This is a genomic window from Staphylococcus sp. GDY8P72P (assembly GCF_016890655.1).
Lineage (GTDB): Bacteria > Bacillota > Bacilli > Staphylococcales > Staphylococcaceae > Staphylococcus > Staphylococcus arlettae.
In genome coordinates this window covers 1-57,671 of the sequence record NZ_JAFEQJ010000028.1, presented here as the reverse complement: position 1 = coordinate 57,671, position 57,671 = coordinate 1, and the positions used below count along the sequence as shown (strand labels likewise).

Sequence of the window (57,671 nt, the reverse complement as noted above, 5' to 3'; positions counted from 1 at the left end):
TTCTAGTGCCATATTATTGCGAAAGCCTTGCTTGTCATTGGCAGACATTTTAAACGGTTTATGTATAGGTAATTCTGATATAAATGTGCCGTTAGATGTAGCTTGGCGAATAAATGGGTTTAAACCTAGAGTTCGATCACCTTCACTCGTGTACCATAGATGGTTGCTCAGTGGATCGAAGCGTATTGATTCTGGATCTGCCACAATATTCTTTGAAGATTTATCATATTGCTTTTTATTAGTATAAGTTGAACCATTTGGTTGTTTTAATGTGTTGACGTCTTTGAAGTTAATGTTGTTAAAACCTTGTTGATTGTAATTAATGTTGGCTTCGTAATAACGAGAGGGACTATGTTCTGAACGATCATCACTAATAAGTAACCACTTATTATTCTGAGGATTGTAACTAATTCCCGACAATCCACCGACAACAGTATTTTTATATTTTGTATTGTGTGGAATGGTTTCGCTGTCGATGAGTTTGATATTATTTACAGTTTTAGGCTTGTCTGACTGATTGTTGGCAGCGTCAGTATTGTTTGTATGTAGAGTGGTGAAAGTAGTTAAACTAAATGCAATTATGCATGTGATGCCAGTTTGTTTAAGCTTGTTCATGAGTCATCTTCTCCTTTTTAAAATGCTATATTAAGGATAAAGGTTAGATATGAATTGAGTTTAAATTAGAGCTATATTTTTTGTAAAAGGGTGGGTATGGAGATTAAACTTTTATGTATTTAAAGAGATAGCATACATATATTATGGTATGCTATCTCTCATCAAATATTATACTAATAAAGTATTTTTAATTTCGTGCTTCACGTTATCTGATTAGCGAGCACTATAGTGTGATCTTAATTTTTCTGTAGCAACTTGTGGTTGGAAGTCTTCTGGAAGTTCTTCAGTACGAACAACTAGAACATCACATGGTGAGTGACGTACAATAGCTTCTGATACAGAACCTACAATAAATCTTTCTACAGCATTAAGACCAGAAGTACCACACATAATTAAATCAGCGCCAACATCAGTGGCTAATTTTTTAGGAATAATTGCTTTTGGAGAACCAAATTCTAAGCGAGTAACAACATCTTTAACACCTGCATTTGCTGCCACTTCTTTATAACCATTTAGTAAATCTTCAGAGAAATTTTTAGATTTCTCAGTGAATTGTGCATCGTATACTTCATAAGATGAGTAAGTTCTAGAATCAATTACATTTACCACTGTTAATTGTGCATCATTACGTTTTGCAACATCTACAGCTTTGTTAAAAGCCCATTCTGCTTCATGTGATCCGTCAACTGCGATTAAAATATTTTTATATGTTAGCATCGCAATTACCTCCTTACTTTTAATTAATTTTATTATACCATTATTAACAGAATATTTGTACAATTTAACTATCTACAAATATGTAAATTTTGTGATTGCGCTTTCATTGCTTTCGCGTTACGATGTTTATGGAGGTGGATGGAATGAATATTGGTATTCCAAAAGAGATTAAAAATAATGAAAACAGAGTAAGTTTATCACCAAGTGGGGTACACGCTTTGGTCGAGCAAGGGCATACTGTTTTGGTAGAAACAGCTGCAGGATATGGTTCTTATTTTGAAGATGTTGATTACCAAGAAGCTGGGGCACAAATTGTTAAAACACAACAAGAAGTATGGAATGTGGATATGGTAATGAAAGTTAAAGAACCATTAGAAGAAGAATTTAAATTCTTCAAAGAAGGTCTAATATTATTTACATATCTACATTTGGCTAATGAACAAAAATTAACAGAGGCTTTATTAGAGAAAAATGTAGTGAGTATTGCCTATGAAACAGTGCAGATGCCTGACCGTTCATTACCTTTATTAACTCCAATGAGTGAAGTGGCAGGTCGAATGTCTACACAAATTGGCGCAGAATTTCTTCAAAAATATAAAGGAGGAATGGGTATACTATTAGGTGGTGTACCTGGTGTTGCCAAAGGCCGTGTTGCAATTATTGGAGGCGGGCAAGCTGGTACAAATGCTGCTAAAATAGCTTTAGGTTTAGGGGCAGATGTTACCATATTAGATGTTAATCCAAAACGTTTACAGCAATTAGATGATCAATTTGGAGGACGCGTACATACTATTATGTCAAATCCATTGAACATCGAAAGTACAGTCAAAGAAAGTGATTTAGTTATAGGGGCAGTACTTATCCCTGGTGCAAAAGCGCCAAACCTTGTAAGTGAAGCAATGATCAAACAAATGAAAGATGGCTCAGTAATAGTAGACATTGCGATAGATCAAGGTGGTATCTTTGAGACAACCGATCAAATTACTACTCATGATAACCCGACTTATACGAAGCATGGTGTTGTGCATTATGCTGTTGCCAATATGCCGGGTGCAGTTCCAAGAACTTCAACTATTGCACTAAACAATGCAACGTTACCATATGCGATTCAAATCGCCAATAAAGGATATTTAAAAGCGTTACAAGATAATGAACCTTTATCACTAGGTTTGAATACAGTTAATGGTAAATTGACTAATAAAGGTGTAGGAGAATCATTAAATATACCTTATACATCAATTGCAGAGCAATTAAAATAAATAATAAACAGGACGATGCTTAAGCATCGTCCTGTTTTAATGTAAACTATATTAAACAATTTTTGTGCCATGTACTTCTTGAAAAGGGAAAGCTTCCAATAGTTCTGGCAAATTATCTTTAGTTAAACCGCCGCCCGGCATAATTTCAATTTTGCCACCTGAATTGACAACTAATTTACCTAGGTGATTGAGATTATTAAAAAGATTACTTTCTTTAGGGCCACCATGTGTTAATAAACGAGTGAAGCCAAGATCAATCAATTGATGCAAAGCTTTAATTTGACCATGTTGATGAATAAGGTCAAATGCCATGTGACATACGACAGGTATAGGTGCTGAGAGATTGCGCAACGTTTTCATTTGCCATTCATTCAATACATGGTCCACTGTTAAACAACCAAAGACAAAATAGTCCACTTGAAGCGCTTTAAAGTGTTTAATGTCACGTTGCATAATTTCAAAATCATATAAATTGTAAACAAAATCCCCACCACGAGGACGAATCATAACAGCAAGTTCAACTTTATGGGCTTTACAGATTTCTGCGGTAATTTCGACCATACCGTAACTAGGTGTAGTACCACCGACAGCTAAGTTATCACATAATTCAAGACGGTCCGCACCATTTGCGATGGCGCTTTCTACTTCTTCGATCGTTTCTACAACTGCTTCTTTAATCATTTGTCATATCCTGTCATTATTTTATGTCCATCTTCAGTAACTACAATATCATCTTCTATACGTACACCTGCTACTTCCGGTACGTATATCCCAGGTTCAATGGTTATGACCATACCTGCTTCAAATTGATTGTGATTACTGCTAGAAACATCTTGATATTCATGTTCTTCTAAACCTAAACCATGGCCGAGGCGATGCGGGAAGTATTCACCGTAACCCGCTTCAGCGATAATGTTTCTAGCAATGTGATCAACGTCGCTAATTGTCACGCCAGGTTTAATTGCTGCAATAGCTTCTGTTTCAGCTTTTAACACAACATCGTAAATTTCTTGTGCCTTAGCATTTGGTGTACCAAATTTCACCGTTCGAGTCATATCACTGCAATAGTTATTATAAATAACGCCTAAGTCGAATAGGACAAATTCATTATTTTGTAATTTTCGGTCGCCTGGTGTACCGTGAGGTGATGCAGCATGATCTCCAAATAGAACCATAGTATCAAAACTCATTTCATGTACACCATAAGCTTTGATTTCATTTTCAATATGATTAACTACTTGGCGTTCGGTTACACCTTCTGATAAGTATGAAACACCAATTTCAATACATTTATCTGCCAATTCACATGCTTTTTGAATAGTAGCAATTTCGTCTGCAGATTTAATGTTACGTAAGGACTTAACTGTTGCATCAATGTCATTAAATTGTTGGACTCCAAATGCCGCAGTTAATTCACGTTGACGTTTCAAAGTGAGGTGTTCCGCTTCAACTAATAAATTATTTGCACTGAATTGATATTTATCCAAAGCATTTTCAGTATCTAAATAGCCGATAATTTCCCCTGTAAAAGGTGATGCTTTTACTTCCTCAACTTCTAGTTGAGGACAAAATAAAACCTGTGTACCATCAGCTTTGATTAATAATGCAAGTAAACGTTCGTGTGGATCACTTAAATAACCCGTAAAATAAAATATATTAAGTGGTGTTGTAATCCAAGCTGCATCAGCTTGTTGATGTTTAATTTCAGTAATTATTTGCTCTGTTTTCATTTGTTATTGCCTCCTAGTAAGTAAATACATTTATATTAATTTTAGGTTAGTTAACTCTAATATTCAAAAATAAACTACTTTAATGTTGGAATTTAATGCGCTTTTTTAGTGGAAAACTTGGATTTCTTAATGAATAAGTGTTATAGATAAAGAAAGATGTGGTATATATAACAGTAAACATAGCAAATGGGAGGCACTATTAATGAAACTATCATTTCATGGACAATCAACAGTTTATTTTGAAGCAAATGGTAAAAAAGGGATAATCGATCCTTTTATTACTGGTAATGAATTGTCTGATTTAGATGTATCAAATTTGGAAGTAGATTATATTATTTTAACACATGGACATGGTGATCACTTTGGTGATACTGTGGAAATCGCACAAAAAAATAATGCAACAGTAATAGGTACAGCTGAATTAGCAGATTATTTAACAACTCATGTAGGCTATGATAATGTGCGACCAATGAATATAGGTGGAAAAGTAAGTTTTGATTTTGGAACGTTGAAATTTGTACAAGCATTCCACAGTTCAAGTCTTACAGATGATAATGGTATTCCAGTTTATTTAGGTATGCCAATGGGAGCAATTTTAGAATTGGAAGGAAAAACAATTTATCATACAGGAGATACAGGATTATTCAGCGATATGAAATTAATTGCTGATAGACACCCAGTAGATATTTGTTTCGTACCGATTGGCGATAACTTTACGATGGGGATTGATGATGCAAGTTACGCCATTAACCAATTTATAAAACCACAAATTAGTATACCTATCCACTACGATACTTTCCCATATATCGAACAAGATCCGAACGATTTCAAGGAAGCTGTTAGTGTAGGGGAAGTACAAATATTAAAACCGGGTGAGGAAGTATCACTTTAGTTAACAAAAGTCTGGACACATTGTTGTTCCAGACTTTTTATTATGAACGTAAATAAAAATATTAAGACATACATTATTAATACCAGCGCTAATTTGAAATTACTTAACAATTAGGACTGGTATCTCAGCTCTTTTAGCGATTTTATGGCTCACGCTACCAAGCACAATTTTTTTCTTATCAGAAGCTTTACGGTTACTTAAGACGATAATGTCGAATTTACCACTGTTAGCTTGTTTGACTAATTCAACTTTAGCGTTTCCTCGTACAATAATTTCATCATATTTAATACCATAACCATCTAAAGCTTCGCGTGTACTGGCTAAACCCTTACTTCTTTTTTCAATCAATTTGTCTAAATGAACGCCCGATTTAATAGAAGCTTGTGCATCTTGTTCATTGATTGCGTTGAAAATTGTAACTACAGTACCTTCACCTGCTATTTTTGAAACTTGCTCCAAAGCTTTTTCGTTTTCAAGTGTTGTATCCACACCTAGTAAAATATTTTTATACATTTTACACCCTCCTTCATTCCTATTTTAATCAATAATATGCGCATTTTGCAATGATATCTAAATGTTTAATGAAAAAATTTTAATATTATTTACTTAAGTAAGTATAGTAAAACTAATATTTATAGAAAGTAATGAATTTGTTGCATCGCATTTTGTCGCATAAAAAGTTATAATATTTAAGAAACTATCAAATAAATGAGGGCAGTAGTATGACAAAACATGAACAAATTTTATCATATATTGAATCTTTATCTGTGGGCCAAAAAATATCTGTACGTAAAATTGCTAAAGATCTAGAAGTTTCTGAAGGCACAGCCTATAGAGCGATTAAAGATGCTGGTCAAATTGGATTGGTAGCTACAATTGACCGTGTAGGCACTGTAAGAATTGAAAAAAAGAATAGAGAAGAAATTGAACAACTTACATTTAGTGAGATTGTTAAAATTATAGATGGACAAGTATTAGGTGGGAGAAATGGCTTAATTAAAACGTTAACTAAATTTGCTATAGGCGCTATGGAGTTAAATGATGTTGTGAAATATTTGAGTCCCCACACTTTACTTATAGTAGGTAACCGTAAAGATGTACAATTAGAAGCATTAAAACGAGGTAGTGCTGTATTAATTACAGGCGGCTTTACTACTACTAATGACATTATTAAATATGCAGATGAGCATGATTTACCAATTATTTCTTCAAATTATGACTCATATTTAGTTGCTAATATTATTAATAGGGCAATGTACAACCAAATGATACGTAAAGAGATCTTAGTAGTAGATGACATTGTTAAACCTATCGATGATACTACTGTACTTTTTGATGATATGACATTGACTGAATATAAAATCAAAGCGCAAGCTACTGGACATTCAAGATTTCCGATAATTGATGAAGAATGGAAACTTGTAGGCATTGTAACAAGCAAAGAAATCATCAATATGCAGGATGAAGATACGCTAGCAACATTTATGACAAAGTCCCCAATTAATGTGCAATTATCAACTACAATCGCTAACTGTGCACATATCATGATCTGGGAAGGTATTGAATTATTACCAGTAACGACAATAAGTAAAAAGCTTATTGGTGTTATAACAAGAGAAGATGTACTAAAATCAATGCAATTAATTGGAAGACAACCACAAGTCGGGGAAACCATTAACGATCAAATTGCCAAACATATAACGATTTCAAATGATATTATACAAGTAACAACAACACCTTTACTGACTGATCAATTTGGCATGTTAAGTAAAGCTGTATTCGTTGCAATAATAGAAGAAACTGTGCGTTATGAAATGCGTAAGTATAAAAAAATTGAAGTAATGATAGAGAGCTTGAATATTTTTTATATCAAAACTGTTCAAATTGAATCTGAAATTGACGTGCATTATGATATGTTAGATGTGGGTAGAAATTTTGCAAAATTAGAAGTAACTATGAAAAACGGCGCTCAAAATGTCGCTAAAGCAATGATTATGTGCCAAATTATAGATTAATATATAACTATTACGACGTTTGAAAATGAAAGGAATAGATAGCATATGGAAGCAATTAAAAACGAAATTATGAATGAAATAGAGAAATATGAAACAGTTATCATACATCGACATGTAAGACCAGATCCAGATGCTTATGGTTCCCAGTTAGGATTAAAAGGATATTTACAAGCTAAGTTTCCAACTAAACAAATTTATGCCGTTGGTGAAAGCGAGCCATCATTAGACTTTATCGGTACATTTGATGACATTAATGATAGTACATATGAAGGTGCGCTAGTTATAGTATGTGATACAGCAAATTCACCACGCATTAGTGATTCACGTTTCAGTTTAGGTGAAAAACTCATCAAAATTGATCACCATCCAGCAATTGACCAATATGGTGATATTAATTTCGTTAATGAGCAAGCATCATCAACGAGTGAAATTATTACTGATTTTATTATACATTTTAACGATTTAACCATTATAGATGAGACTGTAGCAAGACTATTATACATTGGAATTGTTGGAGACACGGGGCGCTTTTTATTCAATAATACGACGCCTCATACGCTTGAGATTGCTAGTGAATTATTGAAATTCCCATTTAATCATAACGAAGAATTAAATCAACTTTCAGAAAAAGAACCAAGCTTATTACCATTCCAAGGTTATGTCTTACAAAATTTTCAGTTGAATGATAAAGGATTTTGTAAGGTAATCATTACTAGTGACGTGTTAGAAACATTCGACATTGCACCGAATGAAGCCTCTTTATTTGTTAATACTATTGCAGATATAAAAGGTTTAAAAATTTGGTTGTTTGCGGTAGATGAAGGTGAAGAAATAAGATGTCGCATTCGTTCGAAAGGCATTGTGATTAATGATGTCGCTAATGATTTTGGCGGTGGCGGCCATCCTAATGCATCTGGAGTATCTGTAGATAGTTGGGAGACATTCGAACACTTGGCAAATGCGTTAAATAAAAAACTGTAGGAGTAGAGGTGAAATCAAATGGTTGCGCATTTAAATATTCATTCGGCATATGATTTATTAAATTCGAGTTTAAAAATATCCGATGCCGTATCAAAGGCAACTAAAGAAGGGTATTCGGCTTTAGCAATTACTGATACGAATGTATTGTATGCGTACCCTCAATTTTACGATGCCTGTGTAAAAGCAAACATTAAACCTATATTTGGTATGACCATTTGGTTAACTGATGGATTAACTACTACGGAAACGGTATTGTTAGCACGCAATAACCAAGGGCTAACTGACTTATTAAAACTGTCATCTGCTGTTAAGATGAAAGAAAGAACTGAAACTACAATTGAATGGCTACAAAAATATGCAGCTGATTTAGTTATTATTTTTAAAAGCATTACCGATGAGCATCAGGTGTTGTTGGAAGCTTTTGCTGACCATGATATGGTTTATGTTGATCATCAAAGTGAACAGGTTACTGATATCCCTGCAGTATGGATACAAAGTGCTAATTACTTAAACGAAGAAGACGCTTCAACTATTCGTGCCTTACACGCAATTCGTGATAATACAAAGTTAGACTTAGTAAATGAAGCGCCAAATTATCACTCACATTTGTTTAGTACTTCTGAACATCTTGAGCTTGATGTGACAACTGAACAATTAGAAAGAACTGAAGAAATCGCCCAGCAATGTACAGCTAATCTATCGTATCATCAATCATTGTTGCCCAAATTTAAAACGCCAAATGGTATGGATTCTAAAGCATATTTACTGCAACAATTAAAAGAAAATTTAGCTGCGTATGACTTAACACATCAAACCGCTTATGTTGAACGATTGCACTATGAATACGACATTATTACCAATATGGGATTTGAAGATTATTTTTTAATTGTGAGTGATTTGATACAATTTGCGAAAAATAATGATGTCTTAGTAGGACCAGGTCGTGGTTCTGCAGCGGGCTCTTTAGTTAGTTATTTGTTAGGAATTACTACCATTGATCCGATTAAGTATAATTTATTATTCGAACGATTTTTAAATCCTGAACGTGTGACTATGCCTGATATTGATATTGATTTTGAAGATACTAAACGTGAACGTGTTATACAATATGTTCAAGAAAAGTATGGAGAAATGCACGTTGCAGGTATAGTTACGTTCGGTCATTTATTAGCTCGGGCAGTGGCTAGAGATGTTGGTAGAATAATGGGCTTTGAAGATGTCACATTAAATGAAGTATCTAAATTAATACCCCATAAATTAGGCATTACATTGGATGAGGCGTATCAGAATAGTGATTTTAAATCATTTGTCCATAGAAATCATAGACATGAACAATGGTTTGACATTTGTAAAAAACTAGAAGGTTTACCTCGCCATACTTCAACACATGCTGCTGGTATTATTATTAATGATCAACCCCTTTATGATTTTGCACCTTTGACTATCGGGGATACTGGAGTATTGACCCAATGGACAATGACCGAAGTCGAACGTATAGGTTTACTTAAAATTGACTTTTTAGGGTTAAGAAACTTGTCTATTATTCACCAAATTACAAAGCAAGTTAAGTATGATTTAAATATTGATATTAATATTGAAGCACTTCCTTTTAATGATAGTGCTGTATTTAAATTGCTTTCAAGTGGGGATACAACAGGGATTTTCCAACTAGAGTCAGATGGTATTCGTAATGTATTAAAAAAATTACAACCGGAGCATTTTGAAGATATAGTTGCAGTGACATCATTATATCGTCCAGGACCAATGGAAGAAATACCAACATATATCTCACGTCGGCATAATCCTGCCAAGGTACAATATTTACATCCGGACTTACAGCCCATATTACAAAATACTTATGGTGTTATAATATATCAGGAACAGATTATGCAAATAGCTAGTAAATTCGCTGGGTTTAATTATGGTGAAGCGGACATTTTACGACGTGCTATGAGTAAAAAGAATCGTGCAGTACTGGAAAATGAGAGACAGCATTTTATCGAAGGGGCACTGCAAAAAGGTTACCCACAAGAACTTAGTACACAAATATTTGATTTAATATTAAAGTTTGCGGATTATGGATTTGCTCGTGCGCACGCAGTCAGTTACTCAAAAATTGCCTATATTATGACTTATTTAAAAGCCCATTATCCTACTTATTTTTATGCTAATATTTTAAGTAATACAATTGGCAGTGAAAATAAGACCGCCTCAATTATTGATGAAGCAAAACACCAACGTTTGAACATTAAGCCACCACACATTAATTTGAGTCACTGGTTTTATAAAGCTACTTCTGAAGGTATTTATTTATCACTTGGCGCTATTAAAGGCGTGGGTTATCAGAGTGTTAAGTTGATTGTTGAAGAAAGAAAGCAGCGTGGTAATTTTAAAGACTTCATAGATTTTGCTCGACGCATACCGCAAAGAATTAAATCACGCAAACTACTTGAAGCACTTATATTAGTAGGCGCATTTGATGAATTTGGTAAAAATAGAGCGACGTTGCTACAAACGATTGATCATGTGATTGATAGCTCTTCTAGTATAGAACAAGACGATTTTATTTTTGATGTACTTACACCTAAAACATCATATGAAGAAACGGAAGAACTTGCTGATAAGGTATTAAGTGATTATGAAAAAGAATATTTAGGTTTCTATGTGTCGCAACATCCAGTTGAAAAATACTTTGAGCAAAAGCAATATTTAGGTATTTATAAATTGAGAAATGCGAGCAATAGATCACCAATTTTAATTCAAGTAGATACTATTAAAAAAATACGTACAAAAAATGGTCAAAATATGGCATTTCTAACATTAAATGATGGTGTTACAACTATTGATGGTGTAATGTTTCCCGATACATTTAAAAAGTATGAATTTGATTTAGTAGAAGACCAAATGTTTATCGTCAATGGTAAATTTGATACAAGAAACAATAAGCAACAATTGATTGTTAATGAAGTGCTAGATGTAGTGAACTATGAACAAACGGTTATCGCTCAAGCTACTCAAATCGTGATAAGAGGTCAGTATGATATTGACGAACTCAAAGCACAATTAAAATTACATGAGTCGAATAATATGCTACCAGTGAACTACTATAATGAAGCCCAATCAAGCATGAATAACCTTGGTTATATTGATAAACAAAGTATAGAAACATTCATAGATAGTTTTTCGCCAAATGATGTCCGTATTATATAGCTTTTATACAACCTTGAATTATGGTATAGTGAACTGATGATATATGGAATGTTATCATCAGTTTTTGCTATAAGAACGTAAAAGGTAATGTTAAAGCATGTCCAAATTTGAGCATTTGCAAATAAACTGTTTTTTTAAAGAGTAATTAGTTGTAATATAGTATATAGTATAATAAAAATATATATAATATCTTTATAAATTACATAAATGTAAGGGGACGATATTACATGACATTAAGAGATGAAGCATTAGAAATGCACAAGCGTAATAAAGGGAAATTAGAAGTTAAATCTAAAGTCAAAGTTACTAATAAAGAAGAACTTAGTTTAGCATATTCACCTGGTGTTGCTGAACCTTGTAAAGAAATACACGAGGATCCACGCAAAGTATTTGATTATACAATGAAAAGTAACACCGTAGCGGTGGTGACTGATGGTACAGCAGTGTTAGGTTTAGGTGATATCGGCGCTGAAGCTAGCATTCCAGTTATGGAAGGAAAAGCTGTATTGTTTAAAAGTTTTTCTGGTGTAGATGGCGTTCCAATTGCTTTAAATACTACCGATACTGAAGAAATTATTAACACTGTAAAGTTATTAGAGCCAAACTATGGAGGTATTAACTTAGAAGATATTTCAGCGCCACGTTGCTTTGAAATTGAAGAACGTTTAAAAAAAGAAACGAAGATTCCAGTATTTCACGATGACCAACATGGTACTGCGATAGTAACAGTTGCAGGATTAATTAATGCTTTACGCATTGTTGAAAAAGATCTTTCAGATATTAAAGTAGTATTAAATGGTGCTGGTGCAGCAGGTATTGCAATAGTAAAATTATTATACTCTTATGGCGTGCATAATATGGTAATGTGTGATTCAAGAGGTGCTATATATGAAGGTAGAACATATGGCATGAATGATACGAAAGAATATGTCACTAAATGGACAAATAGAGATAAAACTGACGGTAAATTAGAAGATGTAATAGAAGATGCAGACGTCTTTATTGGTGTATCAGTAGCAGATTTATTATCTAAAGAGATGGTTGAATCTATGGCAAAAGATCCTATTATTTTTGCTATGGCGAATCCAAATCCTGAAATCAACCCTGATGATGCCAAAGCAGCTGGTGCCAAAGTTATAGGTACAGGCCGTTCTGATTTCCCAAATCAAATTAATAATGTATTAGCGTTCCCAGGTATATTTAGAGGTGCTTTAGATGTCGAAGCAACACATATCAACGAAAAAATGAAGCAAGCTGCTGTTGAGGCGATTGCGAACTTAATTCAACCAAATGAATTAAACCCAGATTATTGTATTCCTGGCCCATTTGATAAGCGTGTTGCGCCATCAGTGGCAAGAGAAGTTGCAGTTGCTGCTATGGAATCTGGCGTTGCTAGAACTGAAGTTGACCCAGACGATATATATAACAAAACAATGTCGCTAACGGATTTAAATTAAATCAAAGTAGACATAAATTGAAGTATAAATGGAGTGTAATTAACACTGGTTAAGTGGAGGTTTACCAATGTTTAAGGATTTTTTCAATAGAAGTAGTAAAAAGAAAAAGTATGTAACAGTATCTGATTCTAAACAAAATGATGTGCCTGCAGGTATTATGACTAAGTGCCCGCAATGTAAAAAAATCATGTATACAAAAGAACTATCAGAAAATTTAAATGTATGTTTTAATTGTGACCATCATATTGCACTAACTGCATATAAAAGAATAGATGCAATTTCGGATGAAGGCACATTTACGGAATTTGACAAAGGTATGACCTCTGCAAATCCGCTTGATTTTCCAAGCTATGAAGAAAAATTGCAAAAAGACCAGCAAAAAACAGAATTAAATGAAGCAGTTGTTACCGGAACAGCTGAATTAGATGGTATGCCATTTGGCGTTGCAGTGATGGACGCAAGATTTAGAATGGGCAGTATGGGATCAGTAGTTGGTGAAAAAATATGCCGAATTATTGAATATTGTACTGAACATCGTATGCCATTTATTTTGTTCTCTGCAAGCGGCGGAGCAAGAATGCAAGAAGGTATCATTTCTTTAATGCAAATGGGTAAAACAAGTGTATCCTTAAAACGTCATTCAGAAGCTGGATTGTTATACATTTCTTATATTACTAATCCAACAACTGGTGGTGTGTCGGCGAGTTTTGCATCTGTTGGTGACATTAATATAGGAGAACCTAAAGCACTCATTGGATTCGCAGGTAGACGAGTAATTGAACAAACGATTAATGAAAAATTACCGGATGATTTCCAAACAGCAGAATTTTTATTAGAGCACGGTCAATTAGATAAAGTGGTGCATCGAAAAGAAATGAAAGATACACTTACCACGATATTAAAAATGCATCAAGAGGTGAAAACGAATGCTTGATTTTGAAAAGCCACTTTTTGAAATTAGAAATAAGATAGATTCATTAAAGGAATCGCAAGAGAAAAACGATGTCGACTTATCTGAAGAAATCGAAATGTTGGAAGCATCACTTGAGCGAGAAACAGAAAAAGTATATACAAATTTGAAGCCTTGGGATCGTGTGCAGTTAGCACGTTTACAAGAACGCCCGACATCTTTAGATTATATACCTTTAATCTTTGATTCATTTATCGAGTTACATGGTGATCGTAATTTTAGAGATGACCCAGCCATGATAGGTGGTATAGGTTATTTAAACGGGCAAGCAGTAACAATTGTTGGTCAACAACGTGGGAAAGACACAAAAGATAATATTTATCGCAACTTTGGCATGGCTCATCCAGAAGGTTATCGAAAAGCATTACGCTTAATGAAGCAAGCAGAAAAGTTCAATAGACCAATTATAACTTTTATCGATACAAAAGGAGCTTATCCTGGTAAAGCTGCAGAAGAACGTGGTCAAAGTGAATCTATTGCTAAAAATTTAGTTGAAATGGCAGCATTAACAGTTCCAGTAATATCAATTGTCATTGGTGAAGGTGGTAGTGGAGGTGCTTTAGGATTAGGTATTTCTAATCGAGTGCTCATGCTTGAAAACAGTACGTACTCCGTTATTTCACCAGAGGGTGCTTCAGCATTATTATGGAAAGATAGCAACTTAGCTAAAATTGCAGCAGAGACAATGAAAATTACTGCCAAAGATTTACAAGAGTTAAATATTGCTGATGATGTTGTGGCAGAACCACTTGGTGGTGCACATCATGATGTATCAACGCAAGCAGCAAATATTAAAGCTAAATTTGAAAATCATTTAGCTGCATTAAGTAACTTAGATGAACAAGCTTTAGTGCAAGATCGCTATGAAAAATTTAGAAATATTGGTTCGTTTAATGAATAGAATATTGTATACTAAAACGCTCTATGCACTGTCATAGAGCGTTTTAGTGCGAAGAAAGCGTTTTATTAAAAAGATAGCGCTTTAATTGTAAAAATTTTAAATTTATTGTTTCAAAATTTTAAATTAATGGTAAAGTGTATAAGGGTCAATTTGATTAATTTAAAAATGAATTTTATATTTGTTTTTAAAACGCTTCCTTCTGTTTTGGACAACGGTATTGTAACTAAAACGTTTACATTGATTGATACACCTTATTTTAATGGCGACTTATGTGAAATTATGGTATTTTTAAAGTAAGAAATTAAGTTAGAAAGGTATGTCGTCATGAAAAAAATTGCGGTTTTAACAAGTGGTGGAGATTCACCCGGGATGAACGCGGCAGTTAGAGCTGTTGTGCGTAAAGCGATATATAATAACATCGAAGTTTATGGAGTTTACCAAGGTTATCAAGGTTTAATTAACGATGATATTCATAAACTAGAATTAGGTTCAGTCGGGGATACAATCCAGCGCGGAGGCACTTTCTTGTACTCAGCCCGCTGTCCAGAATTTAAAGAACCTGAAGTACGTCAAAAGGGTATTGCTAATTTACGTAAACACGGTATTGAAGGTCTAGTAGTAATTGGTGGAGACGGAAGTTACCGAGGTGCACAACGTATAAGTGAGGAATGCACTGAAATTCAAACAGTAGGAATTCCAGGTACAATAGACAATGATATCAATGGCACAGATTTTACTATTGGTTTTGATACAGCGTTAAACACAATTATTGAATCAGTAGATAAAATTCGTGATACAGCATCTAGTCACGCGCGAACATTTATTGTTGAAGTTATGGGACGAGATTGTGGAGATCTAGCACTGTGGGCAGGTTTGTCAGTTGGTGCAGAAACAATTATCGTGCCAGAAGTTGAAACAGATATTAAAGAAGTAGCAGAACGTATCGACCATGGTATAAAACGTGGTAAAAAGCATTCCATTGTTATGGTTGCGGAAGGTTGTATGACTGGTGAAGCATGTGCGCAAGAATTATCTAAATATGTTAATGTGGATGCACGTGTTTCTGTATTAGGACATATCCAACGTGGTGGAAGCCCAACTGGGCAAGATAGAGTATTGGCATCACGTTTAGGTGGTCATGCAATTGATTTACTTATGCAAGGAGAAACAGCAAGAGGCGTAGGTATTAGAGATAACGTACTAAGAAGTACTCCGTTTGATGAGATTTTCAGAGCGGACGAACATCAATTTGACTATAATATTTATGAACTAACAAAAGAATTATCTATTTAACTATTTGGGAGGCATTTACAATGAGAAAAACAAAAATTGTTTGTACTATTGGACCAGCATCTGAATCAGAAGAGATGTTAGAAAAACTAATGAAAGCAGGAATGAACGTTGCAAGACTGAACTTTTCACATGGTGATCACGCAGAGCATCAAGCTAGAATCGATTCAATTCGCAGAGTATCAAAACGTTTAGGTAAAACTGTAGCAATTTTATTAGACACAAAAGGTCCTGAAATCCGTACACACAACATGAAGAATGGTGGCATCGAATTAGAAAAAGGTACTGAAGTTATTGTTAGTATGACTGAAGTAGAAGGTACACCAGAAAAATTCTCAGTAACGTATGATAATCTTATTAATGATGTCGACGAAGGTTCATATATTCTATTAGATGATGGTTTAATTGAATTACAGGTAAAACAAATTAATAAAGATCAAAATGAAGTAGTTTGTGATGTGTTAAACACTGGCGAACTTAAAAATAAAAAAGGCGTTAACTTACCAGGTGTTAAAGTTAATTTACCAGGTATTACAGACAAAGATGCAGAAGACATTGTATTCGGTATCCAACAAGAAGTTGACTTTATCGCTGCAAGTTTTGTGCGCCGTCCAAGTGATGTATTAGATATCCGTAAATTACTTGAAGATAATAACAATGAAACAATCAGCATTATTCCAAAAATTGAAAACCAAGAAGGTATCGATAATATCGAAGCGATTCTTGAAGTTTCTGATGGTTTAATGGTTGCACGTGGTGATATGGGTGTTGAAATTCCACCTGAATCAGTACCAATGGTGCAAAAAGACTTAATTAGAAAATGTAATAAATTAGGTAAACCAGTTATTACTGCAACGCAAATGTTAGATTCAATGCAACGTAACCCACGTGCTACAAGAGCAGAAGCTAGTGACGTAGCAAACGCTATCTATGATGGTACAGATGCAGTAATGTTATCTGGAGAAACTGCAGCTGGTTCTTATCCAGAAGAAGCTGTTAAAACAATGAGAAATATTGCGGTTTCAGCTGAAGCAGCACAAGACTACAAAAAATTACTTTCTGACCGTACAAAATTAGTACAAACGTCATTAGTTAATGCTATCGGTGTTTCTGTGGCACACACTGCTTTAAACTTAAATGTAAAAGCAATTGTTGCTGCAACTGAAAGTGGTTCAACAGCACGTACAATTTCTAAATATCGTCCTAAATCAGACATTATTGCTGTAACTCCAAAAGGATCTACAGCTCGTCAGTGTGCTTTAGTATGGGGCGTTTATCCTGTAGTTAAAGAAGGACGTAAAACAACTGATGCATTATTAAATAATGCAGTTGCTACTGCAGTTGAAACTGAACGCGTAAATAATGGTGACTTAATTATTATTACTGCAGGTGTACCAACTGGTGAACAAGGTACTACTAATATGATGAAATTACACTTAATAGGCGATGAAATTGCAAGTGGTCAAGGTATTGGTAGAAACTCAGTAGTTGGACATACATTGGTAGTTAATAGTGCAAGTGATTTAGAAGGTAAAGATTTGTCTGATAAAATCATTGTAACGAAATCTGTAGATGAAACATTAGTACCTTATATAGAGAATGCTATTGGTTTAATTACAGAAGAAAATGGTATTACTTCACCTAGTGCGATTATTGGTTTAGAAAAAGGAATCCCAACAATTGTAGGTGTTGACAATGCAACTACTGAAATTCAAGATGATGCATTTGTTACTGTAGATGCGAACCAAGGTAAACTTTTTGAAGGTTACGCAAACGTACTATAATTAACAATTAATTAAGAGAAAAATTGAGTTGAAAGCTCATACTGAAAAACGACTAATCCGTTTAAATGCGGATTAGTCGTTTTTTTATTAAATATTATATTTATGTTGAAAATTGTCTTGTTGCACATGTACATAGACTTATTAATTAAAGTAGGGACTGTACAAAAACCCCCTATACTTAGACCAAACATAAGATCTAAGTATAGGGGACAAATTATAATTTATTTTGCAGATTGATTTAGCATTCGTTTGTAACGTAAATACATTAATGCAAGTATGATAAACCAAATTGGTGTTAAGAATACAGCTATTCTAGTATCAACATTGACAAATAATAGGCAAAATACAAGGAAAAAGAACAGTAATATTGCATAGCCCATATATTTACCACCTTTTAATTTATATTGTGCTGTTTTATGTTGTTCTGGGTTGTGACGATGATAATTAATATAAGCGATAGTAATCAATGCCCATACAACAATAAATAGTACGGTTGAAACGGTTGTTACATAAGTAAATACTGTTGTTGCATTTGGAACAATATAATTCAATAACGCTGCAATTAGTAATAACGCTGAAGAAACAATAATTGCGATGTGTGGAACACCGTTTTTATTCGTCTTAGTGAAAATAGGTGGTGCTTGTTCTTGATTAGATAGACTGAATAACATACGACTATTTGAAAATATTCCACTATTACAAGATGAAGCTGCAGCTGTTAAGACAACAAAATTAATAATACCCGCTGCGAAAGGAATACCTACGATAGCAAATAATCTAACGAATGGACTTTCTTCAGGATTGACTTGCGCCCAAGGAATAATTGACATGATGACAGCTAATGCTCCTACATAAAAGACTAAAATTCGTAATGGAACACTGTTGATCGCTTTGGGTATTGTTTTAGTTGGATCTTTTGTTTCACCTGCAGTCACACCAATTAACTCTATTCCAACAAATGAGAATACCGCCATTTGGAAAGACATCATAAAACCGCTAATACCTTTAGGGAAAATCCCGTTATTATAAAGGTTTGTCAGCGATGCATGTCCGAATTCTGTTTTATAAGCCATAACAATCATCACTATACCAACAATAATTAATGCAATAATGGTCACAATTTTGATAATGGCAAACCAAAATTCAAGTTCACCGAATAAACGAGCGCTTAATAAGTTGAAAACCATTAACACAAGGACACAGAATAAAGCACTCACCCAGTTCGGTATTTCAGGAAACCAGAAACTTACATATTGAGCAACTGCAGTAACTTCAGCCATTCCAGTAATAATCCAGCATAGCCAATATGTCCATCCAGTGACGAACCCAGCAAAAGGTCCTATGTATTCATTCGTAACATCAGCAAAAGATTTAAAGCCGGTATTTGAAACTAAAATTTCGCCTAAGCCTCTCATAAACATGAAAAGCATGAAACCAATAATAATATAAGTCAATAAAATTGATGGACCGGTTAATGCTATGGTTTGACCTGCGCCAAGAAACAAGCCTGTACCTATCGCTCCCCCGATAGCAATAAGTTGGACATGTCGGCTATTTAATTCTCTATTTAGTTGTTGTGCCATAGTTTAAACTCCCTTAGTTTATTTGTGTTTATAATTATGCTACTCAAAAGCGAATAATACAACTGTTTTTATAAGTATGTAGCAATTACATTATAGTAAATCATTTTTTATTGTTATCAAAGATGATAACTATTTAAAAACCTATAAAAATTGAAGAAACCAGTAATTACTATTAAAATGGAGATATAGCAATCTACTATTTTGTGGAAAGTTGAAGATGTAAGTATGTAAAACTAATTTCTTATGAAATTACTCAAGTATACAAACATGGGTATTCACAAATTGTATTTGATTGGATATAATAATGTTTGTAAGCCATTTCATAATGAAATAGAAAAGGGGAATTTTAATATGGCAAACATACAAAGAGGCTTGGAAGGGGTACTTGCTGCCGAAACAAAAGTAAGTTCAATCATTGATAGTCAATTAACATATGCGGGCTATGACATCGATGATTTAGCTAATCATGCCGAATTTGAAGAAGTTGTATTCTTATTATGGCACTATAGGTTACCAAATAAAGAAGAGCTTAGTGAACTAAAATCTAAATTATTTGAATATATGAGATTAAATCCTAGAGTGTATAATCATTTCCAAGAGTACGCGACTGATGATGTACATCCTATGACAGCTTTAAGAACTTCTGTTTCATATATTGCGCATTTTGATGAGCATGCTGAAGATGAAGATGAAAGCCAAACAATGGAGCGTGCGATTCGAATTCAAGCAAAAATTGCTTCTTTAGTCACAGCTTTTGCAAGAGTACGAGAAGGAAAAGAACCTGTAAAACCAAGTGAAGACTTAAATTATGCGGGCAATTTCCTATACATGTTAAGAGGAGAACTTCCAACTGATATCGAAGTTGAAGCATTTAACAAAGCGTTAGTTTTACACGCGGATCATGAATTTAATGCTTCTACATTTACAGCAAGATGTGCTGTATCATCATTATCAGATATGTATTCTGGTATCGTTGCTGCAGTAGGATCATTAAAAGGACCATTACACGGTGGGGCAAATGAACGTGTAATGAGTATGTTATCTGAAGTAAAATCAGTGGATGATGTTGATTCATATATTGATAAAAAGATTCAAAACAAAGAAAAAATAATGGGCTTCGGTCATCGTGTATATAAAGATGGCGACCCAAGAGCGAAATTCCTTAAAGAAATGAGTAAAAAAATCACTTCTGAAATAGGCCAAAGTGAATTGTTTGATATTTCTGTGAAAATCGCCGATAAAATGAAACAAGAAAAGAACTTAATTGCTAATGTTGATTTTTATAGTGCGACAGTGTACCACAGTTTAAATATCGATCATGATTTATTTACACCAATATTTGCGGTAAGCAGAACATCAGGCTGGATTGCACACATTCTTGAACAGTATCAAGATAATAGAATCATGCGTCCACGTGCACAATATATTGGAGAAACAAACAGAACATACTTACCGATAGAAGAACGATAATAAAAATAAATTATACACACTAAATTTGGAGGTTTTTTGACATGGCAGGAGACAAAATTGTAAAAAATAACGACAGGTTATCAGTACCTAACCAACCAATCATTCCATATATCATAGGTGACGGTATTGGACCAGACATTTGGAAAGCGGCAAGTCGTGTTATTGATGCAGCCGTTGAGAAAGCATACAATGGCGAAAAACAAATCGAATGGAAAGAAGTATTAGCTGGTCAAAAAGCTTATGATGAAACAGGTGAATGGTTACCTAAAGAAACGTTAGATACTATTAACGAATACTTAATTGCTATTAAAGGGCCATTAACTACACCAATTGGTGGTGGGATTCGCTCTCTTAATGTAGCATTACGTCAAGAATTAGATCTATTTACTTGTTTACGTCCAGTACGTTGGTTTAAAGGTGTACCATCACCTGTTAAACGTCCTGAAGATACAGATATGGTTATTTTCCGTGAAAATACTGAAGATATTTATGCTGGTATTGAATTTAAAGAAGGTACTCCTGAAGTTAAAAAACTTGTAGATTTCTTACAAAATGAAATGGGTGCTACTAATATTCGTTTCCCAGAAACATCAGGTCTTGGTGTTAAACCAGTTTCAAAAGAAGGTACAGAACGTTTAGTTAGAGCTGCTATTCAGTATGCTTTAGACAATAACCGTAAATCAGTTACTTTAGTTCATAAAGGTAATATTATGAAATTTACAGAAGGTGCTTTCAAACAATGGGGTTATGATGTTGCACATAATGAATTTGCTGATAAAGTATTTACTTGGCAACAATATGACCAAATCGTTGAAGATGAAGGTAAAGATAAAGCAAATGCTGCTCAAGAAGAAGCTGAAAAAGCTGGTAAGATTATTATTAAAGATTCAATTGCTGATATTTTCTTACAACAAATCCTTACACGTCCTGCAGATCATGACGTAGTAGCTACAATGAACCTTAATGGTGATTATGTATCAGATGCATTAGCTGCACAAGTAGGCGGAATTGGTATTGCACCTGGTGCAAACATTAACTATGAAACTGGACATGCTATTTTCGAAGCAACACACGGTACAGCACCAAAATATGCAGATTTAAATAAAGTAAATCCATCATCTGAATTATTAAGTGCAGTATTAATGTTAGAACATTTAGGATGGCAAGAAGCAGCAGATAAGATTACAGATTCAATTGAAAAAACAATTGCATCTAAAGTTGTAACATACGACTTTGCACGTTTAATGGACGGAGCTAAAGAAGTATCAACTTCTGCTTTTGCTGATGAATTAATTAGTAATTTAGATTAATATAATTTTATTTACAAGCCCAACTAAGTAGTTATTATTTAGTTGGGCTTTTTAATGACTTTCTTTATGTAGTTAGGTGATAAATAACCATATCAGTTTAAAAAATTTAAAATAATGTTAAGATATTATTAAGAATTGTTTGAGCTACTACTTCTAGGGAATTATGAAAATAGTAATAAAGCATATACTGTGAGTGTTGCATGGAAATCACGATTATTGTATATATATTGCGAATCATATATTTTGTAAAATTTGTGTAAAAATATTATAATGTGTGTTATTTTTATTAAATTTTAAGTTATAATTAAATTGTAAACATAAATATGGAGGTACACTATGTCACAAAAAGTACTTGTAGTAGATGATGAACAATCAATCGTAACGTTACTGAAATATAATTTAGAACAAGCAGGATACATAGTAGAAGTAGCATATGATGGAGAAGAAGCATTAGAAAAAGTTAGCAACACCAATCCAGATTTAATTGTCTTAGATGTTATGCTACCTAAAAAAGATGGTATTGAAGTGTGTAAATCAATACGAACTGACAAAAATTTAGTACCTATTTTAATGTTAACAGCAAAAGATGATGAATTTGATCGTGTATTAGGTTTAGAGCTCGGTGCAGATGATTATATGACAAAGCCATTTTCACCTAGAGAAGTTGTTGCTAGAGTGAAAGCAATCTTACGTCGTTCTGCAATGATTGCCGAAGCTGAACCGGCTGGTATTGATGAGGATGACATAATTATTGGGTCTATTAGAATAAAACCAGAATATTTTGAAGTTTATCGAAATGATGAATTACTTGAATTAACACCAAAAGAATTTGAATTACTCTTATATTTAATTGAACGTCAAGGCAGAGTAATTACACGTGAGCATATGTTGAATTCTGTTTGGAATTACGAATTTGCTGGAGATTCAAGAATTGTAGATGTACATATTAGCCACTTAAGAGATAAGTTAGAAGAGAACCCTAAACAACCAAAGTTAATCAAAACAGTGCGTGGTTTAGGTTATAAAATGGAAAGACCTAAGGTTTAATGCTTAAATTTCACCAACGGCTATTGTTATTATTATGTACGATTACAATTGTGAGTTTTATTGCTTTAGGAGCAATTATTTCTCATGTGATTTATTCTACTGTTGCAGTAGGACAAGAAGGAGATATGGAAAAGAAAGCACGTCACTTTGTACATTTGTATAAAAACGATAAACAACATGAATTAGAAGCACTTGCTGAAAACGAAAATTTGACTATTAAAATTATGAATAGTAAAAAGTCATTATTTTCGTATCAAGATGACGTCAAAATTAATCAAGCAATTTTAAATGAAGCCAACCCAACAAATTTAATTTATGACGAAGTAAATAGTGACCGAAGATTTACTTTTAAGAGTGATGTGGATGATTACCGTGTATTAATTAGTGGCGTCAATAACGAAATTATTGAATTGCAAATTCAATTGTGGAAGTATATATCGCTCATTGGCTTGTTTGTATTAATTATTATATTTCTAGTCGTGCGCAGTATTGATCGAACTTATATTAGACCAATTAATGAAGTGACGTATGCTACTAATCTGCTTGCAGATGGTTATTACCATGTCCGTGTACCAGAAAGTAATGTGAAAGAAACGCGAGAATTATTTGTTACTACAAATGAATTAGCACGTAAGTTGCAGCGTTTAAATCATAAGCAAAAATTACAGTCCAATCGTTTAAAAACTACAGTAGAAAATATTCCAAGCTCTATTTTAATGATTGATAAATATGGTGAAATCGTTGTTGCTAATAAAACGTATTATGAGGTATTTACACCTGAAGAAACTGCAGAACATAAAAGTTATGTAGAGTTTATTGATCCAGCAATACATGAGCTGCTTACTGAAGCTTTTAAAGTTGAAAAACCAATTTACGAACAAGTGAAGTTAAATATAGGACAAGTGCATGAAAAATATTTCGATGCAGCGTGTGTTCCAATTTTATCTCGGACTAAAAAGAATTTATATGGCATGGTTATCGTATTACATGACATTACAAATTTGAAGAAATTAGAAAATTTACGACGAGAATTTGTAGCTAATGTGTCTCACGAATTGAAAACACCTATTACTTCTATTAAAGGATTTGCTGAGACGTTATTGGACGGTGCGAAAAATGATCCGCAATCATTAGATGATTTCTTGAAAATTATTTTGAAAGAATCAGATCGAATTGAAACATTAGTTTTTGATCTGTTGGATTTGTCACATGTTGAGCAACAAACTGAATTGGAAACTGAATATATTAGTTTGACTGACATTGTAGAAACAACGATTGAAAATGTTTATACTATTGCCGAGCAGAAAAACATTAATATAATCAGAGAAATTACACCTGATATTATAATTGATGCGAATGAAGGAAAAATTGCCCAAGTAGTATTAAACTTGTTATCTAATGCAATTAGCTATTCTACAGTAGATAGTGATATTATAGTACGCGTCTATAAAGATGGACATAAGAGTATATTAGAAGTAGAAGACTTTGGTATGGGCATTAGTGAAGAAGATCAAAAACATATATTTGAGCGGTTCTATCGTGTCGACAAAGCACGAAGTAGAGATTCTGGTGGTACAGGTCTAGGACTATCAATTACGAAACATATTATAGAAGCACATAATGGACGTATTAGTGTGAATAGTCAATTGAATGAAGGATCGACGTTTAAAGTAGTGTTTTTTGATGTGCAATAATTAAATAAGAAAGTTATTAAAATGTGGGAGTAAAACGTGAAATCAAATTGTGACTTTGGTTTCTGTCTTACTCCTGCTTTTTATATAAATTCATATAACGAATCAGTACGGTATCAATTAAGAATATGATAAAATGTATATCAAAACAGTTCTGGAGGTTAATATGGTGAAAAAGTTAATTTTAATAGATGGTAATAGTTTAAGCTTCCGTGCTTTTTATGCATTACCATTATTACAAAATAAAGCTGGCATCCATACAAATGCAGTGTATGGCTTTGCAATGTTATTAGAGAAAATCATAAAAGATGAAGCACCTACACACTTTTTAGTGGCTTTTGATGCAGGTAAAACAACTTTCAGACATGAAACTTATGGAGAATATAAAGGTGGTAGACAAAAAACACCACCAGAATTAAGTGAACAATTTCCTTATGTTAGACAACTTTTAGATGCATATGGTATAACACGTTATGAATTAGACAACTATGAAGCTGATGATATTATCGGTACGTTGAGTAAGGAAGCAAATGATGCAGATTTCGAAACTATTATTGTTACTGGTGATAGAGATTTAACACAATTGGCAACAGATAAGGTAACAATTTATTATACTAAAAAAGGGATAACTGATGTTGATCATTATACTCCAGAATTTATAGCTGAGAAATATAATGGTTTATCACCTGAGCAAATTGTTGATATGAAAGGTTTAATGGGCGATACATCAGATAATATTCCTGGTGTTGCAGGTGTAGGTGAGAAAACAGCGATAAAATTATTATCGCAATTTACAACTGTCGAAAACTTATATGACCATATAGATGATGTTTCTGGTAAAAAGTTAAAAGAAAAGCTGGAACTAAGTAAAGACGATGCGTTAATGAGTAAGAAACTGGCAACGATAAATTGTAACAGTCCTCTCGAAGTCTCACTGAATGATACAGCTATGCCACAAGAACAAGATGAAAGTGAAAAAATAGAATTGTTTAAAAAACTTGAATTTAAACAATTACTAGAACAATTAGATGTTGATAGCGGTCAGAGCCAAGAAGAGCAATTAGAGTTAGAGGTAATGACAGATTTTTCAGCAGTTAATTTTTCTCAATTATCAGAGGCGACAATTCATTTTGAATTGGAAGATAGCAATTATTTAAAAGATGCTATTTTGAAATTCGGTTTGTATGATGGCGTAAATCATGTTGTGATAGATGCTACAACACTAAGTCAGCACAGTGAGTTAGTAGCATGGCTCGAAAATGAAGAAACTAAAAAAATAGTTTACGATGCTAAAAAAACATACGTTGCTGCCCATAGATTAGACATAAATATTAAAAACATTGTGTTCGATGCGATGTTAGCATCTTATATTATTGACCCATCAAGAGCGATAGATGATGTTCAATCAGTAGTGTCACATTACAATCAACACTTTGTACCATCAAGTGTATCGATTTATGGAAAAGGCAAAAAACGCCAAGTGCCAGAAAGTGAAACGTTAAATGATTATGTCGCAGCTATTTTACATGCTGTTTATCAAGCAACGTCACACATGCAAGCACAATTAGAAGAATTTAATCAAGTTGCGTTATTACAAGATATGGAATTACCATTAGCACGCATCTTAAGTAACATGGAAGAAACAGGTATATACACAGATGGACAAGCATTAAAAGAAATGGAAATAGAAATACAACAGAAATTAGATACACTTATTGCCAATATACATGATGCGGCAGGAGAGTCATTTAATATTAACTCACCTAAACAACTTGGAGTTGTGTTATTTGAAACATTAGAATTACCTGTCATTAAAAAAACTAAAACAGGTTATTCAACTGCTGTTGATGTCTTGGAACAATTACAAGGTGAACATCCTATCATAGATTATATTTTAGAGTATCGTCAGTTATCTAAATTACAATCGACGTATGTTGAAGGCTTGCAAAAAGTTATTAGCGAAGATAATCGTATTCACTCTAGATTCAATCAAACATTAGCACAAACAGGTCGTTTGTCCTCAGTAGATCCAAACTTACAAAATATTCCAGTACGATTAGAAGAAGGGCGACGTATTAGAAAAGCGTTTAGACCTACATCAAAAGATAACGTAATTTTGTCTGCGGATTATTCACAAATTGAATTAAGAGTGTTAGCGCATATCACGCAAGATGATAGTATGATTCAAGCTTTTAAAAATAATGAAGATATTCATACTGCAACAGCGGTTAAAGTTTTTGATGTTTCACCAGATGAAGTTGATAGTTTGATGCGCCGACAAGCAAAAGCAGTAAATTTTGGTATTGTGTACGGCATTAGTGATTACGGTCTAAGTCAAAGTCTCGGTATTACTAGAAAACAAGCAAAACAATTTATAGATGATTATTTAGATAGTTTTCCTGGAGTTAAACAATATATGCAAGATATAGTAAAAGATGCTAAAGCTCAAGGATATGTAGAAACACTATTGCATCGTAGACGTTACATTCCAGATATTACTAGCCGTAACTTTAACTTGCGTAGTTTTGCGGAAAGAACGGCAATGAATACACCAATTCAAGGCAGTGCAGCTGATATTATTAAATTAGCTATGGTGAATTATGATCAAGCCATTCAAGATCAAACATTTAACGCAACATTATTATTACAAGTTCACGATGAATTAATATTTGAACTACCACGTGATGAAGTAGAAGAATTTAGTAAATTTATAGAAGATATTATGGATAATGCATTATCACTTGATGTACCACTTTTAGTAGAAACAAGTTACGGTGATACATGGTATGATGCAAAATAGAAAGAAGGAATAATATGCCAGAACTTCCAGAAGTTGAACACGTCAAACGTGGCATACAACCCTATGTCGTAGGTGAAAAGATAAACCGCGTCATATTTTCATCTAAAGTTATCGAAGGTAAAAAGCAACAGCGTGAAACAATTATTAAAGGTATGGCTTTAGATACGTTCCAAACCTTTACGGAAGGTTATGTCATCGATGCTATCGAACGACGCAGTAAATACATTGTATTTCATTTAGAAAAAGATGGCGCGACGCGTATTTTGATTAGTCATTTAGGTATGGCTGGTGGATTCTTTATTGTAAATCATGTAGATGATATACCAGTCGAAAATTATCGTAAGCATTGGCACGTAATCTTTGAATTGAGTAATGGGAAACAATTAGTTTATTCGGATATTCGACGATTTGGAGAAATACGTAATGTTCCATCCTTCGAAGCGTACCCGTCATTTTTACAAATTGCGCCAGAGCCTTTTGATCATGACGCGTTAAATTATTATTTAGCGTGTTTTGATCACAAACGTTATTATGATAAACCTATTAAACAAATGATTTTAGATCACCGTGTCATCTCTGGTTGTGGTAATATATATGCTTGTGAAGCGCTATTTCGTGCAGGTATTCATCCAGCTAGAAAGACTCAAGATTTAAATCATCAAGAACGAGAAATGCTATTTTTATATGTTCGAGAAGTACTTGAAGAGGGTATTAAAAATGGTGGAACAAGCATTTCAGATTATCGTCATGCTGATGGTAATACTGGTACAATGCAACTACATTTAAATGTATATAAACAAAAGACATGTAAGGTGTGTAATTCGATGATTGCTACCCAAGTTATTGCGACGAGAAATAGTCATTTCTGTCCAACATGTCAAAAATAAAGGAAGCGTGAGAAAGATGCCGAAAGTTATAGGACTAACAGGTGGGATTGCAACCGGAAAATCAACTGTAGCTGAATTATTAGAAATCCATGGTTTTAAAATCGTTGATGCAGATGTTGCCTCTCGAAAAGCTGTTGCTAAAGGTAGTGAAGGTTTAGCCCAAGTTAAAGCAGCATTTGGTGATGAGGCTATTGCTGAGAACGGGGAAATGGATAGACAGTATGTTGGCGATATTGTGTTTAATTACCCTGAAAAAAGATTGGAACTCAACGAAATTGTACATCCTATTGTTAGAACAATTATGGATGAAGAAAAAGATCAATTTTTAGCAGAAGGGTACAATGTCATTATGGATATTCCTTTACTTTATGAAAATGACTTACAAGAAACTGTTGATGAAGTATGGTTAGTTTATACATCAGAAAGTATCCAAATAGATCGATTAATGGAAAGAAATGATATGTCACTAGAAGATGCTAAAGCACGTGTGCTAAGTCAAATTTCCATTGATAAAAAACGACGTATGGCTGATCAGGTCATAGATAATCGAGATTCTAAGCTCGAACTTAAACAAAATTTAGAGCAGTTATTAATTGAAGAAGGTTATTTAGATAGCAGTGAGTCATAAATTAAAAAATCACTATGGGAAAATGTTATTTCTGTAGTGATTTTTTATTTTTTGTTTAGAAAACGCTTTCAATTAGCGATATTTATGTTATACTAATCTCATAAAGTATAACACATAAGTGAGGAGTGCTTCTTATGACAACGAATATTGCAATTAATGGAATGGGCAGAATAGGTCGAATGGCCTTAAGAATTGCTTTGAAAAATAAAAATTTAAATGTGGTAGCAATTAATGCGAGCTATCCACCTGAAACAATAGCGCATTTAATTAATTATGATACAACTCATGGTACATATGATTTAAAAGTAGAACCAACGGATCACGGCATTAAAGTAGATGAGCATGAAATTAAATTACTTGCTGACCGTAATCCTGAAAATCTACCATGGAAGTTGTTAGATATCGATATTGTTATTGAAGCTACTGGTAAATTTAATCACGGTGATAAAGCAAGTGCACATTTAACTGCTGGGGCTAAAAAGGTGTTATTGACAGGTCCATCAAAAGGTGGAGATGTTCAAATGATCGTTAAAGGCGTGAATAATAACGATCTTGATATTGAACAATATGATATTTTCAGTAATGCTTCTTGTACAACGAATTGCATTGGCCCTGTGGCGAAAGTACTTAATGATAAATTTGGTATTGTAAATGGTCTAATGACAACTGTACATGCAATTACTAATGATCAAAATAATATTGATAACCCACATAAAGATTTAAGAAGAGCACGTTCCTGTAATGAAAGCATAATACCTACATCAACTGGCGCTGCCAAAGCATTAAAAGAAGTAATGCCAGAATTAGATGGTAAATTGCATGGTATGGCTTTAAGAGTACCAACTAAAAATGTATCGTTAGTAGATTTGGTCGTTGATTTAGAAACTGATGTTACAGTAGATGACATAAATCAAGCATTTAAAGAAAACGACTTGCAAGGTGTATTAGCTACAGAAGATGCACCATTAGTGTCAGTTGATTTTAATACAAATCCACATTCAGCTGTTATCGATACTCAAAGCACTTTAGTAATGGGTGATAAAAAAGTTAAGGTGATTGCTTGGTACGACAATGAGTGGGGTTATTCAAATCGTGTCGTTGAAATAGCAGCTCAAATTGGTGAATCATTGAAAGAAAATTCGAAGGTAGTTTCAAGTTAATTCGTAAATATTAGATAAAGATAAAAATAAATGCCAAACCCAGAAGGGATTGGCATTTATTTTTATTTGCTAGTATAAACTAGATAATAATAAGGATTCTTTTGTATCATATTATTTTATAGTATAATAAGGCGTAATCTACAAAAGAGGGTGAAAGTACCATGAAATGTCCGAAATGTAGCGCGACGCATTCCCGTGTTGTTGATTCTAGACATGCGGATGAAGTAAATGCGATTCGCCGAAGAAGAGAATGTGAACAATGTGGTACAAGATATACCACATTTGAACATATAGAAAAACGTCCACTTATAGTGGTGAAAAAAGATGGCACACGTGAACAGTTTCTACGTGAAAAAATTTTAAATGGTTTAGTACGGTCGTGCGAAAAAAGACCAGTGCGATACGAACAATTAGAAGAGATAACAAATAGTGTTGAATGGCAATTACGTGATATAGGACAAGCTGAAGTTTCGTCGAGAGAAATCGGTGAATATGTGATGAATTTATTGATGCATGTAGATCAAGTTTCCTATGTTAGATTTGCATCAGTATATAAAGAGTTTAAAGATGTCGATCAATTATTGCAATCTATGCAAGGTATCTTATCTGAAAATAAACGGAGTGATTCATAAATGGGGTTACAATCTGCTAAATTTGGGCTGAGACCACAAGATGATTTTCAAGTTAAACGAGACTTTCAGCTAACAAACCATAATTTAGCTATTTTAAATCGTTTATTTACGCCATTAGTTGGCTCAAGTGCAATTGGGCTTTTGCATTATTTAAACCAATTTGTTGAGTCAACATCTAATCAAGTAAACACACATTACATTATTATGAGTGAATTGAAAATTAATTTAAAAGAGTTTAGACAACAAATGGATATTTTAGAGGGCATTGGTTTAGTAAAAAGCTTTGTAAAACATGAAGATAACACTTCATCATTTGTTTATAAATTAGTGCAACCACCTACTGCCCGTCAATTTTTCAGTGATCCAATGTTATCTATCTTTTTGTATAATGAAGTCAGTAAGCAACGTTACCATCAACTAAAATCAGATTTTGAAACATCTACTGCTATAGATTTAACTGAATTCCAAGAAATCACACGCAAGTATACTGATGTGTTCAAATTGCCTAAAGGTAATTTAGTAGAAGATGTAAGTCAAATGCCACAAGAATCTACATATAAAGGTCTGGATTTATCGGCAGTGAATTTTGATTTTGAAACGTTGTACGATCTTCTTCAAACACATTTCATTAGCGAAGAAATAATAACTCAAGAAGCTAAACATTTAATTATTCAATTAGCTACATTATATGGTTTAACACCTGAAGCTATGAAACGTATTATCTTAAAGTCAATTACAAGTGCACAACAGTTATCATTCGAAGATATAAGAAAATATGCGCGCACGTATTATTTAATGGAACATGAACAACATTTACCTTCGCTACAACAAAAAGATCAAATTACAGCGCCGAAACCATCAGCAGAACAAAATGATGATGATAAAAATTGGTTACAACAATTAGAAAATACGAGTCCAATAGAAATGTTAGCATCTTGGTCTAGTTCTGAACCAACTACACAACAAAAAGTAATGGTGGAAGAGTTGGTAGAACGAGAAAAAATGTCATTTGGAGTAATTAACATCTTATTACAATTTGTTATGTTAAAAGAAGATATGAAATTACCTAAAGCATATATATTGGAGATAGCTTCAAATTGGAAGAAATTAGGAATTAGTACTGCAGAACAAGCATATCAACATGCACTAAAAGTAAATCAACCTAAACCAGAGACACGCGTTGCCTCATCACAATCACGATACAAAAAGCACCAATTAGCTTCTAAAGAAATGACTCCAAAATGGTTGTTGGAGCGAGAACAACAAGCATCGACTGAAAGTGATGATAATAATAAAAAGGTAGATAATGATAATAATGAAGAGGAAGATCAAGAAAGAGCTGCTTTCTTACAACATTTAAAAGAGAGATGGGGGGAAGATGACGAATGAAACGTTTCGATCAAATAATGGGTGACTCTAATCAGTTGTTTAAACGTATTGCAAAAATTAAACATGATGTAGTAAATGATCATGATGTTAAACAATTTTTAGAACAACATCAGGCTGAATTAACCAATGCGATGATTGATGAGGATTTAAATGTGCTACAAGAATATAAGGACCAACAAAAGCACTATGATGGTCATAGTTTTAACGACTGCCCGAACTTCGTTAAAGGTCACGTTCCAGAATTGTATATAGACAATCAACATATTAAAATTCGTTATTTGCCTTGTCCTTGTAAAGTTAAACATGACGAAGAAAAATACAACGCTCAGTTAATTACTTCACATCATATGCAACGTGATACATTAAATGCAAAATTAAAAGATATTTATTTAAAAGGTAAACGATTAGAAGTCGCACGTGCAGCAGATGATATTTGTAACGCGATTGCAAATCAAGATGCTAATATCAAGGGCATGTATTTACATGGTGAATTTGGGACAGGTAAATCATTTATTTTGGGGGCAATTGCCAACCAACTTAAAACGAAAAAAATACCATCAACTATTATTTATTTGCCTGAATTTATTCGCACTCTGAAAAGTGGTTTTAAAGATGGCACATTTGAAACAAAGCTAGCTAAAGTGCGAGAAGCTAATATTTTAATGTTAGACGACATAGGTGCTGAAGAAATTACACCGTGGGTACGTGATGAAATTATTGGACCGATTTTACATTATCGTATGGTCCAAGAGTTACCAACGTTCTTTAGTTCTAACTATAACTTCAAAGAATTACAACATCATTTATCAGTGACCCGTGATGGTACAGAACTTACAAAAGCTGCTCGTATCATGGAGCGAATTAAGACATTAGCTACACCTTACTATTTAGATGGCGAGAATTATAGAGATGTTTGAAATTTACAGTAAATGTTGTATAATGTAAGTAAATCTAAATCAAAATAATACAAAATGAGGACATGATAATTAAATCACTAATATACAGCAAGTCATTAGTTGATGAGAATATGACTATTATATTTAGTTATTACTCCCTCCTAGATAGTGTTTGTAATGAACACTCGGCTCAAGACCGTTATCTTATGTAGAGTTAACATATTGTTGTCAGACATATATGTTGAATTAGGGTGGTACCACGAAGACCTCGTCCCTTATTGGGATGGGGTCTTTTTCTATTGTTTTATTTTGATTAAGAACTTGAATTTTTAATGGAGGGTAAATAAACATGGATCAAATAAATATTCAATTTCCAGATGGTAATAATAAAGCGTTTGATAAAGGAACAACAACTGAAGACATCGCACAATCAATTAGTCCAGGACTTAGAAAAAAAGCTGTAGCGGGTAAATTCAATAATACATTAGTGGATTTAACGCGTCCGTTAGAAACTGATGGTGACATTGAAATAGTGACACCTGGTAGTGAAGAAGCGTTAGAAGTGCTACGCCATTCAACAGCTCACTTAATGGCACAAGCACTTAAACGACTATACGGAGATGTGAAATTTGGTGTAGGTCCTGTAATAGATGGTGGATTCTATTACGATTTTGATATGGAACAATCTATATCTTCGGATGACTTCGAACAAATTGAAAAAACAATGAAACAAATTGTTAATGAAAACTTCCCGATTGAACGTAAAGTCGTTTCACGCCAAGAAGCTCAAACGTTTTTCGCAGATGATCCATATAAACTAGAATTAATTGATGCGATTCCAGAAGATGAATCAGTAACATTATATAGTCAAGGTGAATTTACTGATTTATGTCGTGGTGTACATGTACCATCAACAGCAAAAATTAAAGAATTCAAATTGCTATCAACTGCTGGTGCGTATTGGCGTGGTGACAGCAACAACAAAATGTTGCAACGTATTTATGGTACAGCCTTTTTCGATAAAAAAGATTTAAAAGCACATTTACAAATGCTAGAAGAGCGTAAAGAACGTGACCATCGTCGAATTGGTAAGGATTTAGAACTTTTCTCAAACAATCCATTAGTAGGTGCTGGTTTACCATTATGGTTACCAAATGGCGCAACTATTCGTCGTGAAATTGAACGTTATATTGTCGACAAAGAAGTAAGTATGGGTTATGACCATGTCTATACACCAGTGATGGCGAATGTTGACTTATATAAAACATCTGGCCACTGGGACCACTATCAAGAAGATATGTTCCCAACGATGAAATTAGATGAGCAAGAAGAAATGGTTTTAAGACCAATGAACTGTCCACACCATATGATGATTTATGCCAACAAACCGCATTCTTATCGTGAATTACCTATACGTATTGCAGAATTAGGTACAATGCATCGTTATGAATCTAGTGGTGCGGTTTCAGGTTTACAACGTGTGCGTGGTATGACTTTAAATGATGCACATATCTTTGTGAGACCTGACCAAATCAAAGAAGAATTTAAACGAGTAGTAAATTTAATTATGGAAGTTTATGAAGATTTCGGCTTTGAAAATTATAACTTTAGATTAAGCTATAGAGATCCAGCCGATAAAGAAAAGTATTTTGACGATGATGAAATGTGGAATACTGCGGAAAATATGTTGAAAGAAGCGGTGGATGAATTAGGATTAGATTATGTTGAAGCTATAGGTGAAGCTGCATTCTACGGTCCTAAATTAGACGTTCAAGTTCAAACTGCAATGGGCAAAGAAGAAACTCTATCAACTGCACAATTAGACTTCTTACTACCACAAAAATTTGATTTAACATATATTGGTAATGACGGTGAACAACATAGACCAGTAGTTATTCATAGAGGTGTAGTATCAACAATGGAACGCTTTGTTGCTTTCCTAACTGAAGAAACAAAAGGAGCATTCCCAACATGGTTAGCACCTAAGCAAGTTGAAATCATTCCAGTCAATGTAGACTTACATTATGATTATGCACGAAGCTTACAAGATGAGCTAAAATCACAAGGTGTAAGAGTAGAGATTGATGATCGAAATGAAAAAATGGGTTACAAAATTAGAGAAGCACAAATGCAAAAAATTCCATATCAACTCGTAGTTGGAGACAAAGAAGTAGAGAACAACGAAGTGAATGTACGTAAATACGGATCACAAGATCAAGAAACTATTGAACGTGATGACTTCATTTGGAGCTTAATTGATGAAATCAGACTTAAAAAAGCAAGATAGTATTGAAACAGTATGAGAAATCATGTATATTGAGTGTTAGTGAAATAAATGAATAAAAAAATTGAGTTAGAGGTTGCGTTTTTAATTAGTAACTGTTCAAGTGTTTGATGGAACAATTGTTGAGCAAGTGAAAGGTAAAAATGCCGAAATAAATAATAACCATTAGTATTATTTATTGGGCCAGTTATCGAAAGGAACTGGACTGTCACACATGTGAAGTGCTACCTATATATATGATAAAAAAGGTTGCATATCAAATGGGTATGTAACCTTTTTATATTACATGATTCAACAGTTACAATGGGGAATGAACTGGATGTAATGAAGGAGTAATTATAAAGTCATATCAGTGTAAACCTCTAAGCATTTCAGAAAGGAAGCTTATATGGGAAATAATACGAATCAAAATGGCGGTGTACAAAGAGGACTTAAAGATCGTCATATTTCAATGATTGCAATCGGTGGTTGTATCGGTACTGGATTGTTTATGACTTCTGGTGGTGCAATTCATGATGCTGGTGCACTTGGAGCGTTATTAGCATTTGCAATTATCGGTGCAATGGTGTTCTTCTTAATGACATCATTGGGAGAGATGGCTACATATTTACCAGTGTCAGGTTCATTTAGTACCTATGCTACTCGCTTTGTAGATCCATCTTTAGGATTTGCATTAGGTTGGAATTATTGGTTTAACTGGGTTATTACCGTTGCAGCAGATGTGACAATCGCGGCACAAGTTGTTCAATATTGGTCACCATTACAAGGGCTGCCAGCATGGGGATGGAGTTGTCTATTCCTAATTATAATTTTTGGACTTAATGCATTATCTGTTAGAGTATATGGTGAAAGTGAATATTGGTTTGCTTTAATAAAAGTAGTAACTGTAATTATTTTTATTGTCATAGGACTGTTAACAATAGTTGGTATTATGGGCGGCAAATTTGTAGGATTCGAAACATTCACAGCTGGAGAAGGACCAATTTTAGGTGATGGTTTCAGCGGTAGCTTGTTGACCATTTTAGGTGTGTTTTTAGTTGCTGGATTCTCATTCCAAGGAACAGAATTAATTGGGATAACAGCAGGTGAATCAGAAAATCCTGAACGTGCAGTACCAAAAGCGATTAAACAAGTCTTTTGGAGAATTTTATTGTTTTACATTTTAGCTATTTTTGTAATTGGAATGTTGATTCCATACAACAGTGATGCTTTAATGGGTGGCGATACTAGTGTTGCGACTTCTCCGTTTACACTTGTATTCCAAAATGCAGGGTTAGCATTTGCGGCATCATTTATGAATGCAGTTATATTAACATCTGTATTATCTGCCGGTAATTCCGGTATGTACGCTTCAACACGTATGTTATATTCTATGAGTAAAGATAAGCTAGCATTTCCTATTTTTGGCAAAACAAATAAATATGGTGTGCCATACATGTCATTGTTAGTAACAGCACTTATAGTTATTGCTATCTTCTTATTACAACATATTAGTGGCGATGCTTATGAATATATCGTGGCAGCGAGTGGTATGACTGGATTTATAGCTTGGGTTGGAATAGCAGTCAGTCATTATCGCTTTAGAAAAGCGTTTGATAAACAAAATTATGATAAATCTAAATTAAAATATAAAGCGAAACTCTTCCCATTTGGGCCAATATTCGCAGGTGTTTTATGTGTGCTTGTTATTGTTGGACAGGATGTTGATTTCATTAAAACAGGTGATTTTAATTTAAATCGTTTTGTCATCACATACATGGGTATTCCAGTATTTTTAGCATTCTTTATTTATCACAAATTACGCTATAAAACAAAAATGATTCCATTAGATAAAGTAAACTTAAATCAAGATGTTGATATGAAATCAACTGAAAATAAATAATAAAAACTATTGACTATTGTCGTGGTTACTGGTAATATTAGTAACGTTGAATACGAAACGTACCAAGAAGAAGCTCCCGCTTCTCACCTGTAGCGACGCAACAAGCTGTTGGCAGGTCAATAATACATGCAAAGACATGTGTGAAGCAGAGCGGGTATCTTGTATACTCGCTCTGTTTTTGCTTGGGATAATTTCGTAAAAATCTTGGAGGTGTCAACCATAGCTAAAGATCAGACTCAAGTTAATGAAAAGATTCGCGCAAAAGAATTACGATTAATCGGTCAAGATGGTGAACAAATTGGTGTTAAAGCCAAAAATGAAGCACTTGAAATGGCTGATAGAGTTGGTTTAGATGTAGTCGTAGTTGCTCCTAACGCTAAACCACCTGTTGCAAGAATTATGGATTACGGAAAGTATAAATTCGAACAACAGAAAAAAGAAAAAGAAATGAAAAAGAAACAAAAAACGATTAATGTAAAAGAAATTCGTTTAAGCCCAACTATTGAAGAACATGACTTCCAAACTAAATTAAAGAATGGTCGTAAGTTCTTATCAAAAGGCGACAAATGTAAAGTTTCTATTCGTTTTAGAGGTCGTGCAATTACGCATAAAGAAATTGGTCAACGTCAATTAGAAAAATTTGCAGAAGAATGTAAAGATATTGCTACTGTTGAGCAAAGACCTAAAATGGAAGGGCGTCAAATGTTTATCATGTTAACGCCAATTGCTGAAAAATAATTTTTGAAAACACAGGAGGAATTGTATCATGCCTAAAATGAAAACACACCGTGGAGCTGCTAAACGTGTTAAAAGAACTGGTTCAGGTCAATTAAAACGTTCAAGAGCTTTCACATCTCACTTATTTGCAAACAAAAATACAAAACAAAAACGCCAATTACGTAAAGCTAGATTAGTACACAAATCAGATATGAAACGTGTAAAACAATTATTAGCGTATAAAAAATAATCGAGCGATTTCAGAGTGAAATTTGACATTAAAAAGATCTAACACAATTTTGAGGAGGAATTTATTATGCCACGAGTAAAAGGTGGAACAGTAACAAGAGCTCGTCGTAAAAAGACGATCAAATTAGCAAAAGGTTACTTTGGTTCAAAACGTACGTTATACAAAGTAGCTAAACAACAAGTAATGAAATCAGGACAATATGCATTCCGTGACCGTCGTCAAAGAAAACGTGATTTCCGTAAATTATGGATTACACGTATTAACGCTGCTGCACGTCAACACGACATTAGTTATTCAAAATTAATGAACGGCTTGAAAAAAGCTGAAATCGACGTGAACCGTAAAATGTTATCTGAAATCGCAATTTCAGACGATAAAGCTTTCGGTGAATTAGTTGCTAAAGCAAAAGAAGCTTTAAAATAATATTTACTAAAAAAGAGATGTGGTATGACTGCATCTCTTTTTTATTTTGAGATGTATCAGAGTTTTGATAAAATAACTGTGAAGTCGTATCTGAAGGAGATTATCATGTCAAAGTTTGATGAAATGATTACAGTAGTACCAAGAACTATATTATTTAATAATGAAAAAAATCAATTTAATGGTTTTCTGTCTAACAATGGTCAAAAAGGCTCAGAAATTTTTGAGACATTGTCACAATATGAAGTGAAACGTCGTGGAGATATGGAAGAAGATCCAACGTACAAACAGTTAATATCGTATTGTTTGTTGCAAAATGAAGAGGGTCAAATTTTGGTTTATGATCGCTTGAGCGGTGGAGGCGAATCACGGTTGCATGGACAATCTTCTATAGGTGTCGGTGGTCATATGAATGATATCGTAGGAGCTGCATCAATAAATGAAGTTTTACGTATCAATGCACAACGTGAGTTAGAAGAAGAAATTGGTTTATCTGAACAAAAAACACAAAATTTACAATACATAGGTTTTATTAATGACGATACAAATGAAGTGGGAGAAGTTCATTTAGGAGTCGTGTTTAAAATAACCGTAGATTCAAAAGATGTTGAAGTTAAGGAGACGGATACATTAAAAATCAAGTGGGTAGAACAAGGTAGTATTGAAAATTATGATGATTTTGAAACTTGGAGTGCATTGATTTTAGAAGCATTACAGTAGAGGTGGATTACATGTCTGATATCATTCCTTTTCCTTGGTCAAAAGATAAATTAATTCGTGATATTAAAATAGCTTATAATCAAGATGATTTAGAGGAAATGTATTCTTTGTTTGATAATTATGAGGAGCATTTTGAATTAGACGAAACATTGTCATTATTGAAGTGTTCAATGTTATATCGTATGAATCATTTTTTAGAATTAAGAGAAGAAGCAATTATATTATTAAAGCAAGGTTTTACGAATTATGATGAATTAGTCATATATTATGTGGAAAGTTTAAATGGCTTAGGTCAATATTTTGAAGCCATCGAGGTCATTGACCAAATCATAGATGAAGTACAAAATCATAAAACACGCATGGAATTATTACCTCTCAAGTCTTATGCACTAAGCCAATTAGAGCAACATAATGCGCAAGTAGCTTCACAATTACAACAATTTGATACTTTAGAGATACGTGACCAAATTAACACTATTTTAACATTGATAGACAATAGTCAATATTGTTATAAAGATACAGTAGCCAGTTTATTGAACAACACTGATATTCGGAATAATGTTATTTCTATAATGTTAGAATATTTACGTTTTGCACAATATGAAGAAGTAGTGCATATTAGCAAATTCAATCAAAATTTATCACTAGTTCCTAAAGACTTACCAGGCTTAGAACACACAACCATGAAACAACAAGTAATACCTGAAGTTGTAAAGTGTTTAGATGATGAAGGTACACAATTACTTGAAGAGGCATTACATGTTATGAATAATCATGCAATATTACTCTACCCAATTGACATCCAAACAATTGGTTCTGTTCCACAGTGGATTAAGGCATATGAAAACTACTTTAAATCCATGTTAGGTATTGTACAACCGCAATCAATAGATGAGGTAAGTGAATTTATTCAACGGTTAGATCAACTAGAGTAATTTAATAGAATTCGGGTAGACAATAACCGTTAACATATTTATGCTAAATTATATAATTAAAATAAAATGCAAAGAACGAAGTTCAACATTTGTGTAGGCACAACACGTGTGATATACTAATGTAGTTGAAAAAATAAAATAGGATAATCATGGAGGTTTTTATACATGACAGCAACTTGGGAAAAAAAAGAAGGTAACGAAGGTGTATTATCAGTTACCGTTCCAGCAGAAAAATTAGACAAAGCTTTAGATCAAGCTTTTAAAAAGGTAGTAAAACAAATCAACGTACCTGGTTTCCGTAAAGGAAAAGTACCTCGTCAAATTTTTGAACAACGTTTTGGCGTAGAAGCTTTATATCAAGATGCAGCTGATATTTTATTACCAGAAGCATACGGTGAAGCAATTGACGAAACTGGTATTAAACCAGTAGATCAACCTGAAATTGATGTAACACAAATTGAAAAAGGTAGCGACTTCAAATTCGATGCAACAGTTGTTGTAGAACCAGAAGTTCAATTAGGAGACTATAAAGGTCTAGAAATTGAAAAACAATCTACTGAATTAACTGAAGAAGAAATTCAAGAATCAATTGACCATCAATTAGGTCATTTATCAGAAATGGTTGTTAAAGAAGATGCAGCTATTGAAAATGGCGATACTGTAAACATCGATTTTGATGGTTATGTTGATGGTGAGCAATTCGAAGGTGGCCAAGCTGACGGCTATGACTTAGAAATTGGTTCAGGAATGTTTATTCCAGGATTTGAAGAACAATTAGTTGGTGTGAAAGCTGGAGAAGAAAAAGACGTTACCGTTACATTCCCAGAAGAATATCATGCTGAAGAGTTAGCTGGTAAAGAAGCAACTTTCAAAACTAAAGTTAACGAAGTGAAATACAAAGAAGTTCCAGAATTAACTGATGAAATTGCAAATGAATTAGACTCAGAAGCTAACACAGTTGCAGAATACAAAGAAAACACTCGTAAACGTTTAGCTGAACAAAAAGAAACTGATGCTGAAAATGCTCAAAAAGAAGAAGCAATTAACAAAGCTGCGAATAATACAACAGTAGATATTCCAGAAGCTATGGTTAATACAGAGCTAGATCGTATGGTTCAAGAATTCGGTCAACGTATGCAACAACAAGGTCTAAATCTTGAAACTTACTTCCAAATTTCTGGCCAAGACGAAACTCAATTAAGAGAACAAATGAAAGACGATGCTGAAGAACGTGTTAAAACAAACTTAACACTTACTGCTATCGCTGAAGCTGAAAATGTAGAAGTTTCAGATGAAGATATCGATAAAGAATTAGAAAAAATGAGTGAACAATTTAATATTTCAGTTGAAGATATTAAACAAACACTTGGCAATACAGATATCGTGAAAAATGATGTACGTATCCAAAAAGTTATTGACTTACTAGTTGACGAAGCTAAATTAGTAGAACCAACTAAAGAAGACGAAGAAGCATAATACAAGTTTAATAAGTTGAGCAGATTATTAGTTGTATAATATGTAAAGCTGTATAATACAAAATTGTTGAGTAGCAGATGCATTAATTATGATGTATCTGCTTCACTATTATGTGCAAATAACTTGTAGTTTTAACTGTTTGCATATTAAAATGCTATCTAGTATAGTCTTTAGGGAATAGGGGTGTAAATAGAATGTTCAAGTTCAATGAAGATGAAGAAAATTTAAAATGTTCTTTCTGTGGCAAAGATCAAGATCAAGTGAAGAAATTAGTTGCAGGAAGTGGCGTATATATTTGTAATGAGTGTATTGAATTATGTTCAGAAATAGTTCAAGAAGAATTAGCTCAAGCTGAACCAGAAGGTTTAACTGAATTACCAACTCCAAAAGAAATTATGAATCAATTAAATGATTATGTAATTGGTCAAGAAAAAGCTAAAAAATCATTAGCGGTGGCTGTATATAATCACTATAAACGTATCCAACAGTTAGGTCCTAACGAAGATGAAGTAGAGTTACAAAAAAGTAATGTTGCTTTAATCGGACCTACAGGTAGTGGTAAAACACTATTAGCACAAACTTTAGCAAAAACATTAAATGTACCTTTTGCGATTGCAGATGCAACAAGTTTAACAGAAGCAGGGTATGTTGGTGATGATGTAGAAAACATCTTATTACGTTTAATCCAAGCAGCAGATTTCGATATTGATAAAGCTGAAAAAGGAATTATCTATGTCGATGAAATCGATAAAATCGCGCGTAAATCAGAAAATACATCGATTACAAGAGATGTGTCAGGTGAAGGCGTTCAACAAGCATTGTTGAAAATACTTGAAGGTACTACTGCTAGTGTTCCGCCACAAGGTGGCCGTAAACATCCAAACCAAGAATTAATCCAAATTGATACTTCTAATATTTTGTTTGTACTTGGTGGTGCATTCGATGGTATTGATGAAGTTATTAAACGTAGATTAGGTGAAAAGGTTATTGGCTTTGCAAGTAGTGAAGCTTCTAAATATGATGAAGATGCAATTCTTGAACAAATTAGACCAGAAGATTTACAAGCTTATGGTTTAATTCCAGAATTCATTGGTCGTGTCCCAATTGTAGCTAACTTAGAAACATTAGATGTTGAAGCGTTGAAAAATATCTTAACTCAACCAAAAAATGCATTAGTAAAACAATATGTTAAAATGCTTGAATTGGATGATGTTGAGTTAGAATTTACCGACGAAGCATTAGCTGCGATTAGTAACAAAGCTATAGAACGTAAAACAGGTGCTCGTGGTTTACGCTCTATTATTGAAGAAGCATTGATAGACATCATGTATGATGTGCCATCTACTGACGGCGTTGTTAAGGTTAAAATTACTGAAGAGACTATCAATGAAGAAAAAGAGCCTGAATTGTACGACAAAGAAGGCAATTTAATTAATAATGAACAAACATCAGCATAAGCGCTATATAGTCTAATGATGATGTTATATAGAAGTGAGAATAGGAAATCAAATGATTTTTATTTGATTCCTGTCTCACTTCTTTTTTATTTTGTGAACATGTTATGATTAATTGTGATAAGCCATCGCATTCTGAGATGTTCTATACTATAATTAAATGGTTAAATTAGATGAAAGTGGGTCAATTATGAATATTAATCCAAATGAAATAGAAATACTGATTAGTGCAGTAAAATCAGAGCAATATCCTGAAACAGGACTAAGTGAAGTAGCATTAAGTGGACGCTCTAATGTTGGAAAATCATCATTTATTAACAGTATGATTGGTCGCAAAAATATGGCACGCACATCACAACAACCTGGTAAAACACAAACACTCAACTTTTATAATATTGATAATCAATTGGTTTTTGTAGATGTACCAGGGTATGGTTATGCTAAAGTAAGTAAAAAGCAACGTGAAGCTTTTGGTAAAATGATAGAACAATATATAACTGAACGTGATAGTTTGAAACTGGTAATTCAACTTGTTGATTTACGACACAATCCTACTGAAGATGATATTTTAATGTATAACTTTTTAAAATATTACGAGTTGCCAACGTTGGTAATTGCTACGAAAGAAGACAAAATTGCCAAAGGCAAAGTACAAAAGCATTTAGATAACATTCAACAAAAATTAGAGATGGAACCCGAAGATCAAATAATAAGCTATTCAGCAGTGAAAAATAATAAGCAAAAAATTATTTGGAATACTATTGCTTCTTATTTATAATCATTATTAAAAGATACTTAAAATTATGAAATAATGGCCGTTAGGGCAGTAATTATGACAAATATTTGAATTTACTTTATAATTCTTCTAATTTAAAGGCGCAACATACTTAACTCACAAATTAGATGTGTTATAATTTAATTATTGGATTATGTATGGAGGGCGTTATAGATGCATTTTATTGCAATTAGTGTAAATCATCGTACTGCCGATGTAGCATTAAGAGAAAAAGTTGCTTTTAAAGAAGATGCCATACGTTTAGCAAATGTTGATTTATTTGAAACTAAATCTATTTTAGAAAATGTAATCTTATCAACTTGTAATCGTACGGAAGTGTATGCTATTGTCGACCAAATTCACACAGGACGTTATTATATACAACGTTTTTTAGCACGTGCTTTTGGTTTTGATGTAGAAGAAATTAAAACAATGACAGAGGTACATGTCGAGGATGATGCTGTGAATCATCTTATGCGTGTAGTTTCTGGCTTAGATTCGATAGTATTAGGGGAAACACAAATTTTAGGACAATTAAGAGATGCGTTTTTTAAAGCCCAAGAAGAAGATACAACAGGAACAATATTTAACCATTTATTTAAACAGGCAATCACATTTGCTAAAAAAGCACACAATGAAACAGATATTGCTGACAATGCAGTAAGTGTGTCATATGCTGCGGTTGAATTAGCAAAAAAAGTATTCGGAAAATTAACTCATAAAAAAGCACTAATCGTTGGTGCTGGAGAAATGAGTGAATTGTCACTACTTAATTTAATAGGTGCTGATGTTAGCGATATTACAATTTTCAATAGAACTGAAAGTAAAGCACAACGTTTAGCTGAAAAACATCAAGTTGCGAGTGCACCAATTTCAGATTTAGCTGCACATTTAAGTTCGGCAGATATTGTGATTAGCTCTACAAGTGCAGAGTCATATGTTATTACTAATCAAATGCTAGAACAGATTGAAGCCCCAAGAAAAGCGGATTCATTAGTGCTTATTGATATTGCTGTACCAAGAGATATTGAACCGAATATTACTGCGTTACCAGATGTTTTTAATTATGATGTGGATGACCTAAAAGGTTTAGTTGATGCCAATCTCAGAGAACGTCAATTAGCTGCAGATGCAATTGCCGAACGTATACCACAAGAGATTACTAATCATAATGACTGGGTTAACATGCTAGGAGTAGTTCCAGTGATTCGTGCCTTAAGAGAGAAAGCAATGACTATTCAATCAGAAACAATGGATAGTATTGATCGCAAATTACCAGGATTGTCTGAACATGAACGCAAAGTGGTATCTAAGCATACTAAAAGTATCATTAATCAAATGTTAAAAGATCCTATTAAACAAGCTAAAGAAATTAGTACTGATAAGAAAAGTAATGAAAAATTAGAGCTATTCCAAAACATTTTTGATATTGAAGCTGAACATCCTTACGAAGAGCAAAGAAGAAAATCAGCAGAAAAATTAAGTCACATTCTTAGTTTTGAATAGACGAAAAAAATGGTGATAGTATGCAAGATGCTTTATTTATAAGGTTTCATGAACTTATTTTGCTGATATATTTAATTAGTATTGCTTGTTATTTTTATGACTTTTTTAATAAAAATTTCAAAATAAGGAATACGGGCTTTATTACTTTAGGGATTGTTTGGGTATTACAAACAATCTCTTTATCTATCTATGTCAACCAGACTCAACAATTACCGTTAACGAATATATTTGATATATTGTTTTTAATAACTTGGTTGATTATAGCGATATCATTAGTGATTAGCGTTATAAAGCCAATAAATTTTTCCATATTTTTATTTAACTTAATAGGTTTTATCTTAATAGCATTAAACACATTTCAACCTACTGACCAATTGGAAAAAGGTCAAAAATTAACAATAATGAATGAATTATTAATTGTGCATATCGGTTTTGCAACGATAAGTTATGCCTTTTTTGCTTTGTCATTTGTAAACTGTATTTTATACTTATTACAATACAATAATTTAAAACACAAACGTTTTAATCAAAAATATTTTAGATTAGGCAGTGTGGCTACATTAGAACGCATAGTGTTTTATTGTTCATTAACAGGCTTCATATTATTAATTATCAGTTTAATCTTGGGTGTGCAATGGGGATTGAATACTATAGGTTATTCCATATTATATGATTCCAAAGTATTGTTTTCATTCATTATAGCCATTTTTTATGCACTTTATCTATTCTTCAGAATTAGACAATTAATAATGAAACACAAACTTATTTATTTTAATGTTATAGTATTCGTATTATGCATGATTAATCTATTATTTGGCTCAAGTGTTTCTAGTTTTCATTAACTCGGTAAATCAGTAAAATTAAGATAGTGAAATAAGAAAAGGTGGTACGTAATATGCGTAAATTAATTGTTGGATCACGTAGAAGTAAACTTGCAATGACGCAGAGTCAGCAGTTTATTGACAAATTAAAAGCGATTGATCCGACGCTTGATATAGAAATTAAAGAAATTGTCACTAAAGGTGATAAAATTGTGGACAAGCAATTATCCAAAGTTGGTGGCAAAGGGTTATTTGTTAAGGAAATTCAAAATGAATTGTTTAATAAAGATATAGATATGGCTATTCATTCTTTAAAAGATGTGCCAAGCGTTATACCTGAAGGGCTAACTTTAGGATGTATTCCTGACAGAGAAATTCCTTTTGATGCATATATCGCCAAAAACCACGTTAAATTACAAGATTTACCAGCAGGTAGTATTGTCGGTACAAGTTCTTTACGTCGTGGTGCACAGATATTAGCACATTATCCAGAGCTAACTATTAAGTGGATACGAGGTAATATCGATACACGCTTAAATAAATTATATAACGAAGATTTTGATGCTATCTTGTTAGCAGCTGCTGGATTAAAACGTATGGGATGGTCAGATGACATTGTAACGACATATCTTGATAAAGACACGTTAATTCCCGCTATAGGTCAAGGTGCATTAGGTATCGAATGTCGTGCGGATGATACTGAATTATTGGAGTTATTACAACAAGTACACAACCAAGAAGTGGCAGATTGTGTAACTGCAGAGCGTACGTTTTTAAAAGCAATGGACGGTAGTTGTCAGGTACCTATAGGCGGATATGCGTCAATAAATGAGCAAAATGAAATTGAATTTACCGGTTTAATTATGTCACCAGATGGTAAAGAACGCTATGAACATACGGTCAGTGGTACAGATCCTGTAGCGTTAGGTGAACAAGTAAGTGAAGTGTTAAATGAACAAGGTGCTTATGAAATAATCAAAGCATTAAACGAAAATCAATAATCGTTTGAGGTGAAACTATGAAACCAGTTATTGTGATGACGCAAAGTAATCCATATACAAATCAACAAGCAACTATTATCCATAAACCTTTTATTAAGATAATACCTTTGCAATTTGATTTGACGGTACTTTCGTCACACTATGACTGGCTTATTTTTTCTTCCAAAAATGCGGTGAAATATTTTTATCCATATTTATCACAAGTAGCAGTTGATAATATAGCTGTTATTGGTGAAAAAACGGCCGATTATTGTCAGTCTTTGAATATCACTGTGGATTTTTGCCCTGAAGACTATTCTCAAGAAGGCTTTCTGGAGCGTTTTCCATTAACTAAAAATGATCAAATTTTGTTGCCATCAAGTGGTTTTGCTCGCCAGTTATTGCAACAAGAATTAAATCAACGCGGTGCAAATGTCACAAAGGTTGACTTATATAAACCTGTTTCGCATACTGAAAATATCAGTGAAGTCAAACAGTTGATTGCACAGGGAGAAGTAGATGCAGTGACTTTTGCGAGTTCTTCAGCTGTTAAATTTTATTTTCAAGATCCTGTTCCTCGTTTAAAAGTTGCTTATTATGTAATAGGACAACAAACTTATCATACAATTAAGCAATATGACGTTACAGCAAAAATTGCGTCTAAACAAACGTTAACAGCATTAGTACAAAAAGTATTAGAAAGTAGGGAGTAATATGCAATTTGATAGACATAGAAGACTTCGTTCTTCAAAAACGATGAGAAATTTAGTCAGTGAAACACATGTGAGAAAAGAGGATTTAATTTATCCCATATTTGTTGTTGAACGAGAAAATGTCAAAGAAGAAATCGTATCAATGCCTGGTGTGTTTCAATTGAGTTTAAATTTAGTTGAATCAGAAATAAAAGAAGCTTATGATCTTGGTGTCAGAGCATTTATGTTCTTCGGTGTACCTAATGAAAAAGATGAAGTCGGCTCTGGTGCGTATGATCACAATGGCATTGTCCAAGAAGCGACTAAAAAAGCAAAATCATTATATAGCGATATTCTTATCGTAGCGGATACTTGTTTATGTGAATATACTGATCACGGTCATTGTGGTGTCATTGATCCTGTTACGCATGATGTGGATAATGACCAATCATTGCCACTATTAGTTAAAACAGCAATTTCACAAGTTGAAGCAGGTGCAGATATTATTGCTCCAAGTAATATGATGGATGGGTTTGTTACAGCAATTCGCAAAGGATTAGATGAATCGGGTTACTACAATATTCCAATTATGAGTTACGGTATTAAATATGCATCAAGTTTCTTTGGTCCATTCCGTGATGCAGCGGAGTCAACACCTGAATTTGGAGATCGTAAAACGTATCAAATGGATCCAGCAAATCGTCGTGAAGCATTGCGTGAGCTAGATAGTGACTTAGCTGAAGGTGCAGATATGATGATTGTAAAACCTGCATTAAGCTTTTTAGATATTATCCGTGATGTGCGTAATACAACGAATGTTCCCGTTGTTGCATATAATGTTAGTGGTGAATATAGTATGACTAAAGCTGCTGCTTTAAATGGATGGATTGATGAGCAAGCAGTTGTAATGGAACAAATGATTTCAATGAAACGCGCAGGTGCTGACTTAATTATTACGTATTTTGCCAAAGACATTTGCCGTTATTTAGATGAACAATAAGGAGGAATTACCATATGCGTTATGAAAAATCAGAACAAGCCATGTCAGTAGCCGAAGATTTAATGCCAGGAGGCGTCAATAGTCCAGTACGAGCATTTAAATCTGTTGATACACCTGCAATTTTTATGGAGCGTGGTGAAGGTTCAAAAATATACGATATTGATGGTAATGAATACATCGATTATGTATTGAGTTGGGGACCGTTAATTCTAGGTCATAAAAATAAACAAGTCATTGATAAATTACATGAAGCAGTAGATCAAGGTACTAGTTTTGGTGCTTCTACGTTACAAGAAAATAAATTAGCACAATTAGTCATTGATCGTGTACCTTCAATTGAAAAGGTTCGTATGGTATCTTCTGGTACTGAAGCAACATTAGATACATTACGTTTAGCACGTGGATATACTGGACGTAATAAAATTGTTAAGTTTGAAGGTTGCTATCATGGTCATAGTGATTCATTACTCATTAAAGCTGGATCGGGTGTTGCTACTTTAGGATTGCCTGATTCACCTGGTGTACCTGAAGGCACAGCCAAAAATACAATTACAGTTCCTTATAATGATTTAGAAGCGATTCGTGTAGCTTTTGAACAATTTGGTGATGATATAGCAGGTGTGATCGTCGAACCTGTTGCCGGTAATATGGGAGTCGTACCACCAATAGAAGGATTTTTACAAGGTTTGAGAGACATTACCACTGAATACGGTTCATTACTTATTTTTGATGAAGTAATGACAGGATTTAGAGTTGGTTATAATTGTGCGCAAGGTTATTTCAATGTTATACCGGATTTAACTTGCCTAGGTAAAGTAATTGGCGGTGGATTGCCAGTAGGAGCATTTGGTGGCAAAAAAGAAATTATGGATTACATTGCTCCGATGGGAGACATCTATCAAGCAGGAACACTTTCAGGTAATCCACTGGCAATGACAAGTGGTTATGAAACATTAAGCCAATTAACACCAGAATCATATGAATATTTTAATCATTTAGGTGATATGTTAGAAGCAGGTTTAACAGAAGTGTTTGAAAAACATAATGTACCAATTACGGTGAATAGAGCAGGCTCTATGATTGGTTATTTCTTAAACGATGGACCTGTCACAAATTTTGAACAAGCAAATCAAAGTGATTTAGAGTTATTTAGTGCTATGTATAGAGAGATGGCGAAAGAAGGCATTTTCTTACCACCATCTCAATTTGAAGGAACATTTTTATCTATGTCACATAGTGAAGATGATATTAAATTTACAATTCAAGCATTTGATAATGCATTAAGTCGAATCGTTACCAAGTAGTATTAAGTCAATTTTGTAGAAAATAGAATCAATAATATATTTAAGGAGTAAGTTCAGAATTATGAGCGATTCTGTTCTTACTCCTTTTTTGCTGCAAGAAAATTCAGAGTTTTTACATAATTATTTTTTATCACTTATTGATAAAATGATAACTTTTACTTATGGATTTTTAGAAGTAATTCAAAATATAATATGGTCTTTAACGTAATTATTTTAATTATTACTATGATATAATTGAATTAAATAAGTGATTGTTAAACAGTGTTTAGTGAAATTGAAAAAGAATTGTTTTTTATGAAAGTTGTGAATATGTATGAATATAAAATTAAGAAATAATATTATCGTATTGATTTTAGCAATTACTTTTAGTTTGATTCTTCATGCAGCCAATATTTTACTGCCGTTTATGTTTGGTCCTATTCTTGCAGGTGTAGTGAGTATTAAATTTTTACGATTAGATGTGCAATGGCCTTTTTGGATTAGTCAGCTAGGTTTAATATTACTAGGTGTTCAAATAGGCTCTACTTTTACTGAAACAGTCATCTTTGATATCAAAAATGATTGGATGATTATTGTTACAATTACCGTACTTTTACTCGTGTTAGCCTTATTGATTGCGTATTTCTTTAAAAAAATTGCTAACGTCAATACTGAAACTGCAATTTTAAGTGTTATACCAGGTGCCTTGAGTCAAATGCTCATAATGGCAGAGGAAAATAAAAAGGCAAATATTATGGTTGTAAGTCTAACACAAACATCTCGAATTATATTTGTAGTAATTCTTGTACCATTTATTTCATACTTTTTTAAAGAACCAGTGACAACAGGCGCTAATGGTGCACAAGAAGTGCAACAAAAGCTTACTGAAACATTAACCTTTTCTAATGTTTTGGTGTTACTCATCGCTATTGCTGTAGTATATGTAATAATGAGTAAAATTAATTTTCCAACCAAGCAAATGTTAGCACCGATTTTAGTGTTAATTTGTTGGAATTTAATTACTGGTATAACATTCACGTTGGATAATCCAATAATTGCAGCAGCACAAGTAATGTATATGATTCGTATCGGTATTCAAATAGCAAAATTAATGGATCAAATGAAAGGTCGAATAGCATTAGCTATAGCATTACAAAATGTTCTGCTAATTATTTCATCATTTGTTATGGTTTATTTATTTACATTCGTGTCAAACCATTCTATTAATGACTTGTTTTTAGGAGCAGCACCTGGTGGAATGAGTCAAATTGTATTAGTTGCAATTGAAACCGGTGCAGATGTTGCGATGATTTCAAGTTATCATATCTTTAGAATATTCTTTATTTTATTCTTAATTGCACCCTTAATCAATCAATTCTTAAAGTATCTCGAGTATAAAAACAAACATAGCTGAATGATAGAATAATTAATTGTGTGACAAACACAGAAAAGAGCGTGGCAATACGGATAGTATGCCACGCTCTTTTTTTGATTCATACATAAACAAGCCCTTTATCATACAAAAATATAATAAATTAACTGAATCCTTTACCTTTGTAGTACTTTGGATTATTAGGACAGTTTTCTAAGTGGGCATTATACAGCCCGGCTGCTTCTAAAAATGAATAAACTGTTACTGGTCCTAAAAATTTAAAACCGTATTTTTTTAACGTTTTTGATAATTCGGTAGCACGTTCATCGACCGTTTTACGATCTCCAGATTGTTTATAATGCAAATCGATAGGTTGATTATCAACGTATGACCATAAGAAGTCACTAAAGTTACTAAAATCACGTTCTATTTCTATATAACCTTTGGCTTGACCTATAATTGCTTCAATTTTTTTGCGATGATGAACAATATTTGGAAACGTCATAAGTTTATCTACATCATTATTAGTCATTTGTGCAATTTTATGGGGATCAAAATTATAAAAGGCAGCTTCATAGGCTTCTTTTTTCTTCAAAATAGTGAGCCATGATAATCCGGCATGTTGAGACTCTAAAGCTAATAATTTAAAAAGTTTTTTACTATCGTAAATTGGATGTCCCCATGCTTCATCATGATATTGCAAATACAGGGCATCTTTAGTACCAAATGCACATTCATTCATAATTTTCACTCCATTTCATTGACTTATTTTTGTTTCCATTATACTATAATTAAGTAAAGAAAAAATGTCTATTGGGAAGAGTAGATGCTTCAGAATTTATAGAGAGTGCATGGTTGGTGAGAATGCATAGTTCGTAGTATTGAAGGTAGCCCACTATGAACTTTAACTGAAGGTCATCATTGATGACAGATAGGTTAAAGCGTGTTTGAGCGTTAATCATTAATTAAGTGCGTAAAATTTATGGATAATAAATTTTGCGAATTTAGGTGGTACCACGGTTAATCCGTCCTATTTTGATAGGGCGGTTTTTTTAATTTTTAAGGAGGAAAAAGAATGGAAATGAAACCTAAGTATAATCCCAATGAAGTAGAAGCAGGACGTTATGACCATTGGGTTGAAAACGGTTATTTTAAAGCGAGTGAAGATGATACAAAAGAAACATATACGATAGTTATCCCACCTCCAAATGTAACAGGGAAATTGCATTTAGGGCATGCTTGGGATACAACGTTACAAGATATTATTACGCGTATGAAACGTATGCAAGGTTACGATACTTTATATTTACCAGGAATGGACCATGCTGGTATAGCAACACAAGCTAAAGTAGAAGCTAAACTTAATGAACAAGGTATTTCTCGACATGATTTAGGCAGAGAGAAATTTATCGATCAGGTTTGGGATTGGAAAGAAGAATATGCTGGATTTATTAGACAGCAATGGGCAAAACTCGGTTTAGGCTTAGATTATTCAAGAGAACGTTTCACATTAGATGATGGTTTAAGTAAAGCCGTGAAAAAAGTCTTTGTTGATATGTATAACAAAGGTTTAATTTATCGTGGTGAATACATCATTAACTGGGATCCAATTGCTAAAACAGCATTATCTGATATTGAAGTTATCCATGAAGACGTTCAAGGTAAGTTTTATCATTTTAAATATCCTTATGCTGACGGAGATGGCTACATTGAAATAGCGACGACGCGACCAGAAACAATGCTTGGAGACACTGCTATTGTAGTAAACCCAAATGACGAGCGCTATAAAGATGTAATAGGCAAACATGTTATTTTACCAATTGTTGGTCGCGAGTTACCTATTTTAGCAGATGATTATGTAGATATAGAATTTGGTAGTGGTGCAATGAAAGTAACTCCTGCACATGACCCAAATGACTTTGAAATTGGTAATCGTCATGATTTAGAACGCATCGTTGTTATGGATGAAGCCGGTGTGATGAACGATAAAGCAGACAAATATGAAGGTTTAGACCGCTTTGATTGTCGCGAACAATTAGTTAAAGATTTACAGGCTGAAGATTTAGTCATTAAAATTGAAGAACACGAACATTCTGTAGGTCATTCAGAACGTTCAGGTGCTGTTGTTGAGCCTTATTTATCTACGCAATGGTTTGTAAAAATGAAACCACTTGCTGAGCAAGCACTAAATAATCAAGAAACAGACAATCGCATTGATTTTGTACCAGCCCGTTTCGAAAAAACATTTAATCGCTGGATGGAAGATATTAGAGATTGGACAATTTCTCGTCAATTATGGTGGGGACACCAAATTCCAGCATGGTACCATAAAGAAACTGGTGAACTATTTGTATCTGAAGAGCCACCAGCAGATAGTGAAAATTGGATTCAGGATGAAGATGTATTGGATACTTGGTTCTCAAGCGCATTGTGGCCTTTCTCTACATTAGGGTGGCCAGATGGGGAGGCTAAAGATTTCCAACGCTATTTCCCAACAAATGCTTTAGTCACTGGCTATGACATTATCTTCTTCTGGGTAGCGCGTATGATTTTCCAAGGTCTTGAATTTACAGGCGAAAGACCATTTAATGACGTGCTATTACACGGTTTAGTACGTGCTGAAGATGGGCGTAAAATGAGTAAATCATTAGGAAATGGCGTCGATCCAATGGACGTTATTGATGAATATGGTGCAGATAGTTTACGCTATTTCTTAGCAACAGGTTCGTCACCAGGACATGATTTACGTTACTCTACTGAAAAAGTAGAATCCGTTTGGAACTTCATTAATAAAATTTGGAATGCCGCACGTTTCAGCATTATGAATATCGGAGAAGATTTTACAGTAGAGCAAGTAGATTTATCTGGTAATTTATCATTAGCAGATAAATGGATTTTGACTCGCTTAAATGAAACGATTGAAAATGTAACACACTTAAGTGAAAAATATGAATTTGGTGAAGTTGGTAGAGCATTATATAGTTTCATTTGGGATGATTTCTGTGATTGGTATATTGAAATGAGTAAGATTCCTATGAATGGTGATGATGAAAGTCAAAAACAAACTACCCGTTCAGTATTGACGTATGTATTAGACAATACTATGAGAATGTTACATCCATTCATGCCTTTTGTAACGGAACAAATTTGGCAAAACTTACCACATGTTGGTGAGACGATTGTCCAAGCATCATGGCCAACTGTAACGGAAGCTCATGTGTATAATGACAGTAAAGAAACAATGGAACATTTAGTAGAGATAATAAAATCAGTACGTCAATCTCGACTTGAAGTTGACACACCATTATCAAAAGCAATTCCAATCTTTATTCAAGCCAAAGATGAAAACATCAAAGCGACTTTAGAAGAAAATGCATCATATTTAGATCGTTTCTGTCATCCAAGTGAATTAACGATTGAGTTAGATATTGCCATACCTGAAAAAGCGATGACGTCAGTAACTTCTGCTGGGGATGTTGTATTACCATTAGAAGGCCTAATTGATATGGATAAAGAAATTGCTAGATTAGAAAAAGAATTAGAAAAATGGCAAAAAGAATTAGATCGTGTTAATAAGAAATTGGCGAACGAAAACTTTGTAAGTAAAGCACCTGAGAAAGTTATAAATGAAGAACGAGATAAAAAACAAACTTACCAAGAAAAATATGATGGCGTAAAATTAAGAATACAACAATTAAAAGCATAGGAGTCTTAACCATGAATTACCTAGATAGCTTATATTGGATACACGAACGGAATAAGTTTGGAATCAAACCAGGCGTAAAACGTATGGAATGGATGTTAGCCCAATTAAACAATCCACAAAACCATATTAAAGGCATTCATGTTGGTGGTACTAATGGTAAAGGGTCTACAGTCGCGTATATCCGTTCTGCACTTGTTGAGAACGGGTATGAGGTAGGCACATTTACCTCACCATTTATCGAAACATTTAATGAGCGCATTAGTTTGAATGGTATGCCAATAAGCGATGATGAAATTGTAAAACTAGTAAATATTGTGAAACCTGTCAGTGAAGCCTTGGAAGTAGAAACTGACTTGGGCACTGCTACTGAATTTGAAATTATAACAACAATGATGTTTGTTTATTTTGGTCAACTACATCCTGTTGACATTGTTGTTGTAGAAGCGGGATTAGGCGTGAAAAATGATTCGACTAATGTTTTCAAACCGCTACTATCCATTTTAACGAGCATTGGTCTAGATCATGTTGATATTTTAGGTGATACATTTGCAGATATTGCTAGAGATAAAGGTGCAATAATCAAACCAAATACACCTGTTATTTATGCAGTTAAAAATGAAGAAGCAATTAAAATTATACGTGATTATGCTGAAGAGGCAGACGCTAAGGCAATTGAATTGGATCGCGACATTACTATTGTGTCAGAAGAAGATGAATTTACTTACAGGTATAAAGATTATGAATTAGAAACATTAGTGCTAAATATGTTAGGTGAACACCAAAAAGAAAATGCTTCACTTGCCATTACCGCTTTAATTGAATTGAATGAAGCAGAAGTTGTAGATTTAGATTTTAATAAAATGATTGATGGTATCGAATCGGTAAGCTGGAGTGGACGCATTGAACAAGTTAAAGAGCAGCCCTTGATGATTGTAGATGGGGCGCATAACAACGAAAGCGTGCAAGCATTAGTGGAAACGATGAAAAACTACTATCACAGAGAGCATATGGATATTTTATTTTCGGCAGTTAAAAACAAACCGATTAATGAAATGTTAGATCAACTAAAACCTATAGCAAATAATTTATATATTACTGAATTTGATTTTCCTAAAGCATTGCCAAAAGAAACTATAAGTGAAGAAGTTAACTATGAACATAAAGAACTTGTTGATGATTACGTTTCATTTATAGAAAATTATGACGGCGATGGTTTGATAATTACAGGTAGTTTATATTTTATAAGCGAAGTAAAAGCTAAAGTTAGCTTTTAATAAGATGAGCCCAAGACTTATTGATAGTCTTGGGTTTTTTATTTTGGTATAAGTGTTATTCAACATATAAAAACACTAGTGTTGCAGAATGTCGACAAAGTTCTTAAATTTGTTGGTAGTTTTTGTGCACGCTTTCCGCGGGCACTGCCTTAGCCTGTAGTCTGCGGCGAGCGCTATTCCCGCAGGAGTCGGCTCAAAGCACTGCCAATATTACACAACAAATATTATAATATATAAATTAAACAGAAGTGTTGTTAAATAAAACAAATGATAAATGAGAACAATAAAAATTATTTCCATCTCTGTATGAGTTCCTAATAATCATTTATTTTGTAAATCGATGTGATAATTTGATTTAGATTTTGTTTCAAACTGTCAAAAAAGTTCTCAAATTTGTTGGCATTTTTGTGCACGCTTTCCGCGGGCACTGCCTTAGCCTGTAGTCTGCAGCGAGTGCTATTCCCGCAAGAGTCGGCTCAAAACATTTCCAATTTTTAGAAAAGCGTTAGGAGCACTAATATTTAAAGTCTGTTTACTGAAATATGAAAAAAGTTTCTGTGGCTAGTATGCTAATTTGTACTGTCATGAATCTTAAAAATTTAGTGTAAAAGGAGCAATTATGTCTGAAAGACCACTACTATTTTGAAAAACTATGTAAATAAAAATAAACAAACCCATCGCAAATTAAGGCGCTTAACCCTTATAATGAGAACTTAATAAAAACACTATGTTCTAGGCTGCTAATTCCATATATTTTCTAGGGGATAAGTAGCCTAGTTTTTGTTGAATTCGATTATTATTATAGTTTTT

At 33.5% G+C, this 57,671-nt stretch carries 48 protein-coding genes, 1 riboswitch and 2 other annotated features (1 of these 51 running past the window's edge); of the genes, 40 read left to right on the top strand and 8 right to left on the bottom strand.

Annotation, left to right across the window (positions count from 1 at the left end; all coding sequences use genetic code 11):
* Together JVU85_RS11325 and JVU85_RS11320 are read right to left on the bottom strand one after the other, a co-directional pair.
* Nucleotides 1-615: the 5' portion of an esterase-like activity of phytase family protein gene (locus JVU85_RS11325; RefSeq protein WP_107376784.1), read on the bottom strand. 558 nt of this gene lie to the left of the window's left edge; only the first 615 of its 1,173 coding nucleotides appear in the window; the start codon lies at nt 613-615; the stop codon falls past the left edge of the window.
* Nucleotides 616-828: 213 nt separating this feature from the next.
* A complete protein-coding gene (locus tag JVU85_RS11320; protein WP_002510233.1) occupies nt 829-1,332 on the bottom strand; it encodes a universal stress protein in 504 nt (167 codons plus the stop codon).
* Nucleotides 1,333-1,475: 143 nt separating this feature from the next.
* On the opposite strand from JVU85_RS11320, the gene ald reads away from it, so the two are divergent.
* A complete protein-coding gene (gene ald, locus JVU85_RS11315; RefSeq protein ID WP_021459791.1) occupies nt 1,476-2,591 on the top strand; it encodes an alanine dehydrogenase in 1,116 nt (371 codons plus the stop codon).
* 51 nt (nt 2,592-2,642) lie between these two features.
* Here ald and JVU85_RS11310 read toward each other — a convergent pair whose 3' ends face one another.
* Both JVU85_RS11310 and JVU85_RS11305 read right to left on the bottom strand, forming a co-directional pair.
* Nucleotides 2,643-3,272, bottom strand: a complete 630-nt coding sequence (locus tag JVU85_RS11310; protein ID WP_021459790.1) for a copper homeostasis protein CutC — start codon at nt 3,270-3,272, stop codon at nt 2,643-2,645.
* Nucleotides 3,269-4,321, bottom strand: a complete 1,053-nt coding sequence (locus JVU85_RS11305) for a M24 family metallopeptidase (RefSeq protein ID WP_002510236.1) — start codon at nt 4,319-4,321, stop codon at nt 3,269-3,271. Before JVU85_RS11305 ends, JVU85_RS11310 begins: the two co-directional genes overlap by 4 nt.
* A gap of 202 nt (nt 4,322-4,523) precedes the next feature.
* On the opposite strand from JVU85_RS11305, the gene JVU85_RS11300 reads away from it, so the two are divergent.
* On the top strand, nt 4,524-5,213 hold the full coding sequence (locus tag JVU85_RS11300; RefSeq protein WP_021459789.1) for a metal-dependent hydrolase: 690 nt from the start codon (nt 4,524-4,526) through the stop codon (nt 5,211-5,213).
* 99 nt (nt 5,214-5,312) lie between these two features.
* Here the strand turns inward: JVU85_RS11300 and JVU85_RS11295 are convergent, their stop codons facing one another.
* A complete protein-coding gene (locus JVU85_RS11295; protein ID WP_002510238.1) occupies nt 5,313-5,726 on the bottom strand; it encodes a universal stress protein in 414 nt (137 codons plus the stop codon).
* A gap of 209 nt (nt 5,727-5,935) precedes the next feature.
* Between JVU85_RS11295 and JVU85_RS11290 the strand changes: the two genes are divergently transcribed.
* The 8 genes from JVU85_RS11290 to pyk all read left to right on the top strand — a co-directional run bounded on the left by JVU85_RS11290 (nt 5,936) and on the right by pyk (nt 17,821).
* A complete protein-coding gene (locus JVU85_RS11290; RefSeq protein ID WP_002510239.1) occupies nt 5,936-7,228 on the top strand; it encodes a DRTGG domain-containing protein in 1,293 nt (430 codons plus the stop codon).
* Nucleotides 7,229-7,273: 45 nt separating this feature from the next.
* A complete protein-coding gene (locus JVU85_RS11285; RefSeq protein ID WP_021459787.1) occupies nt 7,274-8,209 on the top strand; it encodes a DHH family phosphoesterase in 936 nt (311 codons plus the stop codon).
* Between the two features lie 18 nt (nt 8,210-8,227).
* Entirely contained in the window at nt 8,228-11,419 is a 3,192-nt protein-coding gene (locus tag JVU85_RS11280) for a DNA polymerase III subunit alpha (protein ID WP_204171691.1), read from the top strand.
* Nucleotides 11,420-11,646: 227 nt separating this feature from the next.
* Nucleotides 11,647-12,876 carry an NADP-dependent malic enzyme gene (gene ystJ / locus JVU85_RS11275; protein WP_204172602.1) on the top strand — a complete coding sequence of 410 codons (1,230 nt, stop codon included), beginning with the start codon at nt 11,647-11,649 and terminating at the stop codon, nt 12,874-12,876.
* A 67-nt stretch (nt 12,877-12,943) separates the two neighbouring features.
* Complete coding sequence (gene accD, locus JVU85_RS11270) at nt 12,944-13,810, top strand: acetyl-CoA carboxylase, carboxyltransferase subunit beta (protein WP_002510243.1); 867 nt, start codon at nt 12,944-12,946, stop codon at nt 13,808-13,810.
* Nucleotides 13,803-14,747 (top strand): acetyl-CoA carboxylase carboxyltransferase subunit alpha, encoded by a 945-nt coding sequence (locus tag JVU85_RS11265; protein ID WP_103387819.1) that lies wholly within the window; start codon nt 13,803-13,805, stop codon nt 14,745-14,747. The genes accD and JVU85_RS11265 overlap by 8 nt, the downstream gene beginning before the upstream one ends.
* 324 nt (nt 14,748-15,071) lie before the next feature.
* A complete protein-coding gene (gene pfkA, locus JVU85_RS11260; RefSeq protein WP_002510245.1) occupies nt 15,072-16,040 on the top strand; it encodes a 6-phosphofructokinase in 969 nt (322 codons plus the stop codon).
* 20 nt (nt 16,041-16,060) lie between these two features.
* Nucleotides 16,061-17,821, top strand: coding sequence for a pyruvate kinase (pyk, locus tag JVU85_RS11255; RefSeq protein WP_002510246.1), 1,761 nt, complete (start codon nt 16,061-16,063; stop codon nt 17,819-17,821).
* 221 nt (nt 17,822-18,042) lie between these two features.
* On the opposite strand, the gene JVU85_RS11250 is transcribed toward pyk, so the two are convergent.
* Nucleotides 18,043-19,404: an amino acid permease gene (locus JVU85_RS11250; protein ID WP_204171690.1), complete on the bottom strand. Its 1,362-nt coding sequence runs from the start codon at nt 19,402-19,404 to the stop codon at nt 18,043-18,045.
* A gap of 351 nt (nt 19,405-19,755) precedes the next feature.
* Between JVU85_RS11250 and JVU85_RS11245 the strand changes: the two genes are divergently transcribed.
* From JVU85_RS11245 to JVU85_RS11110, 28 genes are all read left to right on the top strand, one after another.
* Entirely contained in the window at nt 19,756-20,874 is a 1,119-nt protein-coding gene (locus tag JVU85_RS11245; protein ID WP_204171689.1) for a citrate synthase, read from the top strand.
* Between the two features lie 41 nt (nt 20,875-20,915).
* Nucleotides 20,916-22,184 carry an NADP-dependent isocitrate dehydrogenase gene (gene icd, locus JVU85_RS11240; protein WP_204172599.1) on the top strand — a complete coding sequence of 423 codons (1,269 nt, stop codon included), beginning with the start codon at nt 20,916-20,918 and terminating at the stop codon, nt 22,182-22,184.
* A gap of 336 nt (nt 22,185-22,520) precedes the next feature.
* Nucleotides 22,521-23,231 (top strand): response regulator transcription factor, encoded by a 711-nt coding sequence (locus JVU85_RS11235; RefSeq protein ID WP_002510250.1) that lies wholly within the window; start codon nt 22,521-22,523, stop codon nt 23,229-23,231.
* Entirely contained in the window at nt 23,231-24,925 is a 1,695-nt protein-coding gene (gene pnpS, locus JVU85_RS11230; protein WP_193325311.1) for a two-component system histidine kinase PnpS, read from the top strand. The genes JVU85_RS11235 and pnpS overlap by 1 nt, the downstream gene beginning before the upstream one ends.
* Nucleotides 24,926-25,091: 166 nt before the next feature.
* Nucleotides 25,092-27,722: a DNA polymerase I gene (gene polA, locus JVU85_RS11225; RefSeq protein WP_002510252.1), complete on the top strand. Its 2,631-nt coding sequence runs from the start codon at nt 25,092-25,094 to the stop codon at nt 27,720-27,722.
* A 14-nt stretch (nt 27,723-27,736) separates the two neighbouring features.
* The gene (mutM, locus tag JVU85_RS11220; RefSeq protein ID WP_002510253.1) at nt 27,737-28,609 is read left to right on the top strand and encodes a bifunctional DNA-formamidopyrimidine glycosylase/DNA-(apurinic or apyrimidinic site) lyase; all 873 of its coding nucleotides are present in this window, start codon (nt 27,737-27,739) and stop codon (nt 28,607-28,609) included.
* A 16-nt stretch (nt 28,610-28,625) separates the two neighbouring features.
* Nucleotides 28,626-29,237 carry a dephospho-CoA kinase gene (gene coaE, locus JVU85_RS11215; protein WP_142019593.1) on the top strand — a complete coding sequence of 204 codons (612 nt, stop codon included), beginning with the start codon at nt 28,626-28,628 and terminating at the stop codon, nt 29,235-29,237.
* Between the two features lie 134 nt (nt 29,238-29,371).
* Complete coding sequence (gap, locus tag JVU85_RS11210) at nt 29,372-30,397, top strand: type I glyceraldehyde-3-phosphate dehydrogenase (RefSeq protein ID WP_103387823.1); 1,026 nt, start codon at nt 29,372-29,374, stop codon at nt 30,395-30,397.
* A gap of 161 nt (nt 30,398-30,558) precedes the next feature.
* On the top strand, nt 30,559-31,029 hold the full coding sequence (nrdR, locus tag JVU85_RS11205) for a transcriptional regulator NrdR (protein WP_002510256.1): 471 nt from the start codon (nt 30,559-30,561) through the stop codon (nt 31,027-31,029).
* Complete coding sequence (locus tag JVU85_RS11200) at nt 31,030-32,418, top strand: replicative helicase loading/DNA remodeling protein DnaB (RefSeq protein ID WP_002510257.1); 1,389 nt, start codon at nt 31,030-31,032, stop codon at nt 32,416-32,418. It abuts the gene before it with no gap.
* The gene (gene dnaI / locus JVU85_RS11195) at nt 32,415-33,335 is read left to right on the top strand and encodes a primosomal protein DnaI (RefSeq protein ID WP_002510258.1); all 921 of its coding nucleotides are present in this window, start codon (nt 32,415-32,417) and stop codon (nt 33,333-33,335) included. Before JVU85_RS11200 ends, dnaI begins: the two co-directional genes overlap by 4 nt.
* Nucleotides 33,336-33,663: 328 nt before the next feature.
* Nucleotides 33,664-35,601: a threonine--tRNA ligase gene (gene thrS / locus JVU85_RS11190; protein WP_103387825.1), complete on the top strand. Its 1,938-nt coding sequence runs from the start codon at nt 33,664-33,666 to the stop codon at nt 35,599-35,601.
* A gap of 59 nt (nt 35,602-35,660) precedes the next feature.
* Nucleotides 35,661-35,833, top strand: a riboswitch (Lysine riboswitch).
* 153 nt (nt 35,834-35,986) lie between these two features.
* Nucleotides 35,987-37,480, top strand: a complete 1,494-nt coding sequence (locus JVU85_RS11185) for an amino acid permease (RefSeq protein ID WP_112369240.1) — start codon at nt 35,987-35,989, stop codon at nt 37,478-37,480.
* Nucleotides 37,481-37,538: 58 nt separating this feature from the next.
* Nucleotides 37,539-37,665 (top strand) — a sequence feature (ribosomal protein L20 leader region).
* A 25-nt stretch (nt 37,666-37,690) separates the two neighbouring features.
* Nucleotides 37,691-38,218 (top strand): translation initiation factor IF-3, encoded by a 528-nt coding sequence (infC, locus tag JVU85_RS11180; RefSeq protein WP_002510261.1) that lies wholly within the window; start codon nt 37,691-37,693, stop codon nt 38,216-38,218.
* A 28-nt stretch (nt 38,219-38,246) separates the two neighbouring features.
* Nucleotides 38,247-38,447 carry a 50S ribosomal protein L35 gene (rpmI, locus tag JVU85_RS11175; protein ID WP_002510262.1) on the top strand — a complete coding sequence of 67 codons (201 nt, stop codon included), beginning with the start codon at nt 38,247-38,249 and terminating at the stop codon, nt 38,445-38,447.
* A 66-nt stretch (nt 38,448-38,513) separates the two neighbouring features.
* Nucleotides 38,514-38,870, top strand: a complete 357-nt coding sequence (gene rplT, locus JVU85_RS11170; protein WP_002510263.1) for a 50S ribosomal protein L20 — start codon at nt 38,514-38,516, stop codon at nt 38,868-38,870.
* 105 nt (nt 38,871-38,975) lie between these two features.
* Nucleotides 38,976-39,587, top strand: coding sequence for an NUDIX domain-containing protein (locus JVU85_RS11165; RefSeq protein ID WP_193325313.1), 612 nt, complete (start codon nt 38,976-38,978; stop codon nt 39,585-39,587).
* Between the two features lie 11 nt (nt 39,588-39,598).
* Nucleotides 39,599-40,522: a hypothetical protein gene (locus tag JVU85_RS11160; protein ID WP_204171688.1), complete on the top strand. Its 924-nt coding sequence runs from the start codon at nt 39,599-39,601 to the stop codon at nt 40,520-40,522.
* Between the two features lie 165 nt (nt 40,523-40,687).
* Nucleotides 40,688-41,998, top strand: coding sequence for a trigger factor (gene tig, locus JVU85_RS11155; RefSeq protein WP_142019598.1), 1,311 nt, complete (start codon nt 40,688-40,690; stop codon nt 41,996-41,998).
* Between the two features lie 194 nt (nt 41,999-42,192).
* Nucleotides 42,193-43,455, top strand: coding sequence for an ATP-dependent Clp protease ATP-binding subunit ClpX (gene clpX / locus JVU85_RS11150; RefSeq protein WP_204172597.1), 1,263 nt, complete (start codon nt 42,193-42,195; stop codon nt 43,453-43,455).
* Nucleotides 43,456-43,642: 187 nt separating this feature from the next.
* On the top strand, nt 43,643-44,230 hold the full coding sequence (yihA, locus tag JVU85_RS11145) for a ribosome biogenesis GTP-binding protein YihA/YsxC (protein ID WP_002510268.1): 588 nt from the start codon (nt 43,643-43,645) through the stop codon (nt 44,228-44,230).
* A gap of 171 nt (nt 44,231-44,401) precedes the next feature.
* On the top strand, nt 44,402-45,733 hold the full coding sequence (hemA, locus tag JVU85_RS11140; protein ID WP_002510269.1) for a glutamyl-tRNA reductase: 1,332 nt from the start codon (nt 44,402-44,404) through the stop codon (nt 45,731-45,733).
* 20 nt (nt 45,734-45,753) lie between these two features.
* The gene (gene ccsA / locus JVU85_RS11135) at nt 45,754-46,575 is read left to right on the top strand and encodes a cytochrome c biogenesis protein CcsA (protein ID WP_002510270.1); all 822 of its coding nucleotides are present in this window, start codon (nt 45,754-45,756) and stop codon (nt 46,573-46,575) included.
* Between the two features lie 53 nt (nt 46,576-46,628).
* Nucleotides 46,629-47,555, top strand: a complete 927-nt coding sequence (gene hemC / locus JVU85_RS11130; RefSeq protein ID WP_002510271.1) for a hydroxymethylbilane synthase — start codon at nt 46,629-46,631, stop codon at nt 47,553-47,555.
* A gap of 17 nt (nt 47,556-47,572) precedes the next feature.
* Entirely contained in the window at nt 47,573-48,247 is a 675-nt protein-coding gene (locus JVU85_RS11125) for a uroporphyrinogen-III synthase (RefSeq protein WP_204172595.1), read from the top strand.
* A 1-nt stretch (nt 48,248) separates the two neighbouring features.
* Complete coding sequence (hemB, locus tag JVU85_RS11120; RefSeq protein ID WP_002510273.1) at nt 48,249-49,226, top strand: porphobilinogen synthase; 978 nt, start codon at nt 48,249-48,251, stop codon at nt 49,224-49,226.
* Nucleotides 49,227-49,240: 14 nt separating this feature from the next.
* Entirely contained in the window at nt 49,241-50,530 is a 1,290-nt protein-coding gene (gene hemL / locus JVU85_RS11115; RefSeq protein WP_204172593.1) for a glutamate-1-semialdehyde 2,1-aminomutase, read from the top strand.
* Nucleotides 50,531-50,843: 313 nt separating this feature from the next.
* The gene (locus tag JVU85_RS11110; RefSeq protein WP_002510275.1) at nt 50,844-51,923 is read left to right on the top strand and encodes an AbrB family transcriptional regulator; all 1,080 of its coding nucleotides are present in this window, start codon (nt 50,844-50,846) and stop codon (nt 51,921-51,923) included.
* A 121-nt stretch (nt 51,924-52,044) separates the two neighbouring features.
* Here the strand turns inward: JVU85_RS11110 and JVU85_RS11105 are convergent, their stop codons facing one another.
* Nucleotides 52,045-52,623, bottom strand: a complete 579-nt coding sequence (locus JVU85_RS11105; RefSeq protein ID WP_204172591.1) for a DNA-3-methyladenine glycosylase I — start codon at nt 52,621-52,623, stop codon at nt 52,045-52,047.
* 58 nt (nt 52,624-52,681) lie between these two features.
* Nucleotides 52,682-52,917: a binding site (T-box leader), on the top strand.
* A gap of 39 nt (nt 52,918-52,956) precedes the next feature.
* On the opposite strand from JVU85_RS11105, the gene JVU85_RS11100 reads away from it, so the two are divergent.
* The gene (locus tag JVU85_RS11100) at nt 52,957-55,587 is read left to right on the top strand and encodes a valine--tRNA ligase (RefSeq protein ID WP_204172589.1); all 2,631 of its coding nucleotides are present in this window, start codon (nt 52,957-52,959) and stop codon (nt 55,585-55,587) included.
* Between the two features lie 11 nt (nt 55,588-55,598).
* On the top strand, nt 55,599-56,861 hold the full coding sequence (locus tag JVU85_RS11095) for a bifunctional folylpolyglutamate synthase/dihydrofolate synthase (RefSeq protein WP_002510278.1): 1,263 nt from the start codon (nt 55,599-55,601) through the stop codon (nt 56,859-56,861).
* Nucleotides 56,862-57,593: 732 nt separating this feature from the next.
* Here JVU85_RS11095 and JVU85_RS14115 read toward each other — a convergent pair.
* On the bottom strand, nt 57,594-57,671 hold a 78-nt coding region (locus tag JVU85_RS14115), incomplete at its 5' end, for an IS3 family transposase (RefSeq protein ID WP_343283687.1).

Excerpts from the sequence above, each read along its gene's own strand:
- ystJ (WP_204172602.1), top strand. The coding sequence starts at position 11,647 with ATGACATTAAGAGATGAAGCATTAGAAATGCACAAGCGTAATAAAGGG.
- nrdR (WP_002510256.1), top strand. The coding sequence starts at position 30,559 with ATGAAATGTCCGAAATGTAGCGCGACGCATTCCCGTGTTGTTGATTCT.
- JVU85_RS11200 (WP_002510257.1), top strand. The coding sequence starts at position 31,030 with ATGGGGTTACAATCTGCTAAATTTGGGCTGAGACCACAAGATGATTTT.
- JVU85_RS11320 (WP_002510233.1), bottom strand. The coding sequence starts at position 1,332 with ATGCTAACATATAAAAATATTTTAATCGCAGTTGACGGATCACATGAA.
- JVU85_RS11285 (WP_021459787.1), top strand. The coding sequence starts at position 7,274 with ATGGAAGCAATTAAAAACGAAATTATGAATGAAATAGAGAAATATGAA.
- hemA (WP_002510269.1), top strand. The coding sequence starts at position 44,402 with ATGCATTTTATTGCAATTAGTGTAAATCATCGTACTGCCGATGTAGCA.
- rpmI (WP_002510262.1), top strand. The coding sequence starts at position 38,247 with ATGCCTAAAATGAAAACACACCGTGGAGCTGCTAAACGTGTTAAAAGA.
- coaE (WP_142019593.1), top strand. The coding sequence starts at position 28,626 with ATGCCGAAAGTTATAGGACTAACAGGTGGGATTGCAACCGGAAAATCA.
- dnaI (WP_002510258.1), top strand. The coding sequence starts at position 32,415 with ATGAAACGTTTCGATCAAATAATGGGTGACTCTAATCAGTTGTTTAAA.
- pyk (WP_002510246.1), top strand. The coding sequence starts at position 16,061 with ATGAGAAAAACAAAAATTGTTTGTACTATTGGACCAGCATCTGAATCA.
- yihA (WP_002510268.1), top strand. The coding sequence starts at position 43,643 with ATGAATATTAATCCAAATGAAATAGAAATACTGATTAGTGCAGTAAAA.
- JVU85_RS11110 (WP_002510275.1), top strand. The coding sequence starts at position 50,844 with ATGAATATAAAATTAAGAAATAATATTATCGTATTGATTTTAGCAATT.
- gap (WP_103387823.1), top strand. The coding sequence starts at position 29,372 with ATGACAACGAATATTGCAATTAATGGAATGGGCAGAATAGGTCGAATG.
- JVU85_RS11245 (WP_204171689.1), top strand. The coding sequence starts at position 19,756 with ATGGCAAACATACAAAGAGGCTTGGAAGGGGTACTTGCTGCCGAAACA.
- rplT (WP_002510263.1), top strand. The coding sequence starts at position 38,514 with ATGCCACGAGTAAAAGGTGGAACAGTAACAAGAGCTCGTCGTAAAAAG.
- JVU85_RS11290 (WP_002510239.1), top strand. The coding sequence starts at position 5,936 with ATGACAAAACATGAACAAATTTTATCATATATTGAATCTTTATCTGTG.
- JVU85_RS11295 (WP_002510238.1), bottom strand. The coding sequence starts at position 5,726 with ATGTATAAAAATATTTTACTAGGTGTGGATACAACACTTGAAAACGAA.
- hemB (WP_002510273.1), top strand. The coding sequence starts at position 48,249 with ATGCAATTTGATAGACATAGAAGACTTCGTTCTTCAAAAACGATGAGA.
- JVU85_RS11105 (WP_204172591.1), bottom strand. The coding sequence starts at position 52,623 with ATGAATGAATGTGCATTTGGTACTAAAGATGCCCTGTATTTGCAATAT.
- tig (WP_142019598.1), top strand. The coding sequence starts at position 40,688 with ATGACAGCAACTTGGGAAAAAAAAGAAGGTAACGAAGGTGTATTATCA.
- JVU85_RS11280 (WP_204171691.1), top strand. The coding sequence starts at position 8,228 with ATGGTTGCGCATTTAAATATTCATTCGGCATATGATTTATTAAATTCG.
- icd (WP_204172599.1), top strand. The coding sequence starts at position 20,916 with ATGGCAGGAGACAAAATTGTAAAAAATAACGACAGGTTATCAGTACCT.
- JVU85_RS11300 (WP_021459789.1), top strand. The coding sequence starts at position 4,524 with ATGAAACTATCATTTCATGGACAATCAACAGTTTATTTTGAAGCAAAT.
- thrS (WP_103387825.1), top strand. The coding sequence starts at position 33,664 with ATGGATCAAATAAATATTCAATTTCCAGATGGTAATAATAAAGCGTTT.
- hemC (WP_002510271.1), top strand. The coding sequence starts at position 46,629 with ATGCGTAAATTAATTGTTGGATCACGTAGAAGTAAACTTGCAATGACG.
- ccsA (WP_002510270.1), top strand. The coding sequence starts at position 45,754 with ATGCAAGATGCTTTATTTATAAGGTTTCATGAACTTATTTTGCTGATA.
- JVU85_RS11165 (WP_193325313.1), top strand. The coding sequence starts at position 38,976 with ATGTCAAAGTTTGATGAAATGATTACAGTAGTACCAAGAACTATATTA.
- JVU85_RS11305 (WP_002510236.1), bottom strand. The coding sequence starts at position 4,321 with ATGAAAACAGAGCAAATAATTACTGAAATTAAACATCAACAAGCTGAT.
- JVU85_RS11185 (WP_112369240.1), top strand. The coding sequence starts at position 35,987 with ATGGGAAATAATACGAATCAAAATGGCGGTGTACAAAGAGGACTTAAA.
- pfkA (WP_002510245.1), top strand. The coding sequence starts at position 15,072 with ATGAAAAAAATTGCGGTTTTAACAAGTGGTGGAGATTCACCCGGGATG.
- JVU85_RS11265 (WP_103387819.1), top strand. The coding sequence starts at position 13,803 with ATGCTTGATTTTGAAAAGCCACTTTTTGAAATTAGAAATAAGATAGAT.
- accD (WP_002510243.1), top strand. The coding sequence starts at position 12,944 with ATGTTTAAGGATTTTTTCAATAGAAGTAGTAAAAAGAAAAAGTATGTA.
- JVU85_RS11095 (WP_002510278.1), top strand. The coding sequence starts at position 55,599 with ATGAATTACCTAGATAGCTTATATTGGATACACGAACGGAATAAGTTT.
- JVU85_RS11310 (WP_021459790.1), bottom strand. The coding sequence starts at position 3,272 with ATGATTAAAGAAGCAGTTGTAGAAACGATCGAAGAAGTAGAAAGCGCC.
- JVU85_RS11250 (WP_204171690.1), bottom strand. The coding sequence starts at position 19,404 with ATGGCACAACAACTAAATAGAGAATTAAATAGCCGACATGTCCAACTT.
- hemL (WP_204172593.1), top strand. The coding sequence starts at position 49,241 with ATGCGTTATGAAAAATCAGAACAAGCCATGTCAGTAGCCGAAGATTTA.
- JVU85_RS11125 (WP_204172595.1), top strand. The coding sequence starts at position 47,573 with ATGAAACCAGTTATTGTGATGACGCAAAGTAATCCATATACAAATCAA.
- clpX (WP_204172597.1), top strand. The coding sequence starts at position 42,193 with ATGTTCAAGTTCAATGAAGATGAAGAAAATTTAAAATGTTCTTTCTGT.
- JVU85_RS11235 (WP_002510250.1), top strand. The coding sequence starts at position 22,521 with ATGTCACAAAAAGTACTTGTAGTAGATGATGAACAATCAATCGTAACG.
- JVU85_RS11160 (WP_204171688.1), top strand. The coding sequence starts at position 39,599 with ATGTCTGATATCATTCCTTTTCCTTGGTCAAAAGATAAATTAATTCGT.
- pnpS (WP_193325311.1), top strand. The coding sequence starts at position 23,231 with ATGCTTAAATTTCACCAACGGCTATTGTTATTATTATGTACGATTACA.
- mutM (WP_002510253.1), top strand. The coding sequence starts at position 27,737 with ATGCCAGAACTTCCAGAAGTTGAACACGTCAAACGTGGCATACAACCC.
- ald (WP_021459791.1), top strand. The coding sequence starts at position 1,476 with ATGAATATTGGTATTCCAAAAGAGATTAAAAATAATGAAAACAGAGTA.
- JVU85_RS11100 (WP_204172589.1), top strand. The coding sequence starts at position 52,957 with ATGGAAATGAAACCTAAGTATAATCCCAATGAAGTAGAAGCAGGACGT.